45 protein-coding genes, 1 tRNA gene and 1 pseudogene (1 of these 47 running past the window's edge) are annotated in these 56,235 nt (G+C 63.8%); 30 read left to right on the top strand and 17 right to left on the bottom strand.

Going from position 1 to position 56,235, the window contains the following annotated elements; all coding sequences use genetic code 11:
• From ligA to QZ613_RS01835, 5 genes are all read left to right on the top strand, one after another.
• A protein-coding gene (gene ligA, locus QZ613_RS01815; protein WP_291866720.1) for an NAD-dependent DNA ligase LigA crosses the window boundary here: on the top strand, window positions 1–1,591 show its 3' portion. 464 nt of this gene lie to the left of the window's left edge; 1,591 of the gene's 2,055 nt are visible here — the last part of the coding sequence; the start codon falls outside the window, past its left edge; its stop codon occupies window positions 1,589–1,591.
• A 73-nt stretch (window positions 1,592–1,664) separates the two neighbouring features.
• Complete coding sequence (locus QZ613_RS01820; protein ID WP_043569956.1) at window positions 1,665–2,213, top strand: hypoxanthine-guanine phosphoribosyltransferase; 549 nt, start codon at window positions 1,665–1,667, stop codon at window positions 2,211–2,213.
• A gap of 2 nt (window positions 2,214–2,215) precedes the next feature.
• Window positions 2,216–2,959 (top strand): S-methyl-5'-thioinosine phosphorylase, encoded by a 744-nt coding sequence (locus QZ613_RS01825; protein WP_043569958.1) that lies wholly within the window; start codon window positions 2,216–2,218, stop codon window positions 2,957–2,959.
• The gene (def, locus tag QZ613_RS01830) at window positions 2,952–3,485 is read left to right on the top strand and encodes a peptide deformylase (RefSeq protein ID WP_043569961.1); all 534 of its coding nucleotides are present in this window, start codon (window positions 2,952–2,954) and stop codon (window positions 3,483–3,485) included. The genes QZ613_RS01825 and def overlap by 8 nt, the downstream gene beginning before the upstream one ends.
• Before the next feature lie 88 nt (window positions 3,486–3,573).
• On the top strand, window positions 3,574–4,080 hold the full coding sequence (locus QZ613_RS01835; RefSeq protein ID WP_291866725.1) for a low molecular weight protein-tyrosine-phosphatase: 507 nt from the start codon (window positions 3,574–3,576) through the stop codon (window positions 4,078–4,080).
• Window positions 4,081–4,102: 22 nt separating this feature from the next.
• Here QZ613_RS01835 and QZ613_RS01840 read toward each other — a convergent pair whose 3' ends face one another.
• The 3 genes from QZ613_RS01840 to QZ613_RS01850 form a co-directional block, all read right to left on the bottom strand.
• Complete coding sequence (locus QZ613_RS01840) at window positions 4,103–4,975, bottom strand: HDOD domain-containing protein (protein ID WP_291866728.1); 873 nt, start codon at window positions 4,973–4,975, stop codon at window positions 4,103–4,105.
• Between the two features lie 155 nt (window positions 4,976–5,130).
• Window positions 5,131–5,898 (bottom strand): RNA pseudouridine synthase, encoded by a 768-nt coding sequence (locus QZ613_RS01845; protein ID WP_291866731.1) that lies wholly within the window; start codon window positions 5,896–5,898, stop codon window positions 5,131–5,133.
• A 745-nt stretch (window positions 5,899–6,643) separates the two neighbouring features.
• Window positions 6,644–7,219 carry a glycine zipper family protein gene (locus QZ613_RS01850; RefSeq protein WP_291866734.1) on the bottom strand — a complete coding sequence of 192 codons (576 nt, stop codon included), beginning with the start codon at window positions 7,217–7,219 and terminating at the stop codon, window positions 6,644–6,646.
• A gap of 353 nt (window positions 7,220–7,572) precedes the next feature.
• Between QZ613_RS01850 and QZ613_RS01855 the strand changes: the two genes are divergently transcribed.
• Window positions 7,573–9,534, top strand: coding sequence for a flagellar assembly protein A (locus QZ613_RS01855; protein WP_291866737.1), 1,962 nt, complete (start codon window positions 7,573–7,575; stop codon window positions 9,532–9,534).
• 39 nt (window positions 9,535–9,573) lie between these two features.
• Here QZ613_RS01855 and cphA (QZ613_RS01860) read toward each other — a convergent pair whose 3' ends face one another.
• From cphA (QZ613_RS01860) to QZ613_RS01880, 5 genes and pseudogenes are all read right to left on the bottom strand, one after another.
• Window positions 9,574–12,156, bottom strand: a complete 2,583-nt coding sequence (gene cphA / locus QZ613_RS01860; protein WP_043564154.1) for a cyanophycin synthetase — start codon at window positions 12,154–12,156, stop codon at window positions 9,574–9,576.
• A 157-nt stretch (window positions 12,157–12,313) separates the two neighbouring features.
• Window positions 12,314–14,479, bottom strand: a pseudogene (cphA, locus tag QZ613_RS01865) (cyanophycin synthetase); the annotation flags it as partial.
• Between the two features lie 160 nt (window positions 14,480–14,639).
• Window positions 14,640–15,110: a DUF1854 domain-containing protein gene (locus tag QZ613_RS01870; protein ID WP_291866813.1), complete on the bottom strand. Its 471-nt coding sequence runs from the start codon at window positions 15,108–15,110 to the stop codon at window positions 14,640–14,642.
• Window positions 15,110–17,434, bottom strand: a complete 2,325-nt coding sequence (locus tag QZ613_RS01875) for an ABC transporter ATP-binding protein (RefSeq protein WP_291866742.1) — start codon at window positions 17,432–17,434, stop codon at window positions 15,110–15,112. The genes QZ613_RS01870 and QZ613_RS01875 overlap by 1 nt, the downstream gene beginning before the upstream one ends.
• A gap of 113 nt (window positions 17,435–17,547) precedes the next feature.
• Window positions 17,548–18,303, bottom strand: a complete 756-nt coding sequence (locus tag QZ613_RS01880; RefSeq protein WP_043564150.1) for a fused MFS/spermidine synthase — start codon at window positions 18,301–18,303, stop codon at window positions 17,548–17,550.
• Window positions 18,304–18,679: 376 nt separating this feature from the next.
• On the opposite strand from QZ613_RS01880, the gene secG reads away from it, so the two are divergent.
• The 17 genes from secG to QZ613_RS01965 all read left to right on the top strand — a co-directional run bounded on the left by secG (window position 18,680) and on the right by QZ613_RS01965 (window position 34,430).
• The gene (gene secG / locus QZ613_RS01885) at window positions 18,680–19,051 is read left to right on the top strand and encodes a preprotein translocase subunit SecG (protein WP_043564148.1); all 372 of its coding nucleotides are present in this window, start codon (window positions 18,680–18,682) and stop codon (window positions 19,049–19,051) included.
• A gap of 67 nt (window positions 19,052–19,118) precedes the next feature.
• Window positions 19,119–19,203, top strand: a tRNA-Leu gene (locus tag QZ613_RS01890).
• Window positions 19,204–19,263: 60 nt separating this feature from the next.
• Window positions 19,264–19,638, top strand: coding sequence for an NADH-quinone oxidoreductase subunit A (locus tag QZ613_RS01895; protein WP_043564201.1), 375 nt, complete (start codon window positions 19,264–19,266; stop codon window positions 19,636–19,638).
• A gap of 3 nt (window positions 19,639–19,641) precedes the next feature.
• The gene (locus QZ613_RS01900; RefSeq protein ID WP_043564146.1) at window positions 19,642–20,118 is read left to right on the top strand and encodes an NADH-quinone oxidoreductase subunit B; all 477 of its coding nucleotides are present in this window, start codon (window positions 19,642–19,644) and stop codon (window positions 20,116–20,118) included.
• 25 nt (window positions 20,119–20,143) lie between these two features.
• On the top strand, window positions 20,144–20,749 hold the full coding sequence (locus tag QZ613_RS01905) for an NADH-quinone oxidoreductase subunit C (protein ID WP_291981334.1): 606 nt from the start codon (window positions 20,144–20,146) through the stop codon (window positions 20,747–20,749).
• Complete coding sequence (locus QZ613_RS01910) at window positions 20,742–21,995, top strand: NADH-quinone oxidoreductase subunit D (RefSeq protein ID WP_043564142.1); 1,254 nt, start codon at window positions 20,742–20,744, stop codon at window positions 21,993–21,995. The genes QZ613_RS01905 and QZ613_RS01910 overlap by 8 nt, the downstream gene beginning before the upstream one ends.
• Window positions 21,995–22,468: an NADH-quinone oxidoreductase subunit NuoE gene (gene nuoE / locus QZ613_RS01915; protein WP_043564141.1), complete on the top strand. Its 474-nt coding sequence runs from the start codon at window positions 21,995–21,997 to the stop codon at window positions 22,466–22,468. Before QZ613_RS01910 ends, nuoE begins: the two co-directional genes overlap by 1 nt.
• Window positions 22,468–23,796, top strand: a complete 1,329-nt coding sequence (nuoF, locus tag QZ613_RS01920) for an NADH-quinone oxidoreductase subunit NuoF (RefSeq protein ID WP_291981337.1) — start codon at window positions 22,468–22,470, stop codon at window positions 23,794–23,796. The genes nuoE and nuoF overlap by 1 nt, the downstream gene beginning before the upstream one ends.
• Window positions 23,797–23,807: 11 nt before the next feature.
• Complete coding sequence (gene nuoG, locus QZ613_RS01925; RefSeq protein ID WP_043564138.1) at window positions 23,808–26,144, top strand: NADH-quinone oxidoreductase subunit NuoG; 2,337 nt, start codon at window positions 23,808–23,810, stop codon at window positions 26,142–26,144.
• Window positions 26,141–27,193 carry an NADH-quinone oxidoreductase subunit NuoH gene (nuoH, locus tag QZ613_RS01930; RefSeq protein WP_291866759.1) on the top strand — a complete coding sequence of 351 codons (1,053 nt, stop codon included), beginning with the start codon at window positions 26,141–26,143 and terminating at the stop codon, window positions 27,191–27,193. The genes nuoG and nuoH overlap by 4 nt, the downstream gene beginning before the upstream one ends.
• Window positions 27,194–27,203: 10 nt before the next feature.
• Window positions 27,204–27,692: an NADH-quinone oxidoreductase subunit NuoI gene (nuoI, locus tag QZ613_RS01935; RefSeq protein WP_043564137.1), complete on the top strand. Its 489-nt coding sequence runs from the start codon at window positions 27,204–27,206 to the stop codon at window positions 27,690–27,692.
• A gap of 12 nt (window positions 27,693–27,704) precedes the next feature.
• Window positions 27,705–28,307: an NADH-quinone oxidoreductase subunit J gene (locus tag QZ613_RS01940; RefSeq protein ID WP_043564134.1), complete on the top strand. Its 603-nt coding sequence runs from the start codon at window positions 27,705–27,707 to the stop codon at window positions 28,305–28,307.
• A gap of 109 nt (window positions 28,308–28,416) precedes the next feature.
• Window positions 28,417–28,722 carry an NADH-quinone oxidoreductase subunit NuoK gene (gene nuoK / locus QZ613_RS01945; protein ID WP_042335334.1) on the top strand — a complete coding sequence of 102 codons (306 nt, stop codon included), beginning with the start codon at window positions 28,417–28,419 and terminating at the stop codon, window positions 28,720–28,722.
• Window positions 28,723–28,724: 2 nt separating this feature from the next.
• The gene (nuoL, locus tag QZ613_RS01950; RefSeq protein WP_043564133.1) at window positions 28,725–30,800 is read left to right on the top strand and encodes an NADH-quinone oxidoreductase subunit L; all 2,076 of its coding nucleotides are present in this window, start codon (window positions 28,725–28,727) and stop codon (window positions 30,798–30,800) included.
• Between the two features lie 23 nt (window positions 30,801–30,823).
• The gene (locus tag QZ613_RS01955; protein WP_043564132.1) at window positions 30,824–32,308 is read left to right on the top strand and encodes an NADH-quinone oxidoreductase subunit M; all 1,485 of its coding nucleotides are present in this window, start codon (window positions 30,824–30,826) and stop codon (window positions 32,306–32,308) included.
• 27 nt (window positions 32,309–32,335) lie between these two features.
• Complete coding sequence (gene nuoN / locus QZ613_RS01960; protein ID WP_291981354.1) at window positions 32,336–33,808, top strand: NADH-quinone oxidoreductase subunit NuoN; 1,473 nt, start codon at window positions 32,336–32,338, stop codon at window positions 33,806–33,808.
• A gap of 61 nt (window positions 33,809–33,869) precedes the next feature.
• Complete coding sequence (locus QZ613_RS01965; protein WP_043564130.1) at window positions 33,870–34,430, top strand: NUDIX hydrolase; 561 nt, start codon at window positions 33,870–33,872, stop codon at window positions 34,428–34,430.
• Between the two features lie 56 nt (window positions 34,431–34,486).
• On the opposite strand, the gene nhaR is transcribed toward QZ613_RS01965, so the two are convergent.
• Entirely contained in the window at window positions 34,487–35,419 is a 933-nt protein-coding gene (gene nhaR / locus QZ613_RS01970) for a transcriptional activator NhaR (protein WP_043564128.1), read from the bottom strand.
• A 140-nt stretch (window positions 35,420–35,559) separates the two neighbouring features.
• Between nhaR and QZ613_RS01975 the strand changes: the two genes are divergently transcribed.
• The 3 genes from QZ613_RS01975 to QZ613_RS01985 all read left to right on the top strand — a co-directional run bounded on the left by QZ613_RS01975 (window position 35,560) and on the right by QZ613_RS01985 (window position 41,069).
• Complete coding sequence (locus QZ613_RS01975) at window positions 35,560–36,192, top strand: carbonic anhydrase (protein WP_043564126.1); 633 nt, start codon at window positions 35,560–35,562, stop codon at window positions 36,190–36,192.
• Window positions 36,193–36,293: 101 nt separating this feature from the next.
• Window positions 36,294–39,893, top strand: coding sequence for a PAS domain S-box protein (locus tag QZ613_RS01980; RefSeq protein ID WP_291981339.1), 3,600 nt, complete (start codon window positions 36,294–36,296; stop codon window positions 39,891–39,893).
• Between the two features lie 18 nt (window positions 39,894–39,911).
• Window positions 39,912–41,069 carry a two-component system response regulator gene (locus QZ613_RS01985; protein WP_291866817.1) on the top strand — a complete coding sequence of 386 codons (1,158 nt, stop codon included), beginning with the start codon at window positions 39,912–39,914 and terminating at the stop codon, window positions 41,067–41,069.
• Window positions 41,070–41,083: 14 nt separating this feature from the next.
• Here QZ613_RS01985 and QZ613_RS01990 read toward each other — a convergent pair whose 3' ends face one another.
• The 8 genes from QZ613_RS01990 to QZ613_RS02025 all read right to left on the bottom strand — a co-directional run bounded on the left by QZ613_RS01990 (window position 41,084) and on the right by QZ613_RS02025 (window position 49,185).
• On the bottom strand, window positions 41,084–41,773 hold the full coding sequence (locus QZ613_RS01990) for a YceH family protein (protein WP_043564123.1): 690 nt from the start codon (window positions 41,771–41,773) through the stop codon (window positions 41,084–41,086).
• Between the two features lie 61 nt (window positions 41,774–41,834).
• On the bottom strand, window positions 41,835–43,481 hold the full coding sequence (locus QZ613_RS01995) for a peptide chain release factor 3 (RefSeq protein ID WP_043564194.1): 1,647 nt from the start codon (window positions 43,479–43,481) through the stop codon (window positions 41,835–41,837).
• Between the two features lie 130 nt (window positions 43,482–43,611).
• Window positions 43,612–43,824 carry a DUF2788 domain-containing protein gene (locus tag QZ613_RS02000; protein ID WP_043564121.1) on the bottom strand — a complete coding sequence of 71 codons (213 nt, stop codon included), beginning with the start codon at window positions 43,822–43,824 and terminating at the stop codon, window positions 43,612–43,614.
• 8 nt (window positions 43,825–43,832) lie between these two features.
• Window positions 43,833–44,660 carry a DUF2189 domain-containing protein gene (locus QZ613_RS02005; RefSeq protein ID WP_043564119.1) on the bottom strand — a complete coding sequence of 276 codons (828 nt, stop codon included), beginning with the start codon at window positions 44,658–44,660 and terminating at the stop codon, window positions 43,833–43,835.
• A gap of 110 nt (window positions 44,661–44,770) precedes the next feature.
• The gene (locus QZ613_RS02010) at window positions 44,771–46,036 is read right to left on the bottom strand and encodes a TIGR03862 family flavoprotein (RefSeq protein WP_043564116.1); all 1,266 of its coding nucleotides are present in this window, start codon (window positions 46,034–46,036) and stop codon (window positions 44,771–44,773) included.
• Window positions 46,033–46,896, bottom strand: a complete 864-nt coding sequence (gene murI, locus QZ613_RS02015; protein ID WP_291866783.1) for a glutamate racemase — start codon at window positions 46,894–46,896, stop codon at window positions 46,033–46,035. Before murI ends, QZ613_RS02010 begins: the two co-directional genes overlap by 4 nt.
• Window positions 46,897–47,048: 152 nt before the next feature.
• Window positions 47,049–48,569, bottom strand: coding sequence for a fumarate hydratase (locus tag QZ613_RS02020; RefSeq protein WP_043564114.1), 1,521 nt, complete (start codon window positions 48,567–48,569; stop codon window positions 47,049–47,051).
• 58 nt (window positions 48,570–48,627) lie between these two features.
• Window positions 48,628–49,185, bottom strand: coding sequence for a TIGR00645 family protein (locus QZ613_RS02025; RefSeq protein ID WP_043564112.1), 558 nt, complete (start codon window positions 49,183–49,185; stop codon window positions 48,628–48,630).
• Between the two features lie 267 nt (window positions 49,186–49,452).
• Here QZ613_RS02025 and acs point away from each other — a divergent pair, with 267 nt between their 5' ends.
• The 4 genes from acs to QZ613_RS02045 form a co-directional block, all read left to right on the top strand.
• The gene (acs, locus tag QZ613_RS02030; RefSeq protein ID WP_043564111.1) at window positions 49,453–51,417 is read left to right on the top strand and encodes an acetate--CoA ligase; all 1,965 of its coding nucleotides are present in this window, start codon (window positions 49,453–49,455) and stop codon (window positions 51,415–51,417) included.
• Between the two features lie 207 nt (window positions 51,418–51,624).
• Window positions 51,625–53,535, top strand: a complete 1,911-nt coding sequence (locus QZ613_RS02035; RefSeq protein ID WP_043564109.1) for a DUF294 nucleotidyltransferase-like domain-containing protein — start codon at window positions 51,625–51,627, stop codon at window positions 53,533–53,535.
• 47 nt (window positions 53,536–53,582) lie between these two features.
• On the top strand, window positions 53,583–54,248 hold the full coding sequence (locus tag QZ613_RS02040; RefSeq protein ID WP_291903795.1) for a hypothetical protein: 666 nt from the start codon (window positions 53,583–53,585) through the stop codon (window positions 54,246–54,248).
• 12 nt (window positions 54,249–54,260) lie between these two features.
• The coding region (locus tag QZ613_RS02045) for a sodium:solute symporter family protein (RefSeq protein WP_291981342.1) at window positions 54,261–56,235 on the top strand (1,975 nt) is incomplete at its 3' end.

A 56,235-nucleotide genomic window follows, 5' to 3' on the forward strand; every position in this document is an offset into this window, starting at 1 on the left:
CATTCCCCTGCGCCTGCGCGGCGACGACTGGCCGGCCATGCTCGACGTTCGCGGCGAGGTGCTGATGCTGCGCGGCGACTTTGCGCAGCTGAACGAGCGGCAGCGCGAGAAAGGCGAGAAGGAGTTCGTCAACCCGCGCAACGCGGCTGCTGGCAGCCTGCGCCAGCTCGACCCCCGCATCACCGCGACGCGTCCGTTGCGGTTCTTTGCCTACGGCGTCGGGGTCGCCACCGGGGTCGCTTTGCCGGCGACGCATTTCGAATTGCTCGATCGGCTCGTCGCCTGGGGCTTTCCGGTCGCCCGCGAGCGGCGCCGCGTCTCCGGACTTGCCGGCCTGCTCGCCTACTACGCCGACATCGGTCGCCAGCGCGCCGCACTGCCCTACGCTATCGACGGCGTGGTCTACAAGGTCGACGACCTGGCGGCGCAGGCGCGGCTGGGTTTCGTTTCGCGCGCGCCGCGTTTCGCGCTGGCGCACAAATTTGCCGCCGAGGAGGCGGTCACCGAGTTGCTCGAGATCAGCGTTCAGGTCGGGCGCACCGGCGCCCTGACCCCGGTGGCGAGGCTCAAACCGGTGTTCGTCGGCGGGGTGACGGTGATCAACGCCACTTTGCACAACGAGGACGAGATTCGCCGCAAGGACGTACGCATCGGCGACACCGTCGTCGTTCGCCGGGCCGGCGACGTGATTCCGGAAGTCGTTCGCGTGCTGGTCGACCAGCGGCCCGCCGCCGCGCGTCGTTTCAGCATGCCGGAGAACTGTCCGGTCTGCGGCTCGCGCGTCGTGCGCAGCGACGACGAGAGCGGCGGCAAGGGCGTCGCGGCGGTGGCGCGCTGCTCCGGCGGTCTCTATTGCCCGGCGCAACGCAAGCAGGCCCTGCTGCACTTTGCCTCGCGGCGGGCAATGGACATCGAAGGGCTGGGCGACAAGCTGGTCGAGCAGCTGGTCGACAACGCGATCGTGCGCACGCCGGCCGACCTCTACCAGCTCGGTCTTGTCGCGCTGGCGAAGCTTGACCGCCTGGCCGAGAAGTCGGCCGGGAATATTCTCGCGGCGATCGAGAAGAGCAAGCGGACGACGCTGGCGCGTTTCATCTACGCGCTCGGAATCCGCAACGTCGGCGAAGCGACGGCCAGGGATCTGGCGCGTCACTTCGGTTGTCTGGAGGGCCTGCTGGCCGCCGACGAAGTGGCGTTGCAACAGGTTCCCGACGTCGGTCCGACCGTCGCACAGTGCATTCGCCAGTTCTGCAGCGAGGCGCACAACCGGACGGTCATCGAGCAGCTGCGGGCCGCCGGGGTGAGCTGGAGCGAGAGCGAGCCGGCCGTGTCCAGCGCTGGCGCAGTCGCCGGCAAGGTCTTCGTGCTCACCGGTGCGCTGCCGTCGCTGACGCGCGATGACGCCGGCCGACTGATCGTCGCGGCGGGGGGCAAGGTGACTTCGGCGGTGTCGAAGAAGACCGATTTCGTCGTTGCCGGCGCCGACGCCGGCAGCAAGCTCGAGAAAGCGCAGCAGCTCGGCGTGGCGGTGCTTGACGAAGGACAGTTGCTGGCCCTGCTGCAGGCAGGCGCGGAGGCAGCGGCGCAATGACGGCGAGGAGCGCGCGGCGAGCCGCCGCCGGCCGTGGCCGTGCGCCAAGCCCGCCAGCAGCTCGGCAAGACGCATGATGGACGGGCAGGCGGCAATGACCCTTCTGGCCAGGGCCGAGCTGATCCATTCGGCCGAGGCGGTTTCTGCGGCCGTGAGCCGTGTCGCGCGCGATATCAGCCGCAGGCTGCACGACCGCCGGCCGCTGTTGTTGTGCGTCATGAAGGGCGGCGTGCCTTTCGCCGGCCAGCTGTTGACGCAGCTCAATTTTCCTCTTGACTTCGATTACCTCGACGTCAGCCGCTACGGCCAGGCGACGACCGGCGGCGCGCTGTCGTGGCGTGTCGCGCCGTCGTTGCCGCTGGCCGGGCGGACGCTGCTGGTGGTTGACGACATTCTCGACGAAGGCGTGACGATGGCCGCGATCCGCGATCGCTTGCTGGACATGGGGGCGGCGGCCTGCTTCACGGCCGTTCTCGCCGACAAGCTGCACGGCCGGGAAAAGCCCCTGCGCGCCGACTTCGTTGCGCTGACCGTTCCCGATCGCTTCGTTTTTGGCTATGGCATGGACGTGCGCGGGGCGTGGCGCAATCTGCCTGCGATCTACGCCATGCGGGAGGATTGACCATGCTCGCAATCATCGGCGGCAGCGGCCTTACCCGGCTCGCCGGGCTTGCCGTCTCGCATCGGCAGGTCGCGAGTACGCCCTACGGCGAGCCCTCCGCGGCGCTGAGCTTTGGCCATCTCGCCGGTCGGCCGGTGGTTTTCCTGGCGCGTCATGGCGACCAGCACGGCATTCCCCCGCACCAGGTCAATTATCGGGCCAACATCTGGGCGCTGGCCGAGGCGCGGGTGCTGGGCATCGTTGCCGTCGCTGCCGTCGGCAGCATTCGTGCGGACCTCAAGCCTGGCGATCTGGTCCTTCCGGAACAGATCATCGACTACACCTGGGGGCGCCCGTCGACCTTCCACGAAGGCCCCGGCGCCACCGTCGCGCACATTGATTTCACCGAACCCTACGACCATGCCCTGCGCCAGCGGCTGCGCGCCGCAGCGGCAGCGACGGGCAGCAGGCTCGCCGATGCGGCGGTCTACGCGGCGACCCAGGGACCGCGCCTGGAGTCGGCCGCCGAGATCAACCGCCTCGAGCGCGATGGTGCCGATGTCGTCGGCATGACCGGAATGCCCGAGGCGGCTCTCGCACGCGAGCTGGCGCTGCCTTACGCGGCGATCAATGTGGTCGCCAATTTTGCCGCCGGGCGCGGCGACAGTCGTGCCGGCATCAGCCTCGAAGCGATCCATGCGGTGCTGGCGGCGTCGATGCAGCAGGTCCATGCCATCATCGAGACGATGCTCGGCGACGATGATTAGACCGGTGCTGAAAATGGGCGATCCGCGTCTGTGGCAGCAGGCGAGGGTCGTTGAGCGCTTCGCCACCGACGAACTCGCGGCGTTGATCGTCGATATGCAGGACACCATGCGCGCGCTCGACGGTGCCGGCCTGGCCGCGCCGCAGATCGGCGTCGATCTGCGCGTCGTGATTTTCGGGATCGACGGCAACCCCCGCTATCCTGACGCCGAAACGGTGCCCCGCACGGTGTTGATCAACCCGCTGCTGACACCGCTCTCGGCAGAGGTCGAAGACGGCTGGGAAGGCTGTCTCTCGGTGCCCGGGCTGCGCGGCTCGGTGCCGCGCTGGAAATATCTGCGCTACAGCGGCTTCGACCTTTGCGGTCGGGCCATCGAGCGCACCGTCTGCGACTTTCACGCCCGCGTCGTGCAGCACGAATGCGATCACCTCGACGGTATTCTCTATCCGATGCGGATCAAGGACTTCCGTCGTTTCGGTTTCGTTGACGCCTTGTTCCCCGAGGGCGGCGCGGCTGGCGCCGAGTAGCTGCCCCCGCAGGTGTGCGGCTGCGCTGCCAAGCGTCGAGCGTGGAATGGTGACCTGACCTACTGGATCTGTGAAGGAACGACCTTTAATGAGCAAGACTGCCACGTCCCCCCGTTACCGAATTCTCTTTGTCTGCATGGGCAACATCTGTCGCTCGCCGATGGCGGCTGTCGTCACCAGTGCCCTGGCTCAGCGCGAGGGACTGGGCGCCCTGCTGGAAACCGATGCGGCGGGGACACACGGCCATTACCACGCGGGCGAAGCGCCGGACCCGCGGGCGCGCAAGGTCGGCGCCAAGCGTGGCTACGATCTTTCCCGGATGCGCGCGCGGCGGGTCATCGTCGCCGATTTCGATCGCTTCGACCGGATTCTGGCGATGGACCACGAGAACATGGCCAATCTGCTGCGCCTGTGTCCGGAAGAAAGCCGCGCGAAGCTGGGGATGTTCCTCGACTACGTCCCCGATCTCGGCCTTTCCGACGTTCCCGATCCGTACTACGGCGCCGAGTCCGGATTCGAACGCGTTCTCGACCTCTGCGAGCTGGCGGCAAGGGGTCTGATCGCCGCCTGTGAACACGGGCAGCTTGCCCGCTGAGCGGCGCAGTCAGGGGAGTCGGCTAGCGCTCCTCGACTGATGCGTCGCCGGCGCGCACCAGCCGGGGCAGCAGTTCTGGCGGCAGCTGCAGTCGCGCGAGCAGCGTTTCACGGCTGACGTTGAGCAGGTTTTCGATCGCTGCGAAGTCGTCCGGGATGGCGGCATCGGTCCAGCCGTTAACCGAGTGGCGTGCCAGGTTGACCGCCAGTTTGACGTTCTGCACGCGCGGCAGCTGCGCACTCGCGTCGTCCATCAGCGCGGTGAGCAGATCGGGCAGCTGCCAGGCGTGGCAGAGTGCCAACTGCAGCTCGGCGAGCGGAAATCCGAGCACCTCGCACTGCACTGCGCTGCTGCGCAAGCTCTTGCCGGCCTGCAGGCGGGCACGGATGGCGATCGCCTGTTCGGGAGCAAAGCACCACAGCAGGACTTCCGCGAGGTCGTAGAGCAGCGCTGCGAGCGCAACTTCCTCACCGTTCATGTCGTGGCGGGCGAAGGCCCAGTCGTGGGCGTAGCGCGACGCGCGCTGGCAGCGCACGACGACCTGCAGGACGCCAAGTAGCGCTTGCGGGTTGCGGCCAAGCATGGTTTCGATGGTCGCCGGATTTTCGAACTTGCGGAAGAAGGGCTCAACGCCAAGCATCATCACCGCAGTGGCGATATTGGTGACGTCGCTGCGCAGGCGTTTGCTGCCGAACGACTGGATGTAGGCCAGCACGCGGATGGCGAGCAGGGGATCCTGCAGGACGATGGCGGTAATGTCGCGGCCGCTGACGCGGTCGATCTGCTGCCGCGCCTCATCGAGGCGGCGGGCGGTCTGGCGCAGGATGGGCATCTCGGCGCCGCTGAACAAGGTCAGCCAGGCGGCAAGGTCCCGGGGTGCTTGCGTATCGAGCATTGTGCTGGCCTTGAACAGGACCGCCGGGGGCCCTCGGAGCGCTGCGCTGACACGCCTTTCCCCGTGGGCGGCGGGATCAGGGCAGATGGTAGCCGCAGCTTGCCCGGGCTGCAAGCACGGTGGTCGCGCACTTGCGGCGGCGGGTGTCTCCGGCGTCAGAAGCGCTCGTCCTCGCGCAGATAGCGCCACTGCCCGGGCGGCAGCTTGCCGAGCGAGACGCTGCCGATACGAACGCGCTTGATGTCGGTGACTTGCAGGCCGACCAGTTCGCACATCCGCTGAATCTGCCCCTTCTTGCCGGCCAGCAGGACGAAGCGCATTTGTTGATCGCTGAGCCATGAGACCTGCGCCCGCGGCAGTTTGACGTTGTCGAGCGACAGTCCATGGCGCAGCAGATCGAGGCCGTCGGCGGCCAGTTCGCCTTCGACGCGCACGTGATATTCCTTCTCCAGCCGCGAATCGCCACCGCTCAAGCGACGCGCGACACTGCCTTCCTGGGTGAAGGCGAGCATCCCGCCCTCGTCGGCCTCGAGTTTTCCGGCCTGTGCCAGACCGCGCAGATGGCTGGCCTGGAAGGTGAGCGGGGTAGGGTCGTCGGACCAGCGGTTGTCGGCGCGGATCAAGGCGGCGATGGCTTCGCGGCCTGCTTCGGCCGGCGGGCCGGGAAGGTCGCGCGGCTTGTTGAAGACGATGCTGACGCTTTCGCTGGTGTGCGCGCTGGCAATGTCCTTGATCTTGATTTTTGCCCTGGGGTTGACGCGCGCGCCCAGTCGGTTGACGACCACGCCATCGACGCTTACCCAGCCGTTCTCGATCCACTCGTCGGCTTCGCGCCGCGAACACTGCGCCAGCTGGCTGACCAGCTTCGACAGCCGCGGCGACTCCTTCGCCAGGCCGCGAGTCTGGCCGCTTGCCTCGTGCACCGCTTCGCGCTGTGGCGTCGCTCGCGGGCCTGGCCTTGCTTCGCTCGGCGGCCCCCTGTGCGGGGCGCTGGCGGGCGTCGCCTCAGCGTCGCCGTCGGCGGGATTTTCTGGGGCTGGCCGGAAGGCACGCGCGCCGGTGCTGCGCGCGATCCCGCGTGGAGGATAGGCCTTCTTGGCGGGCTTGCCAGGTCGATCGGCGGTCGCGCGAGGCGCGGCGAATCTTTCCTTGCCCGCCCTTCTCGGGTGACCTTCGCTGCTGCCGGGCGCCTCGCTTGCCGCTGACGGCTGGTCGGTCGCCGGGGAGTCCGGCTGCGCTGGCTGTTGCGCTGGCAGGGAGATCTCCCTCTTCGCCACAGCGTTCTGGACGGTGCTCCGTTGCCCTTGGTTGCGCCTTGCCTCGTCCGCGCGGCGCGGCGGGCGCGGTGCAGCGCCGTCCTCTTTTCTGGCCCGCGGGGGCGGTGCCTCGGCGGCGGCCGGCTGGCTGTCGGCACGGCGGGTGCTTGCGCGTTTTGACGGCGGCGCACCGCCGCGGACAGGTTTGCGCCCTGGCCATCGGCCTGGCTGCGCAGCGCTGTCGGTCGCGGTCGTCTTCGGGAGTTTCAGGGTCGGGCGGGGCATGGCAGCGTTTTCTGTTCGGTCGGGCCCGTAGTGTACGCCAGAAGTTGCCACCGTCCCGAGCGAATCGCATCCGGCGCGCTCGCCAGGCTGCGGGCTGGCAGGGCGGCAACCCGCTTGCCGGGTTTGGCTAGCGCGGCGGCGGTGGCGGTGGCGCGCCCCGCGGCGGTGGTGGCGCTGGCGGTGCGCCGCGGGGCGGAGGCGGCGGGGGCGGAAGAGGCGAGGCAACGGGTCTGTTGATGGCGTCCTCCGGCAACGCGAAAGTGCCGACCACGGGGACCTTGTGACCGCGCGCGTACATGCACTGGACGTAGCTCTGGTCGTAACGTTCCTGCACGGTATACGCGGAGGCGTTGCTGGCCGCGACTCCGCCGACGCTGCCAGCGAGCAGGCCGACGCCGGCGCCGACCGCTGCGCCGCTCGAGCCATCGATCGCGGCGCCCACGGCCGCACCGACGACCGTGCCTAGCGCAGCGCTGGCGACGCCGGCGCTGGCGACGCCGGCGTTGGCGGCTGAAGTTGCCGGCGTTGCGCCACCAATCGCCTGATTCGCGTAGTGCCGGCAAAATCCGTCGTCGCCGCGGAACTTGGCGAACGACTGCCCCGATCCGGGCAAGGCCATCACGCTGGGCCCGTCCGGCGGAAAGCTGGCGCAGGCGGCAAGGAAGATGGCGAACAACGGTGTTAATTGACGTCGGCTGGGCATGGCTGAACTCGGCAAGGGGTTTTGCGCTGCACGCGGAAGCGATGAGCGTGGGCGATAGTGAATGTAACGCAGTCGCCGCTTGCGCGCTGACCTGCGCGCTGAATGCGCCGCTCTCGAACTGGGCAGGTTGGCAGGCGAACGTCGGTTTCTGGTACGCTGCAAGCAGTCGCGCCGGGCTCGGCGCTCAATTGATCGTCGAGCAAGCGCGATCCCGCTGCGCGGCGGGCCGGCACAGGAATTGCCAAGCCGGCCGTGGTGGGCGAATCGCAGGGCGCTCGCCACGCCGCGTCGCGTCGCCAGCGCAAACGGGGAAAGCCTCTGCACCCAGCAACCGACCTAGAGCTGAATGCACGATGACCATGCCAGACCAACCGAAAAGTGCCATCGGCAATCTTGCCGACCTCGAGGATGGACAGATCGCCTTGTCGCGCTATATCGTCAAGCGGGCGGACGGCCTGTTTGTGACCTTGTCGCGGCTCGATTCGCCGGTTGATTTCGTCGACTTCGTCGATCGCACCTTTGCCTTGGGGCTCTATTTCCGGGGCCTGGATTATGCGCAATTCCAGTCGCTCCTGTACGACGATGCGGCGAGTCGCGACAAGGCTGCCCCCGACGAGGTGTTCCTGGCGCTGGATATCGCCACCTTTCAGCCGCAGCGCCAGTCGCTCTACAAGGAGCTGCGGATTCAGCGCGGCGAGGCGGCCTATCTGTTCGAGCCGATCTATCGCGACGCGGCGCCCGATGAGGCGTCGACTGAAGGCAGCGGCAACAGCCCGCAGGGGATGCTCGCCGGCTCGCCGCAGGAGGTGCGTGTCTGGCTGGATTTCGACGAGTTCGTCGCCAGCGCGTGGGGCAAGGGGGTGCGCTTCGGAATCGACGTTGCGGCGGTCCAGGAAGGCATCCAGCTCGACAGGCCAGAGCGGCGTGTCGTGGCTCGCGGCAAGCCCTTCGTGGCCGGCAAGGACGCCACGATTACCGAGCAGGCGCCTGGCCTGCGCCGCAACAACGCACCGCGTCGCCTGTTCGGTGACCGGGTCGATCTGCGCCAGTTCGAGACGCGTTATCCGCAGGTCGCCGCCGGGCTGCGTCTGGTGAAGAAGACGCCGCGTACTCCCGGCGTCGACGGGCGGGACGTCACCGGCGAGGCGCTGCCCGCGCCCTTGCCCAAGGATTTCGACCTGCAGCGCATGGCCGGTGCCGGGACTCAGCTGAGTCGGGAAAAGGACGGCGAATACCTGCTCGCCTCGGTCTGTGGTTTCCTCACCATCGATACGCGCAGCCACCAGTTCTCGGTGACCGACAAGATCGTCAGTCACGAGGGGGTCAGCGCACGTACCACCGGGGACCTGATGTTGACCGGCGAAGTGTACGAACAGCACGGTGAAATCCAGGAGAAGCGTGTCGTCACCTGTCGCAGCATCACCGCATTCGCCGATGTCTTTGGCAACATCGTGTCCACCGGCGGTACCGTGCGCTTGCAACAGAATCTGGTTGGCGGCAGCGCCAGCAATGACGACGGCGACATCGTCGTCGAAGGTGTCGCCTCCGGAGCGACGCTGATCGCGCCGCACGGCTGCGTGACCTTGAAGCGGGCGGACAACTGCGTGATCATCGCTCGCCAGGTCGTCATTGCCCGGGCGACGCTATGCGATATCGTTGCCCAGGTCCTGTCGCTTGAGCAGGCAGAAGCCTGCGCTGCGGCAGCCAGGAATATCCAGGTGCGCCTCGCCCGCGCACACCGGGAGGTTGGCAACGTGTTTCTGGTCCTGCTGCCGGACGCCTCGACCGAGGACGCCGGCATTGTTGCTTTGCGGGAAAAGCGTGCCGAACTCGAAGAGGCGATCGCCGGCCACCGCGCCAGGGTCGAGGCCTTGCGCGGTGACAAGGATGTCACCGCGTACCTGCGCCTGGCGGGCAAGCTGCGACGCGGCGAAGTGAGCCTGAGTCCCGAGCAGGAGGTCGGTTGGCGCCGCCTCTCGGCGGTCGTCGCTCCGGTCTTGAAGACGCTTTCGCTCCTGTCTGGCGCGGTCAACGAGCTGGTGGCCGAGTCCGCCGCCATGGCGGTGGAAATCGACGAAGGCCAGGCCGCTGCAGAGCAGGCGTGTGGCGAGCTGGCGTGCACGATTGACCGCGTCGAAGGCGAGACGCGGGTAAGTACCTTGCTGGTCAGGCAGGCCGATACGCCGCTGGGCGCCCTTCCGCGCAAGGAACTGAAGGTCCGGCTACGGGCGACGGACGCGGCGACCAACAAATTGTTCTTCGCCTCGTCTGGCCATTTCTCCTGGACCTACCGGGCGCCGCAAGCGCCAGCCTGACGGCCGGCGGCAGGTCCGCAGCGGCGAGAAGAGGTCGTTTCAGCCCTCGGCCAGCCGTTTGCCGATGTGTTCGAGCGCCTCCTCTATCTGATCGATCAGGATCAGGCACAGGTCGCCTGGCTGCAATTGGGCAAGGGCGGTATCGATCGCCAGAAACTCGCCATGAACTTCCTGGACTTCGGACGCGCGCGTGGCGTTGAGCAAGCCCTGCTGCAGCAGGGCCAGCACTTCGCCATCGGCGCGTCCGCGCTGGCACTGATCCTGGTAGAGAACGACGCGATCGAAGGCGCCGCCGAGAATCTCGGTCTGGCCGCGGATGTCTTCATCACGCCGGTCGCCAGCGCCGCTGATGACGACGGAGCGGCGACTGTCGGGGGGGGCCGGCAGGTTGTCGATGGCCTCGACCAGGGCCTGGATGGCGTCCGGGTTGTGGCCGTAGTCGGCGACCAGGGTGGCGCCGCGATAGCTGAAGACGTTGAAGCGGCCGGGCGCCGTCTGGGCGTCGTTGACGAAACTGGCCAGAGCGCCGTGTATCGTTTCCCAGGGGACTGCCATAGCCCAGGCGGCGGCAATGGCGGCCATCGCGTTTTCGACCTGGAAGCCGATGGCGCCATGCTGGGTGACCGGAATGTTGGCCAGCGCGATGCGGTGTTCGACGCCGCCTCCCGAGGCGACGATCGACGCGCCGTCGCGGTAGACGACGCGCTTTCTTTGTGCGCGGTGCAGAGCCATCAGCGGATGATTGCGGTCGATAGCGAAGAAGATGACGCTGCCGGGGCAGGCGTCGGCCATCCGCGAAACCACCGGGTCGGCGGCGTTGAGTACGGCGACGCCGGTCTCGGGCCTGACGTTCTGAACGATGACCCGCTTGACCACCGCCAGATCCTCCACCGTACTGATGTAGGAGAGTCCAAGGTGGTCGCCGAGACCGATGTTGGTGACCACGGCAACATCGCAGCGGTCGAAGCCGAGCCCCTCGCGCAGCACGCCGCCGCGAGCGGTCTCCAGAACTGCAGCGTCGACATCGGGGTGGAAGAGGACGTTTCTGGCGCTTTTCGGACCGCTGCAGTCGCCGGTGTCGATGCGTCGCCCCTCGACATAGACGCCGTCGGTGGTGGTCATGCCGACGCGCAGCTCCTGGGCGGCAAGAATGTGGGCGATCAGGCGCACGGTCGTCGTCTTGCCGTTGGTTCCCGACACCGCAATCAGCGGGATACGTGCTTCGTCGCCGTCGGCGAACATGTTGCCGATGATCGCTTCGCCCACCGGTCGCCCCTTGCCGAACGACGGTTGCAGGTGCATGCGCAGCCCTGGCGCGGCGTTGAGCTCGACGATGCCGCCACCCTGTTCCTCGAGCGGCCGCAGGACGCTGTCACAGACGACGTCGACGCCGGCGATGTCGAGGCCGATGGTCCGTGCCGCGGCAACCGCCTGCGCGGCAAACTCGGGATGCACGTCGTCGGTGACGTCCGTCGCCGTACCGCCGGTCGATAGATTGGCGTTATTGCGCAGGACGACGCGCGAACCTCTGGGTGGCACCGACTCCGGAGTCAGCCCGCCGCTCGCCAGGCGTGCCAGGGCGACTTCGTCGAGGCGAATCCGGGTCAGGGAGGTGGCGTGACCTTCGCCACGCCGCGGGTCGTTGTTGACCCGCTCGACGAGCTCGCGGATATCGTGCACGCCGTCGCCGACGACCAGCGGCGGGTCGCGGCGGGCGGCGGCGATCAACTTGTCGCCGACCACCAGGAGGCGGTAGTCGTGGCCCGGGATGTAACGTTCGACGAGGACTTCGTCGCTGACCTGGAAAGCGATTGCGTAGGCCGCCTCGATCTGCTCGCGGCTGACCAGATTGACGGCGACCCCCTTGCCCTGGTTACCATCCTGAGGTTTGACGACCACCGGGGCGTCGATCTCGCAGGCTGCTGCCCAGGCGTCTTCGGCGCTCAATACCGGTCGCCCGGCGGGAACCGGGACGCCGGCCGCGTGCAGCAGGATCTTGCTCAGTTCCTTGTCCTGCGCGATGGCTTCGGCAACGGCGCTGGTGCGATCGGTTTCGGCGGCCTGGATGCGTCTCTGGCGACTGCCCCAGCCGAACTGGACCATGCTCCCTTCCGTCAGCCGGCGATAAGGGATGTTGCGCGCCATCGCCGCATAGACGATGGCTCCGGTACTCGGGCCGAGGCGGACATCCTCGTCGAGTTCGCGCAAGCGGCTGAGCGCGTCGTCGAGGTCGAAAGGCGCATCGTCGACCGCGGTATGGCAGAGGTCCTGGGCAAGTTCGAAAGCCAGGCGGCCTACGACCTCTTCGCTGTATTCGACGATCACCTGATAGGTGCCGGCTTCCAGCGTCCTGGCCGTGCGGCTGAAGGTGACCGGGCAGCCCGCCTGCGCCTGCAGGCCGAGGGCGGCGAACTCCAGCGCCTGGGCCATCGATACCGCTTCATCATGACCCGCCGGGCGCAGCATGGCCAGTTCCGGAAAGCGCGCGCGCAGACGATCCTCGAAGCCGGGCAGGTCGTCGATACTGCGCTCGTCTTCGGCGCAACAGACAATCGCCTCGATCGCCGTGTGCCGGCTCCAGAGGTTGGGGCCGCGCAGAGCGCGGATACGCGATACTTCCATGAACAGTTTCCCTTTCTGCTTCGCTGCGGACGACGGCCAGTTAGGTCCGCGTGGCTGCCGTGTTTCCGGTTCGGCGCGCGCCGATCAAGCTATTGCGCGGCCGGTCTGTGGCTCATTTCTTCACTCCTGGTGGCTGGTCAGTCGATCATCGTCAGGCGACGGTGAAGGTCTCCAGCCCGGTGCGGATCAATTCCGGTCCTATGCCCAGCGCCCACGCCGCGGCGGTGGCGGCGAGAACGTTCTCGATCTCGAAGTCGACGCTGCCACCATCGGTCAGCGGTATTCCCTGCAGGCTGACGATGGGCGTCTCGTCGTTGCCACTGGCGAGGACCACCTGTCCCCCGCGAACGAACACCGCGCGCTTGCCCAGCGCCCGGTGGTTGACGAGCGCCGGCTGCTCGGGGTCTGTGGCAAAGAAAATGACCTCGCCGTCGCACAGGGCGGCCATTTCGACGAGCATGGGATGGCCGGCATTGAGCACCGCGGCGCCGCCGGGCAGAACCAGGTCCACCTGGGTACGCAGGACAGTGAACACCTGCTCGGGTGTTTCGATGTGGTAGCGGCCAACATGGCGGGCGGGGTCTACGTTGGTGATCACGCCGATCAGGCAGCGATCGTAAGCCAGGCCTTCGTCGAGAACGGTGTCGCTGCCATTTTCCAGCACCGCCGCGTCTACGGCCCGGTTCATCAGGATGCGGTTGGCTGCTCCCCAGGTGGCGTTGTCGCCCTTGGCGATGCAACGCCGATCGAGGAACAGGCCGTCGCTGCAGGCCAGCCCGGTATGCTTGCCGGAGAGCGTCAGGAAGCGCGCGACGAGGTTGGCGACGGTGGTCTTGCCAAAGCTGCCGCTGACGCCGATGACCGGGATGCGGCCGTCGTCACCGTTGGGGAATAACTGCTCGACGATGGCGCGACCGACCGGGCGCGGCTCGCCGCTTTCCGGTTTCAGGTGCATGAGCAGCCCGGGGCCGGCGTTAACCTCGACGATCGCGCCGCGCTGCTCGTCGAGCGGCCGGGAAATGTCTTCGCAGACCAGGTCTACGCCGGCGATGTCGAGGCCGACGATGCGCGCGGCGAGTGACGCGGTGGCAGCGGTGTCGGGGTGTACGCTGTCGGTGATGTCGTCGGTGTGGTTGCCACTGCGCACGATCAGTACTTCGCGACCGGCGGGCGGGATCGAATCACCGCTGAAACCCTGGCGCGTGACTTCGAGTCGGGCGACCGGGTTATCGCTGAGCGAGAGTATGTCCAGCGGATACTCCTCTTCGGCGCCGCGGCGGGGGTCGGAGTTGATCTGGCTGTCGATCAGCTGGTCGATGGTCGACTCGCCGTCACCCGTGACTTTGGCCGTCTCGCCGCGGGCGGCGGCGACCAGCTTGCCGCCGATGACCAGCAGGCGGTGCTCCGAGCCGCATACATAGCGTTCGACGATGACACCGCTACCTTCCGTGACGGCGGCAGCATACGCCGCCTCGACTTCTGCGGGGCTCATCAGGTTGGTGAATACGCCACGGGCATGGTTGCCGTCGGAGGGTTTGACGACCACCGGATAGCCAATGTCTTCGGCGGCTTCCCAGGCGTCGTTGGCGCTGTCGACCAGGCGTCCTTCGGGGACCGGTACGCCGCACGACGAGAGCAGGCTCTTGGTCAGGTCCTTGTCGCGCGAGATGCCCTCGGCAATGGCGCTGGTGCGGTCGGTTTCTGCGGTCCAGATACGTCGGCTGCGCGAGCCGTAGCCAAGCTGCACGAGATTGCCGGTGGCGAGCAGGCGAATCGCCGGTATGCGCCGGTCTTTGGCCGTTGCCGCGTCGACGATGCAACTGGTGCTCGGTCCGAGCAGTTTGCGCTCGGCCATGTCGGTCAAGTGCGCGACCGCGGCGGCAACGTCGAAAGGCGTCTCGTGAATGGCGGCCAGCAGCAGCTCGCGGCCGGAATACAGGCAGGCGCGGGTCACCTCGTCGTGCCAGGCGCGAACGACGACCTTGTACACGCCACGGGTGGAGGTTTCTCGGGCTTTGCCGAAACCGCCGGGCATGCCGGCGAGGTTCTGCAATTCGAGGGTGACGTGTTCGAGGATGTGCGCCGGCCAGGTGCCTTCCTGGACGCGGCGCAGGAAGCCTCCGCGCTCACCGTAGCTGCAGCGATGCTCGATCAGCGACGGAAGCAGCCCGGTGAGGCGTTCGTAGAAGCCGGGGATGGTGTTCGACGGGAAGTCCTCAAGTTCGCCGATATCGACGACCGCCTCGATGACCGGGCGGTAGGTCCAGATGTTCGGGCCGCGCAGGTAGCGGATCTCGAGGAACTTGATGTCTTTGTTTTTCATGGGGTCATTCCAGGCACGGACGGGTGGGCGCGCCTTGGCGCAAGAGGGGCTGCGGGTGATCCGCTCGGAGGCCCGAGCGAGCTTATCGTGGCTATAACGCGGCAGCTGCGAATCGGCTGACCGGGCTCAGGGTCGGATGCGGCAGTTGCCGTTGCCAGGTTCACAGGAAGCGGTCCAGAAATCGCCGGCTCGGTGCATCGAGCGCGTAGCGGTCGCGGATCAGGAAGTGAATGCCGTGGCTGTCGGCGATCAGCAGGGCCGGCGAGTCGAGGCGGCGAATGTCTTCCTCGCCCTTGAGGACGAAAGTGGTCGTGCCGCGATCGGTCTCCACCTGCCAGGTACTTGGCGTGGCAAAACTCGAGACGCTGATCAGGCGCCTGATCTCGGGGATGAATTCACGACCGCTCAGCTCGCTTTCGACCAGCGCACGCATTTCGTCCGGCAGCTCGCTGAGCTGCTCGATCCACGCCAGTTCACGGCCATGCGGGTCGACCAGGCCGATGCCGTCGTCAGGAGCGCTGATCGGGAAGGCGCGCACAGGCACCACTCCGGCGTGCGTCTCGCCGCCGGCAGTGGTCAGCTCGAGTCGTCCGAAGGCGTTGCGTTGCAAGCGATAGTCGGGCGCGGTGATCACAGGCGTTCTCCGTCGGCGGCGCGTGCGAGTTCGACGCTGCTCAAGCTGTCTTCATTGTCGACGTTGCGCGCCTGCGCCAGGTAGAGGCGGTAGTAGTGGCCCTCGCAAGCCATCAACTGGTCATGGCTGCCGACCTCGACGACGCTGCCACGGTCGAGAACGACCAGGCGATCGGCGTCGCGCAGGGTGGAGAGGCGGTGCGCGATGGCAATCGTGGTCCGCCCGCGAACCAGATTGTCGAGGGCTTTCTGGATCTCCTTCTCGGTGGTCGTATCGACCGACGAGGTCGCTTCGTCGAGAATCAGGATGGGCGGGTCGATGAGCAGCGCGCGGGCGATCGAGATGCGCTGTCGTTCGCCGCCCGAGAGTGCCTGGCCGCGTTCGCCGACCAGCGAATCGTAGCCGTGCGGCAGGCGCAGAATGAATTCGTGCGCGTGCGCGGCGCGGGCGGCGGCGACGATTTCGGCGCGTGTCGCCGCGGGCTTTCCGTAGGCGATGTTTTCGGCAATGGTGCCGAAAAAGAGGAACGGCTCCTGCAGCACCAGGCCGATGTGCTGGCGGTACTCGGCCACCGGCAGCGAGCGGATGTCCACGCCATCGATCAGAATGGCGCCCTCGCTGACGTCATAGAAGCGGCAGATCAGGTTGACCAGCGTGCTCTTTCCGGAGCCGCTGTGGCCAACCAGGCCGACCATCTCGCCGGGGGCAATGTCGATGCTGATGTCGCGGGTGACGCTGCGCGTTCCGTAGCGGAAGCCGACGCCGCGCAGTTCGATACGCCCGGTGACTTTCGCCAGGTGCACCGGCGTTGACGGCTCGGGAACGCTGGACACGTGGTCGAGGATATCGAAGATGCGCTTGGCGCCCGCGGCGGCCTTCTGGGTGACCGAAACGATGCGGCTCATCGAGTCCAGGCGCAGGTAGAAGCGGCTGATGTAGGCAAGAAATGCGGTCAGCACGCCGACCGTGATGTGGTCGCTGGCAATCTGCCAGATGCCGAAAGCCCAGACGATGAGCAGGCCTATTTCGGTGAGCAGGGTGACGCTTGGCGAAAACAGCGACCAGACCTTGTTGACCCGGTCGTTCACTTCGAGATTGTGCGCGTTGGCGGTGCGGAAACGGCTGGTCTCGCGCGCTTCCTGGGCGAAGGCCTTGACGACGCGAATACCGGGAATGGTGTCGGCGAGGACGTTGGTCACTTCCGCCCACACGCGGTCCACGCGCTCAAAGCCGGTGCGCAGTCTCTCGCGCACGACGTGGATCAGCCAGGCGATGATCGGCAGCGGCAGGAGGGTCACCAGTGCCAGTCTGACGTCGATCGACATGAGGATGGCGGTGGTCATCACGATCATCAGTACGTCGGTGGCGAAATCGAGCAGGTGCAACGACAGAAAGATGTTGATGCGATCGGTCTCCGAGCCGATGCGGGCCATCAGGTCGCCGGTTCGCTTGCCGCCGAAGTACTCCTGCGAAAGCGTCAACAGGTGTTCGTAGGTGGCGGTGCGCAGGTCGGCTCCGATGCGCTCGGAGACCAGCGCCAGGATGTAGGTGCGTGCCCAGCCGAGGATCCAGGCGACCAGGGCAGCGCCGAGCAGGCCGGAGAGATAGAGCGCGACCAGTGCCGGATCGATCGCCTGACCGTTCTGGTAGGGGATCAGGACCTTGTCCATCAGCGGCATGGTCAGGTAGGGGGGCACCAGGGTGGCCGCGGTGCTCAGCAGCGAGAGCGTGAACCCGGCGAGAAGCTGCCCGCGGTAGGGTCTCGCGAAGCGGCCAAGGCGGAGCAGGGTCCAGGTCGAAGGCGGTTGGTGAATTTCCTTGCTGCATACCGGACACTGCTCGTCGCCGGCGAGGAGTGGCGTTTCGCAGCTTGGGCACACGCCTGGTGCTGCCGGTGCTGGCAGCCTGCCAGTGAGGTGGAAATTCAACTGCCGCGTGAAGTGGTCGATCAGCCGTCCGGCGGCGACGTCCGTGCCGAGCGTGTAGCGCCAGTGCGCCAGGCGCTCATCGGTGGCACACAGTTCGAGCGTGCCGACCCCGGCGTGGTCGCTGCGCGTCAGGGTGAGGCCTGGCTGGTACGGCCAGCTGTGCACACTCTCGTCGCCAGACCCCATGGCCATCAGGCGGGCGTTGCTGACGACTACGATGCCGGCAGAAAAGCGCAGGCTTGCGTCGAGGTCGATCTCCAGCCAGGCCAGTACCTCCTCGTCAGCGGCCAATTGGGGTTGCACGCGTTCTGTCCATGCGGCGGGCAGCGGCGGTGCGGAAACCTTGGCGAGGGCGGCGCTCTGGGCGGTGGATGCGTGGTTGGCTGCGGTCATCGAGGAGGGTTTTTCAAGCAAGGCTGCCGGAGGTGTTTTCGTTGCAGGCGGCAAGTATACTCGCCTTCAGAGTGCTGCCGGCGATGCCCGCCAGCGGGGTCGTGCCGCAGCGATCAGATCGTCAAGCGATCGCCCTGGTAGCGGCGCGCGACTTGCAAGCGGGCGATGGTGGGCAGGAGATTCAGTCCGCTGGCTGCCCGGCACTGATCGGCACGGCGGATCAGTTCGTCGAAGCTGCTGTCGACCGGGTCACCGGCTGCCGCAAAGGCGATAGTATTGCCGCTGTCGCAGGACGGAAAGACGAGCGCGCGACCGTCAAATGCGTCGCTGATGCGCTGGCTGCTTGCCTGGAAGCCGCGTTCGCGGCCGAGCAGATTGACGGCCAGTAGCCCGCTATCGCTCAGGCGCGAGCGACAGGCCTGGTAGAAAGGGAGCGTGTCGAGTACGCCGGCGCGGGCCTTCTTGTCAAAGCCGTCGACCAGGATGTAGTCGTAGCGGCTGTCGCCGGCAAGCATGTGCGCCGCGCCGTCACCGATCAGCACGCGCAGGCGCAGGGGATCGTCGGGGAGTCCGAAGTGCAGCCGGGCGACGACTTCGACCTGCGGATCGATTTCAACGACGGTGATCTTGGTTGCCGGCAGCTGATGGTAGATGAATTTGGCCAGCGATCCGGGGCCCAGCCCGATCAGCAATGCCTCGCGCGGCCATGGCGGCTCGCGGAGGAGCAGTCCGGCCATCATCTCGCGCGTGTAGGGCAACTCGAGCGCGTTCGGACGCTGGATGCGCATCGCCCCCTGCACCCAGTCCGACGAGAAGTGGAGGTAGCGGACGCCGGCTCTTTCGCTGACGTCGATCAGGTTATGCGCCATTCGATCTCTTGGCCGTCGTCGTTGTCTGGGAGGTTGCCTGGCGAGCGCCGGCGGCACGCGGCGAACGCGCGCCAGGAACGCGCCTTTGCTCGGGTCCAAGGGCGGGCGCGCCGGTCTTGTCGACCGTCGGTGCCGGATGTCGGGGAGATCATGGTGGTTTCTTCTTGCTGGCGCGTTTCGCGGGTCGGGATCATGCCGGCCGGGGCTACCCGGTGCTTGCCCGGATCGTCTGGCCGGTCGACGCTCGCGCCGCGTGGCGGCCGCTGATGTCGTCAAGACGGCGATCGTCAATTGACCGGCGCCGCCCAAAATCGGTATACTACCAAAGTTTTTCTGGCCTTGGCGCGGCTGTGCGACGGGTGGACTAAGAGGTTATATGGAATATCTTTTTTCTGTGGTTCTGGCAGTGCACATCCTGGCGGCGGTGAGCGTGATCGGGCTCGTCCTGGTGCAGCACGGCAAGGGCGCCGACATGGGCGCCGCTTTCGGTAGTGGCTCATCGGGCAGCCTTTTCGGCGCGACGGGTTCCGCCAATTTCCTCAGTCGCGCGACGGCGGTGCTGGCCACCGTCTTCTTTGTGACGAGTTTGTCGCTGGCCTATCTGGCGTCGAGTGCGCCAAAAACGACTGGCAGTGTGATGGAGGATGCGGTAAGATCTGCGCCAGTTCCAGCGCCGCCGTCGGGTGGTGTTGAGCAGGGTAAAGTCCCTGCGAATCCTGATTCGAAGGCGAAGGATATTCCCCGGTAATCTGGTTTGAAAGCGGCTCCGAGAAAGGCTTTGTTCCTCGATTTTCTCGCCTGCCGAGTGTGGTAATGCCGACGTGGTGAAATTGGTATACACGCTATCTTGAGGGGGTAGTGACTTCGGTCGTATGAGTTCGAGTCTCATCGTCGGCACCAGGAATGGCCATTCAAAGTGGGTGGCTGTAAGTCTGAATCGAAGCACCTGTGGGGCGGATCATGCTGGAAGGCTATTTCCCGGTACTTGTCTTCATATTGATTGGTGTTGCGTTCGGCGTGGCGCCGGTCGTCACCGGTCTGCTCGTCGCCCCGCACCGTCCCGACAGCGAAAAGCTCTCCCCGTACGAGTGCGGCTTCGAGGCTTTTGAAGATGCGCGCATGAAGTTCGATGTGCGCTACTACCTGATCGCCATCATCTTCATCCTTTTTGACCTCGAGGTTGCTTTCCTTCTGCCGTGGGCGACGATCTTCAAGGAGATCGTCGAGACCGATTCGGTGAAGTGGTTCGGCTTCATCGAGATGCTGGTTTTCATCGCCATTCTGGTCGTTGGCTATATCTATGCCTGGGCCAAGGGCGCTCTGGACTGGGAGTGAGCGATGGGAATTGACGGCATTCTGCAGGAAGGCTTTGTCACTACGACGGCCGACCAGCTGATCAACTATGTGCGTACGGGTTCGATGTGGCCAATGAGCTTCGGGCTTGCCTGTTGCGCCATCGAGATGATTCATGCCGGCTGCTCGCGTTACGATCTGGATCGTTTCGGCATCGTCTTCCGCCCCAGTCCGCGCCAGTCCGACGTGATGGTGGTTGCCGGCACTCTGACCAACAAGATGGCGCCGGCCATGCGCAAGGTTTACGATCAGATGGCGGAGCCGCGCTGGGTGGTGTCGATGGGTTCCTGTGCCAATGGCGGTGGCTACTATCATTACGCGTATTCGGTGGTGCGCGGATGCGACCGCATCGTCCCCGTCGATATCTACGTTCCGGGCTGTCCGCCGACGGCCGAGGCGCTGATCTATGGTCTGATCCAGTTGCAGAACAAGATTCGTCGGACCAGTACCATCGCCCGCTGAAAACAATCAATTGAGAGTGTGAGTCATGTCCGCCAAGCTGGAAGCCCTTAGCCAGAACCTGCAGCAGTGTCTCGGTGATCGAGTGAAGTCCCTGAAGCTGGCGTTCGGCGAGGTGACTCTTGAGGTGGAAGCTGCCGATTACTTTTCCGTCATGCAGGCGCTTCGCGACGAGCCTGACCTGGCCTTTGAAGAGCTGATTGATTTGTGCGGCGTCGACTATTCGGCGTATGGCAACGAGGCGCGCGAAGGTCTGCGTTTCGCGGCCGTCAGTCACCTGTTGTCGATCAGCAAGAACTGGCGTCTGCGCGTGCGCTGCTTTGCGCCTGACGACGACTTCCCGTCCCTGCCTTCGGTGACTTCCATCTGGAACAGCGTGAACTGGTTCGAGCGCGAAGCGTTCGATCTCTTCGGCATTGTTTTCCCGGGTCATGACGACCTGCGCCGGATTCTTACCGACTACGGTTTCATCGGGCATCCGTTCCGCAAGGACTTTCCGATTTCCGGCTACGTCGAAATGCGCTACGACCCCGAGCAGCAGCGCGTGATCTATCAACCGGTGACCATCGAGCCGCGCGAGATTACCCCGCGCATCGTTCGCGAAGCGACCTACGGGAACGCCGAAAATGCCTGAACTGCGCAACTTTACCTTGAACTTCGGGCCGCAGCACCCGGCTGCGCATGGCGTGCTGCGAATGGTTCTGGAACTTGACGGCGAAGTCGTGATGCGTGCCGATCCGCATATCGGTCTGCTCCATCGGGCGACAGAGAAGCTCGCAGAAACAAAGACCTGGATTCAGTCGGTGCCCTATATGGACCGCCTCGACTACATGTCGATGATGTGCAACGAACACGCCTACTGCATGGCCATCGAGCGTCTTCTGCAGGTCGAGGTGCCGATCCGTGCGCAGTACATCCGGGTGATGTTCGACGAAATCACGCGCATCCTGAATCACCTCCTGTGGATCGGCTGTCACGGCCTGGACGTCGGCGCGATGACCATGGTGCTCTACGCCTTCCGTGAACGCGAAGACCTGGTCGATGCCTACGAGGCGGTCTCCGGTGCGCGCATGCACGCGGCCTACTATCGGCCGGGCGGCGTCTACCGTGACCTGCCTGATCGCATGGCGCAGTACCAGGAGTCGAAGTGGAAGAGCTCCGCCCAGATCAAGCCGTTCAACGAGGCGCGCAGTGGTTCCCTGCTTGATTTCCTCGACGATTTTGCCAGCCGCTTTCCGAAGCTGCTCGACGAGTACGAGACGCTGCTCACCGACAACCGGATCTGGAAGCAGCGCCTGGTCGACGTGGCCATCGTCACGCCCGAGCGCGCCCTGCAGCGCGGCTTCACCGGTCCGATGCTGCGCGGTTCTGGCATCGCCTGGGATTTGCGCAAGAAGCAGCCCTATGAGGTCTATGACCGGGTCGACTTCGACATCCCGGTTGGCAAGACTGGCGACTCCTACGATCGCTACCTGGTGCGCATGGAAGAGATGCGCCAGTCGAATCGCATCCTCAAGCAGTGTATCGACTGGTTGCGGCAGAACCCGGGCCCGGTGATGTCCGACAACCATAAGGTTGCGCCACCGGATCGCGAAGCCATGAAGTCCAACATGGAAGAGCTGATTCACCACTTCAAGCTGTGTACGGAAGGCATGCACGTGCCCGAAGGCGAGGCCTACTCGGCGGTCGAGCATCCCAAGGGAGAGTTCGGCATCTACATTATTTCTGACGGGGCGAACAAGCCATACCGCTTGAAGATACGTGCTCCGGGCTATGTGCATCTTTCGGCAATGGACGAAATGGCGCGTGGCCACATGCTGGCCGATGTGGTGACCATCATTGGTTCGCAGGACGTTGTTTTTGGCGAGATTGACCGTTGATGCTGACCTCAGAATCCCTCAAGAAGATCGACCGCGAAATCGCCAAGTATCCGGCGGACCAGAAGCAGTCGGCAGTAATGGCCGCTCTGGCGATTGCCCAGGAAGAGAAGGGGTGGTTGTCCAGTGAAGCGATCGAGTGCGTCGCCAACTACCTCGGCATGGCCCCGGTGGCCGCCTACGAGGTGGCGACCTTCTACAACATGTACGACTTGAAACCGGTCGGCAAGTACAAGGTCTCGGTGTGCACCAATCTGCCGTGCATGCTCTCCGGTGGTGTCGATGCCGGAGAGTACCTCAAGAGCAAGCTTGGTATCGGCTATAACGAAACGACGCCGGACGGCCTGATCACCCTCAAGGAAGGCGAGTGCATGGGCGCTTGCGGCGATGCGCCGGTGATGATCGTCAACAATCGTCGGATGTGCAGCTGGATGAATCCCGAGCAAATCGACCAACTGCTGGCGGAGCTGAAGTAATGGCGATTCTCGGTGCAATCAACCCGATGTTGAGCCTTGATCTGGACGGTGACAATGCCTGGCGGCTTACCGACTACGTCAAGCGCGGCGGTTACTCTGCCTTGCGGCGGATTCTCGAAGAGAAGCAGACGCAGGAATTCGTCATCAACGAGGTCAAGAAATCGGTTTTGCGCGGGCGTGGCGGCGCTGGCTTTCCGACCGGTCTCAAGTGGAGTTTCATGCCCCGCTCGTTTCCCGGCGACAAGTACGTGGTCTGCAATTCCGACGAAGGTGAGCCGGGTACTTTCAAGGATCGCGACATCCTGCGCTATAACCCGCATTCGGTGATCGAAGGGATGGCCATCGCCGCCTACGCGATGGGCGCGGCGCGCGGTTACAACTACATCCACGGCGAGGTGTGGGAGATTTACGAGCGCTTCGAAGAGGCGCTCGACGAGGCGCGGGCGGCCGGCTTCCTGGGCCGTAATCTCTTGGCTTCGGGCTTCGACTTCGACCTCTTTGCCCATCACGGCTACGGTGCCTACATCTGTGGCGAGGAAACCGCGCTGCTCGAGTCGATCGAGGGGAAAAAGGGTCAGCCCCGCTTCAAGCCGCCTTTTCCCGCGTCCTTCGGACTGTACGGCAAGCCGACCACCATCAATAACACCGAGACCTTTGCCTCGATCCCGTACATCATCAACCTGGGTGGCGAGACCTACCTGGAGGCGGGCAAGGCGAACAACGGAGGAACCAAGCTGTTCTCGATTTCGGGTCACGTCAACCGGCCCGGCAATTACGAGATCCCGCTCGGAACGCCATTCGCCACGTTGCTCGAGATGGCGGGTGGAATGCGCGGCGGTCGCCAGCTGAAGGCGTGCATTCCAGGCGGCTCCTCGTCTCCGGTAGTGCCTGCAGCGGTGATGATGGAGTGCACGATGGATTACGACTCGATCAGCAAGGCCGGCTCCATGCTCGGTTCGGGAGCGGTCATCGTAATGGACGAAACGACCTGCATGGTGAAAGCGCTGGAGCGCCTTTCCTTCTTCTACTACGAAGAATCCTGCGGGCAGTGCACCCCTTGCCGTGAAGGAACCAACTGGCTGTACAGGGTAGTGCACCGCATCGAGACCGGGCGCGGGCGCGCCGACGACCTCGACCTGCTGTCCAGCGTCACCACCAACATCATGGGTCGCACCATCTGCGCGCTTGGCGACGCCGCGTCCATGCCGGTACAGAGCTTCATCAAGCATTTTCACGACGAGTTCGCGTACCACATCGAACACAAGAAGTGCCTCGTGCCCGTTGACGTCCAGCGCGCCGGCAGCGGCTTCTTCACGGCAACGGTTTAAGGTCCCAGACGATGGAAATCGAAATCGACGGCAAGGTCGCGCAGGTGCCGGATGGCAGCACCATCATGGACGCCGCACAGCAGCTTGGCGCCTATATCCCGCATTTCTGCTATCACAAGAAGCTGTCGATCGCGGCGAACTGCCGGATGTGCTTGGTCCAGGTCGAGAAAGCCCCGAAGCCCTTGCCGGCCTGCGCAACGCCGGTGACCAACGGCATGAAGGTGTTCACCCATTCCGAGCTGGCGGTGACGGCCCAGAAGGGCGTGATGGAGTTCCTCCTGATCAACCACCCGCTCGATTGCCCTATCTGCGATCAGGGTGGCGAGTGCCAGCTGCAGGATCTGGCAGTCGGTTACGGCGGCAGTGCGTCACGTTTTCAGGAAGGCAAGCGGGTCGTTTTCCACAAGGATGTCGGCCCACTGATTTCGATGCAGGAAATGGCGCGCTGCATCCACTGTACGCGCTGCGTTCGTTTCGGGCAGGAAATCGCCGGGGTCATGGAACTCGGCATGGCCAACCGCAACATGCACGCCGAGATCATGACCTTCGTCGGGCGCTCGATCGATTCCGAGCTGTCCGGCAACATGATCGACCTTTGTCCGGTCGGTGCGCTGACCTCGAAACCGTTCCGCTATTCCGCACGCAGTTGGGAGTTATCACGGCGCAAGTCGGTCAGTCCGCACGATAGTATCGGTGCCAACCTCGCGCTGCAGATCAAGAACAACGTCGTCATGCGCGTCCTGCCGCGTGAGAACGAAGAGGTCAATGAGTGCTGGATCTCGGACAAGGAACGCTTCTCCTACGAGGCGCTCAATTCGCCGGCACGGCTGACTCGGCCGATGATTCGTGTCGATGGCGCGCTGCGCGAAGTCGAGTGGAACGTCGCCCTGGACTATGTGGCGCACGCGCTCAAGGATATTGCCGCCAGTCATGGCGGCGAGTCCCTGGCCGCGCTGGCATCGCCGCATGCCACTCTTGAAGAGCTCTATCTGCTGCAGAAGTTGATTCGCGGCCTGGGCTCCGGGAGCGTCGATTTCCGGCCTCGGCGGCGCGACTTCAGCGCCGACGGCAAGCTTGGCGGAACCCCCTGGCTGGGTCTTCGGCTTGCCGAGATCAAGGACCTGGACGCGGCCCTGGTGATCGGCAGCTTCCTGCGCAAGGACCACCCGCTGTTCGCACAGCGTTTGCGTCAGCTGGGCAAGAAATGGGGCAAGGTGAGCCTGCTGTCGGTCAGTGCCGACGATCCCTTGATCAAGTTGCACACGCAGCTGACGGTGAGTCCTGCCGACCTGCCTGCGGCCCTGGCCAAGATCGTCAAGGCGGCCGCACAATTGAAGAGCGAGGCGGTGCCCGAGGGCCTTGAGTCCGTCGCCCCCTGCGCCAGCAGCCAGGCCATCGCCAGCAGCCTGATCGAAGGCGAGAAGGGCGCGATCTTCCTCGGCAACGTCGCTGAACAGCATCCGCAGGCGGCGCAGCTGCATGCTCTGGCCAACGAACTGTCGCGGCTTACCGGCGCCAGTTGCGGATTTATCGGCGAAGCTGCCAACAGTGTTGGCGGCTACATTGCCAAGGCCCTGCCGACGGCGCTGAATGCCCACCAAATGTTCGCCCAGCCGCGCCAGGCCTATCTCCTGCACGGGGTCGAGCCAGAGCTCGACTGCCACGATCCGCAACAGGCGTTGGCGGCGCTGAAACAGGCTGCCCTGGTGGTCATGCTGACGCCCTTCGCCGACGGCGCCGCGGCAGAGTACGCCGACGTCTTGCTGCCCATCGCCCCGTTTACCGAAACCTCGGGAACGTTCGTCAACTGCGAAGGCCGCGTGCAGAGTTTTAACGGCGTTGTCCGTCCTCTCGGTGACGCCCGCCCCGGCTGGAAGGTCCTGCGCGTTCTCGGAACTTTGCTGGCGGTGCCCGGCTTCGACTATGACTCAAGCGAACAGGTGCGTGACGAAATCGTCCCCGCGGGTAAAGACTTTGTCGACGGCCTGAGCACCCAGGTCAGTGCCGTTCCCTGCGTTTCCTGGTCGCTGACCAGTACCCCCGGAGGTCTGCAACGAGTCGCCGAAGTGCCGATCTATTCCGCCGATCCGCTCGCTCGTCGTGCTGCAGCACTTCAGAAGACCCGCGACGCGCTGGCTCCAAGCGCTCGCATGTGCGTCGAGACGCTGCAGGCGCTGGCGGTCAGCGACGGTGCCTCGGTACGTGTCCGGCAGGGGAGCGGCGAGGCCGTACTGATGGCCAAGGCCGATGCAACGGTGCCGGCGGGCTGTGTTCGGGTGGCCGCGGCGCATGTTTCGACTGCTGCGCTGGGTGAGATGTTCGGCGCGATCAACGTGGAGCGTGCATGATGGTTGATGCGCTGCAGGTGTTTCTGCAAGGTCTGTTCGGATCGGTTTTCCCATTGGTCTGGGTGCTGCTCAAGATCGTTCTGATCATTGCGCCACTGCTGCTCTGCGTGGCTTACCTGACCTTTTGGGAAAGAAAAGTGATTGGCTGGATGCAGGTCCGCATCGGACCCAACCGGGTCGGTCCGTGGGGACTTATCCAGCCGATTGCCGACGGCGTCAAGCTTCTGCTCAAGGAAGTTCTCATCCCGACCGGTTCGGACAAGAGCGTCTTTCTGATTGCGCCGATGTTCGCCTTTGCGCCGGCGCTGGCTGCCTGGGCAGTGGTGCCGTTCAACGACACGCTGGTGCTGGCCAATGTCAACGCCAGCCTGCTGTACATCATGTCGGTCACCTCGATCGGCGTCTACGGGATCATCCTGGCCGGCTGGGCGTCCAATTCCAAGTACGCTTTCCTCGGCGGTATGCGCTCGGCTGCGCAGATGATCTCGTACGAAATTTCGATGGGCCTGGCGCTGGTCGTCGTGCTGATGGTTTCCAATAGCCTCAACCTCGGCGATATCGTGCACAGTCAGGGCAAGGGCATCTTTGCCGACTACGGCCTTGGCTTCCTGTCGTGGAACTGGTTGCCGCTGCTGCCGATGTTTGCCGTCTATCTGGTGTCTATCGTCGCCGAAACCAACCGTGCGCCGTTCGATATGGCCGAAGGTGAGTCGGAGATCGTCGGTTTCCACTGCGAGTACTCGGGAATGGCGTTTGCGGTCTTCTTCCTGGCCGAATACGCGAACATGATTCTGGTCTCGACACTCACCTCGCTGCTGTTTCTCGGCGGCTGGTTGTCGCCGGTCGGCTTCCTGCCCGACGGTCTCCTGTGGCTGTTCGTCAAGATCGCCGCGGTCTTGTTTTTCTTCCTCTGGATTCGCGCCACCTTCCCCCGCTATCGCTACGACCAGATCATGCGTCTGGGCTGGAAGGTGTTCATCCCGCTGTGCCTGATCTGGTTGGTGGTGGTCGGCTGCTGGATGATGTCGCCGTTGAACATCTGGAAGTGAGAGGCTAGTCATGGGTTCGATGAAGGAAATTTTCAACAGCCTCCTGCTCAGGGAGTTGTTCAAGGGCATGTCGGTGACCGGGCGCTACATGTTCGCGCGCAAGATCACCGTCCAGTACCCGGAAGAAAAAACGCCACAAAGCTTCCGCTTCCGCGGCCTGCACGCGCTGCGTCGCTATCCCAACGGCGAGGAGCGCTGCATCGCCTGCAAGTTGTGCGAAGCCGTTTGCCCGGCGCTGGCGATCACCATTGAGTCCGAACAGCGCGAGGACGATTCGAGGCGGACGACACGCTACGACATCGATCTGACCAAGTGCATTTTCTGCGGTTTCTGCGAGGAGGCCTGCCCGGTCGACGCCATTGTCGAGACCCGGATCTACGAGTATCACGGAGAAACGCGCGGTGATCTCTACTACACCAAGCCGATGTTGCTGGCCAATGGTGACCGCTACGAAGAGCAGATCGCCGCTGACCGCGAACTCGACTCGAAATACCGCTAACAGGCCCACGCGATGGAATTCAAGACCTTCGTTTTCTACTTTTTCTCGGCGATCCTGGTGTTCGCCGGACTGCGTGTGATCACCTCGCGCAATCCGGTGCATGCGGCGCTGTTCCTCGTCCTAGCCTTCTTCTCGGCAAGCGGCGTCTGGATGCTCTTGCAGGCCGAGTTCCTGGCCATAGCGCTGATCCTGATCTACGTCGGGGCGGTGATGGTGCTCTTTCTCTTCGTGGTGATGATGCTCGACATCAACCTCGATCGTCTGCGTGAAGGCTTCTGGAGCTACTTGCCGCTGGGCTCGATCATTGCCTTGCTGATGGTCGCCGAGATGGCCTTGATCCTTGGTGGTAACTACCTCGGCCTGCTCGAAAGCAGTGTTCCGCAGGCCAGCGCCGAGGCCAGCAACGTCAAGGCGATCGGCCGCCTGATTTTTACCCAATACGTCTACCCCTTCGAACTGGCGTCGGTGATCCTGCTCGTCGGCATCGTCGCCGCGGTGGCGCTGACACAGCGCGGCAAGCGCAAGAACAAGTCGGTCAATCCATCGCAGCAGGTCTTCGTCAAGGCCGCGGACCGCCTTCGTGTCCTGCAGATGCCGGCGGAGAAGCGAGACTGAACGCAATGAACGGACGAAACGCGCCGCTGGCGCAACCACCACAAGACTGAGAATAAGAGCGGGTAGCGTAAAACGTGCTACCCCGAGCAGAAGGAATCAGGGAGGCACCTTGCTTACACTGTCCCATTTTTTGATCCTGGGCGCGATCATGTTCGCGATCAGCGTCGTTGGCATCTTTCTCAACCGCAAGAATCTGATCATCATCCTGATGTCGATCGAGCTGATGCTGCTGGCGGTGAATATGAACTTCATCGCTTTCTCGCACTTCATGCAGGACCTTGCCGGGCAGGTATTCGTCTTCTTCATCCTGACTGTTGCGGCCGCCGAGGCGGCAATCGGGCTGGCGATTCTGGTGGTGCTGTTCCGCAACCTGAAGACCATCCACGTGGATGATCTGGACAGCCTGAAGGGTTGAACATGGAAATGCAAAAGCTCTACCTGCTCGTTCCGCTGGCTCCCCTTTTCGGGGCCATCATCGCCGGTCTCCTCTGTCGCGTGATCCCGCGCTGGGTGGCGCACACGGTGACCATCGCCGGCGTGGCCATCGCCTTCATCGCCTCCTACGTGATCTTCAAGGACGTGCTCGCCGGCAATACCTTCAACGGTCCGGTATACCGCTGGCTTACCTCCGGCGACTATCACTTCGAGGTCGGTTTCCTGATCGACCCATTGACGGTCACCATGATGCTGGTGGTCACCTTCGTCTCCTTGATGGTGCACATCTACACCATTGGCTACATGCAGGACGATCCCGGCTACAACCGCTTCTTCAGTTACATCTCGCTGTTTACCTTCTCCATGCTGATGCTCGTGATGAGCAACAACTTCATGCAGCTGTTCTTTGGTTGGGAGGCTGTCGGCCTGGTTTCCTATCTGCTGATCGGTTTCTGGTACACCCGGCCGACGGCGATTTTCGCGAACATGAAGGCCTTCCTGGTCAACCGCGTCGGCGACTTCGGTTTCATCCTCGGCATCGGCCTGATACTCAGCCACTTCGGCACTCTCGACTATGCTGCCGTCTTCGCCAAGGCGTCCGCGCTTGCCGCGACGACGATCCCGCTGTTCGGGGAGGGCAGTGCCGTGGCGCTGATGACGGCCGTCTGCATTCTGCTGTTCATCGGTGCCATGGGCAAGTCGGCACAGGTACCGCTACATGTCTGGCTGCCGGACTCCATGGAAGGCCCGACGCCGATTTCCGCGCTGATCCACGCGGCGACCATGGTCACCGCCGGCATCTTCATGGTCGCGCGCATGTCGCCGCTGTTCGAGTTGTCCGACACCGCGCTGTCATTCGTCATCGTCATCGGCGCGATCACGGCGCTGTTCATGGGCTTCCTCGGTGTCATCCAGAATGACATCAAGCGGGTCGTCGCCTATTCGACGCTGTCGCAGCTGGGCTACATGACCGTCGCACTTGGCGCTTCGGCCTACTCGGTGGCGATTTTCCACCTCATGACGCACGCCTTCTTCAAGGCCCTGCTGTTCCTGGCCGCGGGTTCGGTGATCATCGGCATGCATCACGACCAGGACATCCGCAACATGGGCGGCCTGCGCAAGTACATGCCAATTACCTGGATTACCTCGCTCGTCGGCTCGCTGGCGCTGATCGGGACGCCTTTCTTTGCCGGCTTCTACTCCAAGGACTCGATCATCGAGGCGGTGGCCCTATCGCACATCCCCGGTTCCGGCTTTGCCTACTTTGCGGTGATGGCGAGTGTCTTTGTCACTGCGCTCTACTCGTTCCGCATGTACTTCCTGGTCTTTCACGGTGAAGAGCGCTTCGGCAAAGCGGCCGCGCACGGGGATCATCACGCCAGCCACGCGACCAGCCACGCCAAGGACGAGCACCACGACGACGATACCCATCACGACGAGGCGCATGGCGAGGAGCATCACGGTCTGGCACCGGGCCAGAAGCCGCACGAGACACCGTGGGTGGTCACCCTGCCGCTGATCCTGCTCGCCATCCCCTCGGCGATCATCGGCTTCATGACGATTGAACCGATGTTGTTTGGCGACTTTTTCAAAGGCGCGATCTTCGTGGACAGCGAAGCGCATCCGGTGATGAAGGAGCTTGCCCATCATTTCCACGGTGCCTTTGCCATGGCGACGCACGCGCTGACCACTGCCGTCTTCTGGCTGGCGCTTTCCGGTGTTGTCACGGCCTGGTACCTCTATATGAAACGTCCGGATATTCCCGTGGCGATCAAGGCCCGCTTTGGCGCGCTGTATACGCTGCTCGACAACAAGTACTATTTCGACAGGTTCAACGAGGTGGTCTTCGCCGGGGGCGCTCGCTTGCTCGGGCGGGGACTGTGGAAGGGCGGTGACGCTGGAGTCATCGACGGAATGATCGTCAACGGCGCTGTCCGCCTGGTCAGCTGGTTCGCGACCCTGGCCCGCTTTTTCCAGACCGGCCATATTTACCACTATGCTTTTACGATGATTATCGGCGTGTTCGTCTTGATGACCCTGTGGGTCACGCGCGCTTGAGCTAGACAAAGACTGGGAACGATATGTTAGCCACGCCGCTTCTCTCGCTTGCCATCTGGGTACCGATCCTTGCCGGTTTTGCAGTCCTGGCGACCGGTGCCGATCGCAATGCGCCCCTCGCACGGATGCTCGCCCTGCTCGGCGCTGTCGCCGGCCTGCTGGTCACCATTCCGCTGTATACGGGCTTTGACCTGAATACGCCGGCGATGCAGTTCGTCGAACTGCACAGCTGGATTCCCCGTTTCAACGTCAATTATCATCTCGGCGTCGACGGCATCTCGGTGCTCTTCGTGCTCCTCAACAGCTTCATCACGGTGACCGTGATTCTTGCCGGCTGGCAGGTCATCGATAGCCGGGTCGCACAGTACAACGCCGGCTTCCTGATCATGTCCGGCCTGTTGAACGGTATCTTTTCCTCGCTGGATGGCGTTCTGTTCTACGTCTTCTTCGAAGCTTCGCTGATTCCCCTGTACCTGATCATCGGTATCTGGGGCGGTTCCAACCGGGTTTATGCGGCGTTCAAGTTCTTCCTGTTCACCCTCATGGGGTCGCTCCTGTTCCTGATCGCGCTGCTCTATCTCTTCATCGAGTCCGGTGGCAGTTTCTCGATACTCGACTGGCACAAGTTGCCGCTCGGCCTGACCGCACAGACCTGGCTTTTCCTCGCCTTCCTGGTCGCGTTCGCCGTCAAGGTGCCGATGTGGCCAGTGCATACCTGGCTGCCGGACGCGCACGTCGAAGCGCCGACCGGAGGCTCGATCGTTCTGGCTGCGATCGCCCTGAAGCTGGGCGCCTACGGTTTCCTGCGTTTTTCGCTACCCATCGCCCCTGACGCCTCGCACGAACTTTCCGGGCTGGTCATCGCGCTATCGCTGATCGCGATCATCTACATCGGCTTCGTCGCCCTGGTCCAGGAAGACATGAAAAAGCTGGTTGCCTATTCGTCGATCGCGCACATGGGCTTCGTTACCCTCGGCTTCTTCATGTTCAGCGCACTCGGGGTTGAAGGGGCGCTGGTACAGATGATCTCGCACGGTTTCGTGTCCGGCGCGATGTTCTTCGCCATCGGCGTCATGTACGATCGTGCCCACTCGCGACAGATTGCCGACTACGGCGGGGTGGTCAATTCGATGCCCAAATTCGCCGCCTTCTTCATGCTTTTTGCGATGGCCAACGCCGGGCTTCCGGCCACGTCGGGTTTCGTCGGCGAATTCATGGTCATTCTGGCGGCCGTCGATTACAACTTCTGGGTCGCCTTCGCCGCGGCCACGACGATGATCGTTGGCGCCGCGTACACCCTGTGGATGTACAAGCGGGTGGTTTTTGGCGCGGTCGCCAACCATCACGTTGCCGAACTTACCGACATCAACGGCCGGGAGTTCCTGATTTTCGTGTTGTTCGCCGCTGGCGCGCTGGGCATGGGTCTCTATCCGCAGCCCTTTACTGAAGTCATGCACAGCTCGGTCAATGAGCTGCTGCGTCACGTCGCTCTCAGCAAGATCCAATAATTGGTAGCCGCTATGACTCTTGCCGAAATGCAGTTCCAGATACCTGACCTTCGCCTCGCGAGCGCGGAGATCTTCATGTTGTTGATGGCTTGCGTGATCCTGATAGTGGACCTGTTCGTCAAGGACCGAAAGCGGACGGTGATCTTCGTCGCCACTCAGCTGACGCTGGTCGGAGCGGCCGTGGTTACCTTCGCCACCAGTTCCGGCGAGATCGGCTACACGTTCAGCAACATGTATGTCGGCGACCTTATGGGCGACCTGTTGAAACTGCTGGTCTACCTGACCGTCATCATCGTCCTCTTCTATTCGCGCGACTACATCCTCGAGCGTGAGCAGATGGCGCGCAGCGAGTACTACGTGCTGGCCCTGTTTGCCACCCTTGGCATGATGGTGATGATCTCGGCGAACCATTTCCTGACCGTCTATATCGGTCTCGAACTCCTCTCGCTGTCGCTTTACGCCCTGGTGGCGATGAATCGTGACTCGGTGCCGGCTACCGAGGCCGCCATGAAGTACTTCGTGCTCGGAGCCCTTGCTTCCGGCCTGCTCCTGTACGGGATGTCGATGATCTATGGGGCGACCGGCACGCTCGAGATCACGGCGGTTGCCGAACGCCTGTACATGGGTCAGGCGAACAAGTCGATTCTTGTCTTCGGTCTCGTTTTTCTGGTCTCTGGAATCGCCTTCAAGCTCGGCGTCGTTCCCTTTCACATGTGGATCCCCGACGTCTATCATGGCGCCCCAACGGCCGTCGCTCTGCTCATCGCCACCGCGCCGAAGCTCGCAGCCTTTGCGATTGTCATGCGGATGCTGGTCAACGGCCTGGTCGTTCTGGCGCAGGACTGGCAGACGATGCTGATTCTGCTGTCCGTCCTGTCGATGGCTATCGGCAACATCGCCGCCATCGCGCAGACCAACCTGAAGCGCATGCTCGCCTATTCAGCCATCTCGCACATGGGCTTCATGCTTCTCGGGCTGGTGACCGGCGTCGTCGGTGGTGACGCGCGTTTCGCCCTCAACGCCTATAGCTCGTCGATGTTCTATGTCATTACCTACGTGCTGACCAGCGCCGGGACCTTCGGCATGATTCTGCTGCTCGCCCGTGGCGGTCTCGAATCGGATCAGATAGACAACTTCAAGGGGCTCAACAAGCGCAGTCCGTGGTTCGCCGCGGTAATGATGATGATGATGTTCTCGATGGCGGGAATCCCATTTTTTGTCGGCTTCTTCGCCAAGTTCTCGGTTCTGCAAGCGGTCGTTGCCGCCGGCTATCTTTGGCTCGCCGTCGTCGCCGTGCTCTTCTCGCTGATCGGCTGCTTCTACTATCTGCGGGTGGTCAAGATCATGTACTTCGATCCGCCGACCAATACCGCTCCGATCCATGCGCCGCTCGACATGAAGATCCTGATGTCGGCCAACGGACTGGCGGTTGCCGTGCTGGGAATCTTCCCGCAGGCCCTGATGTCGCTTTGCGCCTTCGCGCTTCTGCGCTCGCTCTGAGAACCACATACTTTGACCGCAACGCCCCGCCCGCCGGGGCGTTTTCATTGGGAGTTTCCGAATGCAAGACGATTATCCACACCTGCGCGAAGAGCCGCTCGAGAGCACGCAGGTCTTTCGTGGCCGTCTGCTCGACGTACGCCTTGACCGGGTGCGCTTGCCCGACGGCGAAGAGTGCCAGCGCGAATACGTTCGCCACCAGGGGGCCGTGGTCGTCATTGCGCAGTTGGACGACGGCCACCTGCTGCTCGTTCGCCAGCACCGTTATCCCCTGCGGCGCTCGATCCTGGAATTACCGGCGGGCAAGATCGATCCCGGCGAGGCCATCCTCGAGACTGCCAGCCGCGAGTTGCTTGAGGAAACCGGGCACCAGGCCGCCGAGTGGCGCTATCTCGGAGTGATGCATCCCTGCGTCGGCTATTCGGACGAGCGCATCGAGATTTTTCTGGCCCGCGGCGTTCGCCGCCAAGGCGAGCAGAACCTGGACAGCGGCGAGTTCATGGACGTCCTCAGCCTCTCCCTGGACGACGCCCTGGCCGCCGTCAAGAGCGGCGAAATCACTGACGCCAAAACGATCACCGGTCTATTCTGGGCCGAAAAGGCCATTCTCGCGGGCTGGTGAAGCGCCGCTTCAATCGTCCGTTTGGGCAGCGGCTCGCCTGCCGCTGTGTCCCTGCGTCATTCGCTGCAAGGGGCTGCCTCCCCGTCGTTCGCCTCGTCACCAAGGAGGCCACGCCGCGCGCCCTCGCTGACCGCAACGACGGCGGGGTGGGTCAGTAGTCTTTCCACGGAAATGGCGAAGAAGCGTTCCTGAACGTCGTCGGTCTGGCCAAGAGTGATCGTGCCGTACTGGCGTTCGACCTCACGGGCGCGGGCCGCCGGAGCCGGAAAGATCCCCCGGCCGCTGTGGCCGAACGCCTTCATCAGGGCGCTGTCGTCGAATTCGCCGACGATGCGCGGCCGCACTTTCTGACGTTCCAGCCAGCGCAGGAGTGGGGTCCGCAGGGCGCTGTCCTCGCCGGGAAGCAATAGCGGCGCGCCGTCGAGCTTGGCGGGGAAGCTGCCGCTCAACTGTGCTGCCAGGTTTGGCGCAGCGAGAAAGGCAACGCCACACTGCCCAAGCGGATGGCTGTAGCCCTTGACGTCCATGTTTGCCGGCAGTGGACGGTCGGCCAAAACCATGTCCAGGCGGTGAATGGCCAGTTCCGCCAACAGGCGGTCGAGCCGGTCCGCACGGCAAAGCAGCCGCACCGGCTCGGGCAGGCTCAGCGCTGGCGACAGCAGGCGGTGGGCGATGGTCTTCGGCACCGCGTCGGCGATGCCGACGCGAAACGGGAGGCGGCGCTGCTCCGGACGCCTGCTCAACATCTCCTCGAGCTCCGCACCGACCTGGAACATCTCCTCTGCGTAGGACAGCGCCAACTCTCCCGTCTCGGTCAACTCCATGCGCCGCCCGACGCGCCGAAACAATGGCCTGCCAAGCTGCTGTTCGAATTGACCGAGTTGTCCGGAGAGGGTTTGCGGAGTGAGGTGCAGGCGCTCGCTGGCGCGCGTGATGCCCCCGCATTTCGCGACGCTCCAGAAATAATGCAGGTGCCGGTAGTTGAGCATCGCCGTCCTCTTTCATTCGCTGGCATCGAACATACCCCAAAGGATAATCGAATTTCCTTGGTGTTGGCGAAAGCGTAAACTTACCTCCTGACCGAGCACGCCCCATCACATCATCCGCAACCAGTCACCAGGAACACTTTATGAAAGACATTGCCCGATTCATCGCCGGATTCGAACGTTTTCAAGAGAAATACTTCGGTGAAGAGCGTGAGCTGTTCGAACAACTCACGCTGGGTCAGAGCCCCAAGACGCTGATCGTCGCCTGCGCCGATTCCCGGGTGGACCCGGCATTGCTGACCGGTGCCGAACCCGGCGATGTCTTTGTCGTGCGCAACGTCGCCAATCTGGTGCCTCCCTATCATCCCGGCGGTGACTTCGCCAGCGTGCCGGCGGCGCTTGAGTTCGCCGTCCTTTCGCTCCAGGTGGAGCACATCATCGTCCTTGGTCATGCCCGCTGTGGCGGCATCCACGCCCTGATGCAGGGTCTTGCGTCGGAGACGGAGTTCATCGGCAAGTGGGTCAGCATCGCGGAGCGTGCGCGGGAACGCGTGCAAGCCGAATTGCCGTCGAAATCACCGGAGTTGCAAGACCGCGCTTGCGAGCAGGCGGGCATCCTCGTCTCGCTCGAGAATCTGCTCACCTATCCGTGGATCGCCGAGCGCGTGCAGGCCGGCAGTGTTCACTTGCACGGCTGGTATTTCGACCTCGCAGCCGGCGTCCTGCTGCACTATGATCCCTTGAGCAACGCCTTCGAGGCGCCCTCGTCAAGCTAGCCGGTCAGCCCGCCAGAATGCGTTCGGCATTCTGCCCGAGTGGCCTCCGACAAAGTAGAATTAGCGTCTCGCGATCGCTATGACATTTTGTCGGAGCTCCTTTGACGAGTCTTACGGCCTATCTTGAACGGTTGACCGTTTCTCGCCGCCTGTTCGCCTTGACGGCCGCGGCGGTCGTCGCGCTGCTGGCCGTCGCGCTGTCGATGTATCCGGGCGTGCAGCACCTTGATCAGGTCAACGCCCGCCTCCAGCAGCAGCGCCACGCGACGATCGCTACGGTTAGGGAGCTTGGCTACCAGCTGTTGTCCATGCAGGTGCTGTTGCGCGAGCTGATCGGTGCCGAGAGCGCCGTCGCGCGCGCCGCGCTCGACCAGGAACTGGCCGTCAGCGACAGCCGCTTCGTCGAAGGCTTGCGCCAGTTGCGCACCTTGCACGCGGGCGACGAGGAGGACGTTTCGCGGGCCGAAACGTACTATCGACAAAGTGTCGCCGATCGAGCCGCCATGCTCGAACGGCCGAAGAGCACTGGCATGCCGAGTGCCGGGCCAGGCAGGCTGGCCCCGGCGGCGAGGAATTCCGTGCTGCTTCTGAGCCAACAACTTGACCGGATTGGCGCAGCAGCGTCGGCCGAAATCCTGGCGATGGAGGTGCTGTCCGCTGAGGTTCATGAGCGCCAACGGCCAGCAGCCCTCTACCTGCTTCTCGCCTGTCTGGCCCTCTTTCTGGGTGCCGCATGGACCCTCGCTGAATCCATTACGCGGCCCCTGCGGCGCCTGGGTGACAGTATCACCCGCCTGGCGCAGGGCCAACGGACGCAGGTCATTCCCTGTCAGGATCAGCAAAACGAGATCGGCGAGATCGCGCGCTGCGTGGCCACGCTGACGAGTGCCTATCAGGGGATGGCGGCGCAACGCTGGATCAGGACCAACATCGCTGCCATTTCCGGAGAGCTACGACCGGCGACGAGCTTTACCGATCTTGGTCAGAAACTCATGGCTGGCCTGACGCCATTGCTGGGCGCCGCGCAGGGCGCCTTCTTCATCGTCACCGAGACGCGGCAGACCTTGAAAATGATCGCCACTTACGGTGTCGACCGCCACCAGGAGCGGGCCGTGATTTCGCTCGGCGAAGGGCTGGTCGGACAATGTGCCAGCTCCGGTCGCCTGCGGGTGATCAGCGACCCGCCCGAAGCCTATCTGCGCATTCGTTCGGGCCTTGGCGAGGCACCCATCAAAGCGATTCTTCTGGCGCCGGTGATGCGCGCCGAGCGAGCGCTGGCGGTGATCGAACTCGCGTCATCGCGCAGCTTCAGCGATGACGAGCGGGCGGTGCTCGACGGCCTGCTGCCGATCGTGGCGATGAACCTGGAAATCATCGAACGCAACACGCGTACCGAACGCCTCCTCGAGGCCACCCAAGAACAGGCCGAACAGCTGGAAAAGCAGGCTGCCGAACTGGCCGCGATGGAGGAGCACAGCCGCCTGATCCTCGGTTCGGTGAGCGACGGGATTCTCGGCCTCGACGGCGATGGCCGGCTTGTTTTTGCCAACCCGGCGGTCCTCCGCCTGCTCGGCTACAGTGCCGCACAGCTTTTCCGCCAGCCATTCCACGAGATGGTGCACTACGCCTATCCTGATGGCCGTGCCTTCCCCTACGCCTGTTGTCCGATGCATCTGACCGCGCAGGATGGGCAGGCACGCCAGGTGGACAACGAGGTTCTCTGGCGCAAGGATGGAACACCGCTGACTGTCGAGTACACGACGACGCCGTTTCACAAAGCGGATGCTGTGGTCGGTACGGTCATCGTCTTTCGCGACATTACCGAGCGCCGCGCTGCCGAAGCGCGTATCCGCCGGGCCCACGACGAGCAGACGGCGATTTTCGAAACCGCCAGCCTGGGGATCGCATTCATCAAGAAGCGCGCTTTCGTCAACGTCAACCGGAGGCTGGGGGAATTGCTCGGCTACGCGCCGGACGAGTTGATCGCTCAGCGGACGACGCTTTGCGTTCCGGAAGGCGCCTACCCGCTTGCCAACGGCGCCTTCAACGGCGAGCTGATGCGTGGCGACATCCTGACGCGGGTGATCGAACTGCAGCGCAAGGACGGATCGCGCTTCTGGTGCCGGATCAGCGGACGAGCGGTCGACGCGGGTTCGCTGGCGCAGGGAACGGTCTGGATGTTCGAGGATGTGAGCAAGGAACGCGAGGCCGCCGAGGCGATGCAGCGTTCGCGAGCGTTGGCAGACGAGACGGTGCGCATGAAAACGGGTTTTCTGGCCAACATGAGCCATGAAATTCGCACGCCGATGAACGCCATCATCGGCATGTCGCACCTGCTCGCCAGGACCGAACTGAGCCCGCGCCAGCGTGACTACGCCAAGACAATACAGGATTCCGGGCAGCACCTGCTGGGGATCGTCAACGACATTCTCGATTTTTCCAAGGTTGAGGCCGGCAAGCTGAGAATCGAGCGCGCCGAGTTCGCGCTCGAAGACGTCCTCGAACACGTCCTCGACCTGCTGCTTGGCAAGGCCAAGGCCAAGGGGGTGGAACTGGTCATCGCCATCGAGCCGTCGGTTCCGTCGCTGCTTGTCGGCGACTCCTTGCGCCTGGGGCAGATCCTCATCAACTACACCAACAATGCGCTCAAGTTCACCACCCAGGGCGAGGTCGAGGTTGCGGTCAGCGTTCGCGACAGTGACGAGCAAAGCCTGCTCCTCCATTTCGCCGTCAGAGATACCGGCATCGGCTTGACCAGGGAGCAGATGTCACGCCTGTTCGAGAGTTTTTCGCAAGCCGATAGTTCGACCACCCGTCGCTTTGGCGGGACCGGCCTCGGTCTGGCGATTTCCAAGAGGCTTGCCGAACTGATGGACGGTGAAGTGGGCGTCAACAGCGAGTACGGCAAGGGTTCGACCTTCTGGTTTACAGCACGGCTGGGCCGTTGCGCCCAAGAAACGTTGGGCGCCGTGGTCGCACCGACACCGGGCCGGCGCGTACTGGTGGTCGACGACAGGCAAAGCGCCGCTGCGGTACTTCGCGACCTGCTGATGCGCATGGGGTTTGTCGTGGCCACGCTGGCTTGCGGAGACGACGCGCTTGCCGAACTGCGGCGTAGCGCAGCCAGCGACGCCTACCAGATCGTCTTTCTCGACTGGCAGATGCCCGGTCTGAATGGTCTGGCGACCGCCGGCAGGATTCTTGCCCTGCAGCTGACACCCCCGCCACAGCTCGTCCTGGTCAGTGCCGACTCGTCCGATGATCTGGTCAAGCGCGCGGCCGAGGTCGGTATCCGCGAGGTTCTTCGCAAACCGGTCACCGCCTCCCTGCTCGCCGACACCGTCAGCCGCCTGCTGGGTGGCGGGGTCGGCCGGGAGCAGCCCGCGCTCTCCTCGCCGCTGCTCGAGGCGCGACTGGCTCCGATCAACGAGCAGGCGTCGAAGCGGCCCGGCGAAGTGCCTGGCGAGAGGGCGACAGCTGTTGACCAGGTGCGCTTGCAGCAGGTCTGTGGCAAGCTCTCGGCTTTGCTGGTGGACAGTGACTCGGAAGCGAGCGATCTTCTCGATGCCGAGGCCGCGACGCTACGCGCGGCCTTTGGCGCCAGCTACCCGGCGATCGACCTCGCTGTGCACGCCTACGACTACGAAGCCGGTCTGGCGGCGCTGCGGACAGCGTCCGCAGCTGCCGGAATCGCAGTTTGAACGAGACGGGTGATGGATATGGATGTTCTCCGCTTCAACGACAAGGCCACCGTCCTGGTGGTCGACGACACGCCGGACAATCTGGCGCTGATGTCGGCGCTGCTCAAGACTACCTACAAGGTCAAAGTTGCCAACAACGGCGCGAAGGGACTCCAGATTGCGGCATCGGCGACCCCTCCTGACCTGATCCTCCTCGACGTCATGATGCCGGACATTGACGGGTACGAGGTTTGTCGGCGCCTCAAGGCCAACGCCCGCACGCACAACATTCCGGTCATTTTCCTGACCGCAAAGTCCGAGCCCGAGGACGAGCAGAAGGGGCTCGAACTCGGTGCCGCCGACTACATCACCAAGCCGATCAGCGCGCCGATCCTGCTCGCACGCGTGGCGACGCAGCTGACGCTGAAGGCCAGTGCCGACTTCCTGCGCGACCAGAACGACTTCCTGACCGCCGAGGTGGCCCGGCGGACCCGCGAACTCGAGGCGGTGCAGGACGTGACCATCCTGGCGCTGGCGTCGCTGGCGGAGACCCGTGACGCCGAAACCGGCAAGCACATCCTGCGTACACAGCGCTACGTCAAGGCCTTGGCGGAAAAGCTGCGGCCGCATCCGCGCTTCTCGAGCTTCCTCACCGAGGAGAACATCAAGACGCTATTCAAGTCGGCGCCCCTCCATGACATCGGCAAAGTCGGCATCCCCGACCGCATCTTGTTGAAGCCGGGTCGCTACGAGCCGCACGAGCTGGAAATCATGAAGAACCACACCCTGCTCGGCAGGGATGCCATCCAGCTCGCCGAGGACTGGCTCGGCACGCAGGTCGAGTTTCTCACCATTGCCAAGGAGATTGCCCTCTGTCATCAGGAAAAATGGGATGGCAGCGGCTATCCGGAAGCGCGGGTCGGTGACAGTATTCCGGTCTCCGCTCGGCTGATGGCCATCGCCGACGTCTATGACGCGCTGATCAGTCGGCGGGTCTACAAGGAGCGGCTGCCGCATGAGAAAGCGGCGCAGATCATCGTCGAGGGTCGTGGCAGCCACTTCGACCCGGACATGGTCGACGCCTTTATCGAGATTCAGGACGAGTTTCGTGAAATTGCGCAGCTCTATCCGGATTCCGACCGCGACTACCAGAAGAAAATCGAGTTTCTGGCGCAGGCCGTCGCCGACCAGGCCTGACACGCGCTGCTCGCTCAGGGCTCCGCCGCTGTCGCTGGCGACGCTGGAGCGGCGCCTGTTGCGCCCCCCAGGGCCTGGATGGCCGCGCGCAGTTCAGCGACCTCGCTTTCCAGTCGCGCCACCCTCTCTTCAAGTTCCGTGTTCGTCTTTTCCGCAGCTGTCGCCTCCGCTGCGCCCGACTGGGCTGGCGCTCCGCAGAGCAGGTGCACCCAGCGATGTTCGCGTGAACCCGGCTGCTTGGGCAGTCGGCAGACCAGCGCGCCGCTGCTGCGCGCCGCCAGTTCCTCGAGATACGCTTCCACCGACGAGGCATCGTCGAAGCGGTACAGGCGTTCGCTGTTGGCGCGCAACTCGCTGACCGTTTGCGCGCCACGCAGCATCAGCATGGCCAGCAGGGTGACGCCGGCCGTCGGCAGGCCGTATACCTTGGCGAAATTCTGCGCGTAACGCAGCACGCGGCCGGAGGCACCGTAGGTTTCGAGCACCAGCAGGCGACTGCGCAGTTCCTCGAGGGTCGCCTGCAGCTCGCTGTCGCTGGCGCTGATCACTGGATCGCGCGCGGTTTTCTGGTTGCAACCGGCGCTCAAGCTGTTCAGCGTCAGCGGATAGGCGTCGGGTGTTGTCTTTTCCTTTTCGATCAACACCCCGAGGATGCGCGCTTCGAGGAACTTCAGGTCTTGCAGGGGTTCGGATGCTTGCGCCATGACGGGCTCCATTTTCGGTCGCGTGGGTCGCGCGGCTGCCATGCGGCAGGGAATGAGGCGCTCAAGTGAGCAGCTGCCCGTGTTCGCGCGAACTGTGGAAAGCGACCCCGGGCCACTTCTCGCGGGTCACCTCGAGGTTGTAGCGCGTACTGGCCAGGTACACCGCATTGCCGTCGACGTCCTTGGCCATACGGTGCAACTGCTCGCGCTCGAAATTGCGGCGCGTATTGTCGTCGGGGAAGGTCAGCCAGCGGGCGGTGTAGATGTCCGCTGATTCAAAGATCGCATCAACCTTGTACTCGGTCTGCAGGCGCTGGGCGACGACTTCGAACTGCAGCGTGCCGACGGCACCGAGCAGCAGCGCGCCGCTGCCGAGGTTCTCGAAGACCTGGATCGCGCCTTCCTCACCGAGTTCCTGCAGGCCTTTCTGCAACTGCTTGCTTTTCAGCGGGTCGCGCAAGCGCGCTACCCGGAAGAGCTCCGGCGAGAAGTAGGGGATGCCCTTGAAAGCCAGTGCCTCGCCTTCGCTCAGGCAGTCGCCGATGTGCAGGTTGCCGTGGTTATGGATGCCGATGATGTCGCCGGCGACAGCGTCCTCCATGAGCAGACGTTCGTTGGCCATGAAGGTGAGTACGTTGGCCAGTTTTATCTCGCGGTCCAGGCGCACGTGTTTGACCTTCATTCCCGGAGTGTAGCGACCCGAGCAGACGCGGAAAAAAGCGATCCGGTCGCGGTGCTTGGGGTCCATGTTGGCCTGGATCTTGAACACGAAGCCGCTGAATTCCGCTTCAGCGGGTTGCACCAGGCGCTCACCACCGTTGCGTTCCTGCGGCGGCGGCGCCCAGTCGAGCAGCGCTTCGAGGATCTCCTGGACGCCAAAGTTGTTGATCGCCGAGCCGAAAAAGACCGGTGACTGGCGGCCGGCGAGGAAACCGGCGAGTTCGAAGGGGCCGCTCGCTCCCTGAATCAGCTCGACATCCTCGCGCAGCTTGGCCACTTCGGCGGGGAACTGCGCGTCGAGGAGCGGGTTGTCGAGTCCGTCGAGGCGCTCCGATTCGCTGCGTCTCTCCTGGCCAGCCGCGAAGTGCAGCAGGCGGTCGTTGAGCAGGTGATAGACGCCGCGAAAAGTCTTGCCCATGCCGATCGGCCAGGTGATCGGTGCGCATTCGATGCCCAGCACCGATTCGATTTCCTCGAGCAGTTCGAAGGGCTCGCGGACTTCGCGGTCGAGCTTGTTCACGAAGGTGATGATTGGCGTGTCGCGCATGCGGCAGACATTGAGCAGCTTGATCGTCTGCGCCTCGACACCCTTGGCTGCGTCGATGACCATCACGGCGGCGTCGACGGCGGTCAGGACGCGGTAGGTGTCTTCGGAGAAATCCTCGTGGCCCGGCGTGTCGAGCAGGTTCACGGTGTGCCCGTGGTACTCGAACTGCATCACCGAACTGGTCACCGAAATGCCGCGTTGCTTCTCGACCTCCATCCAGTCGGAGGTGGCATGGCGAGCGCTCTTGCGCCCCTTTACCGTCCCCGCGAGCTGGATCGCGCCACCGAAAAGCAGCAGCTTTTCGGTGAGCGTCGTCTTGCCGGCGTCCGGGTGGGAAATAATCGCAAAGGTCCGCCGCTTGGCGACATCACGCTGGATGTCTGGCGGAAAGGGGTTGTCGGTGCGGCTATCGTGCGGTGATTCGCTGGCGGTGGTGCTCATCGGGAAGCTTTCGGCGGCAGGAAAACAAAAGCCGCCGGTCGGGAAGATGAAGGCTGACCCGCTGGCGGTGCGCAGGCCGAACACTATAGCAAGACTCGGCGCCTGCTGGAACCGCGCCGCTCCTTGCCACTCACTCGATGTTGAGCGCCCACTGAATGAGGTATTTGGCGACGAAGCCAAGCATTCCGAAGGCCAGTCCCAGGAAAATCACGAAAGTTCCGAGCTTGCCGGCCTTCGATTCCCACGCCAGCTGTCCGACGATGAACAGCATGTAGAGCATGAACGAGCCGAGCCCGACGGAAAGGCCAAAAGCTGCAATCTGTTCTTCGGAAAATCCGAACATGGGATCGTTCACCGAGCTCGCGGACGTTCCGGCAGGGCACTGGCATCGACCAGGGCGCGGTACGCGTGCCAGCTGGCGTGGCCCAACAGGGGAATGAGCACGATCAGGCCGAGCATGAGCGTCGCGAAACTGATCAGCACCAGAGTCATGATCAGCGCCGCCCAGAGTGCCATCGGGCCAGGGTTGGCGAGAACCACGCGCCAGCTCGTCAGGACGGCCATCAGCAGGTTGCTGCGCCGGTCGAGGAGCAGGGGCATCGAGACAATGCTCGAGGCAAAGATCGGCGCGGCAAGTATGCCCCCCATGGCCAGCCAGGTCTCGAAGAGGAAGTTGTCCCTGCTCAAGACGACATGACGCAGGAAGTCCAGTGGCGCGTTGATCGGCGCCGGAGCGAGCAGCGTGATCAGAGCCGCCGAGGTGACCACCCATCCCGTACCGGCCAGGGCCAGCAGCAGACCGAAGCGGACCAGGCACCAATACCCGCCTGACTCCATGAAGCGCGATTGCTGCCAGCTCAGCCAGGTGTCCCGCAGCAGCTGCCAGCCGATGGTGCCGCCATGCTCGACGGCCCGACTCATGGCGTACAGACTGGTGGCCAGGACTGGGGCCACGACCAGAAAGCCCGAGAAGGCACCGGCCAGCAGCCAGAAATGCTGGTAGGCCGTGGCCATCAGCGCAAGGCCGAAAGCCGCCAGAAAGAAGCCGTGTGCCAGACTCAAGCAGCCGCAACGCAGCAAGTCGCGCCAGCCCAGGATCAGCCACTGCACGGGAGCGGTCAGGGGAACCACGAGCACCTGCGGTTGCAGCGCAGAGGTCTCGGCCGGGGGAGAGGGCATGAGCTTCACGGGTTGGTCATCCAAGGAGAGAGTCTAGTGCACTGCGGCGCTCTTGGCGAGCCCGCGCGGACTGGTGAAGCCGCCCATATTGCCGACCTGCGCGGTTGCCCTCAGTTTCTCAGCCAGGCGCGCACCCCGCGGCCGGCCGCGTGTCCGCTGGCCAGGCAGGCGGTGAGCAGATAGCCGCCGGTCGGTGCTTCCCAGTCGAGCATTTCGCCGGCACAGAAAACGCCCGGAAGCTTCTTGAGCATCAGCCGCTCGTCAAGCGCTGCGAAGCAGACGCCGCCGGCGCTGCTGATGGCTTCGTCGAGCGGGCGGGTGGCGAGCAGGCGCAGCGGCAGGACTTTGATTGTCGCCGCGAGTTGCGCCGGATCGGCAAACGCGTCGGCGGCCAGGCATTCGCGTAGCAGCGCAACCTTGGCGCCCTTGAGGTGCAGACGGCTTTGCAGATGGCTGGCCAGCGAGCGCGAGCCGCGTGCTCGCCCGACTTCGGCAAGGACGCGGGCCGCGTCGTGCTCGGGGAGCAGGTCGAGGTGCAGGGTCGCGCTTCCGGCCGCCTCGATGGTGTCGCGCAGGACCGCCGACAGGGCGTAGATCAGGCCACCTTCGACTCCGGTCGCGGTGAGCATGAACTCGCCGCGTCGGCGATGCTCGACGCCATTGGCGTCGAGCAAAGACGCGCTGACGGCCTTGATCGGCTGGCCGGCAAAACGCTCGCGCAGGTGTTGGCTCCAGGCGGCCTCGAAGCCGCAGTTGGCCGGCCGCAGCGGTGCCAGTTCGATCCCTGCTTGTTCGAGGAGTGCAAACCACTTGCCGTCCGAGCCGAGTCTCGCCCAGCTGCCGCCCCCGAGCGCCAGGACGACGGCCTGCACCTGCGGCCGTTGTTCGCCCTGCGCGGTGGAAAACGCCAGTTGCAGTGTGCCATCGCCGGTCCGCATCCAGCCACAGCAGCGATGGCGGACGTGAAAGCGTACGCCGGCAGCGCGCAGCCGTTGCAGCCAGGCGCGCAGGAGTGGCGCAGCTTTCATGTCGGTCGGGAAAACGCGCCCTGAGCTGCCGACAAAGGTGGTCAGGCCGAGCTGGTGTACCCATTCGCGCAGGGCCGCCGGACCGAAAGCGTCGAGCAGTGGCGCGATCTCGCTCTGGCGCGCGCCGTAGCGGCTGCGAAAGTCTTCGTCAGGCTCGGCGTGGGTGATGTTCAGACCGCCCCTGCCAGCCATCAGAAGCTTGCGCCCGGCGGACGGCATGGCGTCGTAAACATCGACGCTGACGCCGCCGCTGGCGAGAACTTCGGCAGCCATCAGGCCGGCTGGACCGGCGCCGACGACGGCCACGACGGGTCGCGCCGATGCGGCGCAAGTGGTCGGCGACGTCATGCGCTTGCCAGGCGTGCGGCCTGCGTCTGGCGAGCGCACAGGCCGCCCAGGCCGAGTGCCGGCAGGGCTGCCTGCAGTCGTTCCGGGTGTGCCGTGGCGAACAGCGCCAGGTGGCCGCCGCCGACTGCGGCGGCTCCGGCGAGGCGCACGCATTGGCGGGCGACGGCGTCAGCGACGTCGACCAGCGCTGCCTGATGGGCGACCAGCGGCTCGAGAACCGGACGCAAAAAGGCGTAGTGCGTGCAGCCAAGAACGATCTGGTCGGCGCCGGCGGCGAGCAGTGGCGCCAGATGCTGGCGTGCTTCCGCGGCGAACCCGGGGTCGTCGAGATGCAGGGTTTCGACGCGGGTTGCCCAGCCATCACAGGCGACGACGTCAACCTGCACGCCGCCTGCGTGCTGGCGGATCAGGTCGGCCAGACGTTGGCTGCGCGTGGTCGATACCGTCGCCAGCACCGCAATGCGGCCGCTGAGTGACGCCGCCGCGGCTGGTTTGACGCCCGGCTCGACGCCGACCACGGGGAGCGCGGGAAGAAGCTCGCGAAAGGCCGCCACGGCCGCTGCCGTGGCGGTATTGCAGGCGACGACGACAAGGCTGCACCCTTGTGCGACCAGGTGCTTGCCGATGGCCAGGACACGCTCGCGGATGAAGGCGTCGGTCTTGTCACCGTAGGGAACGTGCGCGGTATCGGCGAAGTAGAGCAGGTCGGCTTGCGGCAGTGCATGGGCGATGGCTGCGAGTACCGACAGCCCGCCGAGACCGCTGTCGAAAACGCCGATCATTTGCCGGTCGTCGCCTGCCACGCGCGACCCACTGGCGATGACGATAGCAATTTCAACGACCAGGACGTGAGGCGGCATTCGCGCCGCGACGAACACCGCGAGAACGGGGCGTTGCCGTCGCTGCATGGGGCTGGAGAGCGCTGGGGGTGGTGGCTTTCATAGGCGTTTCTTCTCTGCAGACAGGCGCAAGCCGGCGCGCGGCCGGCTTGCAGTGTGCCCGGTCAGGGTGTTCAGGCGGCGGTGACCGGGATCTTGCCGATTCTGCCCTGCCATTCCCGTGGTCCCGTATTGTGCACCGAGGTGCCGCTCGAATCGACGGCCACGGTGACCGGCATGTCCTTGACCTCGAACTCGTAGATGGCCTCCATGCCAAGATCGGCAAATCCGGCAACCCTGGCCGCCTTGATCCCTTTGGCGACCAGATACGCAGCGCCGCCGACGGCCATCAGATACGCCGATTTGTGCTTTCTGATCGCCTCGATCGCGCTTGGGCCGCGTTCGGCCTTGCCGACCATCGAGATCAGGCCCGTCTGCGCGAGCATCATTTCGGTGAACTTGTCCATCCGCGTCGCCGTCGTCGGCCCGGCCGGGCCGACGACTTCGTCGCCGACCGGATCGACCGGGCCAACGTAGTAGATCACCCGGTTGGTGAAGTCGACCGGCAATGGCTCGCCCTTGGCGAGCATGTCCTGGATGCGTTTGTGCGCGGCATCGCGACCGGTCAGCATCTTGCCGTTGAGCAACAGCGTCTGGCCCGGTTTCCAGGCCGCGACTTCGGCCGGCGTCAGCGTGTCGAGATTGACCCGCGTCGAGGTCTCGGTGTTCGGCGTCCAGTTAACCTTCGGCCACTGATCGAGGTCCGGCGGGGTCAGCGTTGCCGGTCCGGAACCGTCAAGATGGAAGTGCGCATGCCGGGTCGCCGCACAGTTGGGAATCATCGCCACCGGCAGGCTGGCAGCGTGCGTCGGGTAGTCGAGGATCTTGACGTCGAGGACGGTCGTCAGGCCGCCGAGGCCTTGGGCGCCGATCCCCAGGGCATTGACCTTTTCGTAGAGTTCGAGGCGGAGTTCCTCGACGCGATTGCTGGCGCCGCGGGCGATCAGTTCATGGATGTCGACCGGTGCCATCAGCGACTCCTTGGCCAGCAGCATGGCTTTTTCCGGCGTGCCACCGATGCCGATACCGAGGATTCCGGGCGGGCACCAGCCGGCGCCCATCGTCGGGACGGTCTTCAGGACCCAATCGACGATCGAGTCGGACGGGTTGAGCGCGTAGAACTTGGACTTGTTTTCGGAGCCGCCGCCCTTTGCCGCACAGATCACTTCCAGGTGGTCACCGGGGACGACTTCGTAATGCACCACGGCAGGGGTGTTGTCGCGCGAGTTCTTGCGCGCACCGGCGGGATCGAGAAGCACCGAAGCGCGCAGCGTGTTGTCGGGGTTGTTGTAGGCCCGCCGTACGCCCTCGTTGCACATTTCCTGGATCGACAGCTTGGCGTCCCATCTGAGATCCATGCCCACCTTGAGGAAGATCACTGCGATGCCGGTGTCCTGGCAGATCGGCCGATGGCCTTCGGCGCACATCCGACTGTTGGTCAGGATCTGGGCGATGGCATCCTTGGCCGCCGGGCTCTGCTCGCGCTCGTAAGCGGCGCCGAGCGCCTTGATGTAGTCCAGGGGGTGATAGTAGCTGATGTACTGAAAGGCATCGGCGACGCTCTGGATGAAGTCTTCCTGCTTGATGGGTGTCATTTCAGGGTCTCTCTCGTGAGTGGCGGGGATCGATTACCCTACCCGCCGCGGGTGTTTGTCAGTGGCGCGCAGCGTGCTGCGCCTTGCTCATCGCCAGCGTCTGGCTCATTATTCGATCGACCCAGACCATGGCCAGGGCCGAACCCAGGAAGACGGCATGGATGATGACCTGCCACTTGATCGTGTGTTCGCTCATGTTTTCCGCGTTGATGAAGGTCTTCAACAGGTGGATCGAGGAAATGCCGATGATCGCCGTCGATAACTTGATCTTGAGTACCCCGGCATTGACGTGCGATAGCCATTCCGGCTGGTCGGGGTGGCCGTCGAGATGGAGCCGGGAAACGAAGGTTTCGTAACCGCCGATGATCACCATGATCAGCAGGTTGGCGATCATCACCACGTCGATCAGGCCAAGGACGACGAGCATCACCTCGGTTTCGTTGATCTGCTTGCCGCTGAAAAAGAGATTGCCGATCAGATGCGACAGCTCGACCATGAACAGGTAGACATAGACGCCCTGGGCGATGATCAGGCCGAGATAGAGCGGCGCCTGCAGCCAGCGGCTCCAGAAGATGAACATCTCGAGTTTGTCTACGGTGGGTTTCAGAGAGGGCATTTATTCACGGTTTCAGAGGTTCGGGAGGACAGATTCTAGCACCAAAGAAACGCCGATCCGGGGCGCACGGCGGGCCTCGGCGTAAGTGGTGTGTAAGATTGGCAGCGTTTAATCTTCGGCAGCTGGCCTGCCAGCAGGCGCTACTACCGGGTGAGTGTCGGCCGTTGGCGACGAACAGGGGGTCCACCCGGTTCTCCTCCGCTTTTGTCGGCACCGCATTGCATCAACTTCTTGTTACCTCTACCAATACCGCACAGGAGATGGCACATGTCACAGAGCGAAGCCTTAACGTTTATTGACCCCTCCGCCGAGTTTGTCAAACAGGCGACGATTTCCGGCATGGACGCTTACAAGGCCCTGTGCGCCGAGGCAGAAAAGGATTACAGCGGTTTCTGGGCGCGGCTGGCCCGCGAACACGTTAGCTGGAAGACGCCGTTCACGCAGGTGCTCGACGAGTCCAACGCGCCGTTTTTCAAGTGGTTTGCCGATGGCACCTTGAACGCTTCGTATAACTGCCTCGACCGCAACGTGGAAGCCGGCCTCGGCGACAAGGTGGCGATCGTCTTCGAAGCCGACGACGGCGAGGTCAAACGGGTCACCTACAAGCAGCTGCTGGCGCAAGTCAGCCAGTTCGCCAACGGCCTGCGTGCGCGCGGCATCAAGAAGGGCGATCGCGTCGTCATCTACATGTCGATGGGTATTGAAGGTATCGTCGCCATGCAGGCCTGTGCGCGTATCGGGGCCATCCACTCGGTGGTTTTTGGCGGCTTCTCTTCACAGTCGGTGCGTGACCGGATCAACGACGCCGGCGCGGTGGCGGTGATTACCGCCGACGAGCAGTGCCGCGGCGGCAAGAAAATTCCGCTCAAGCCGGCGGTGGACGAGGGGATTGCGCTGGGTGGCTGCGAGTCGATCAAGAACGTCATCGTTTTCCAGCGCACCGGTGGCACCTGCAACATGGTCGCCGATCGCGACGTCTGGTGGCACGATGTGGTCGCCGGCCAGTCGGAAGTCTGCGAACCCGAATGGGTCGGTGCCGAGCACCCGCTCTTCCTGCTGTATACCTCGGGATCGACCGGCAAGCCGAAGGGTGTCCAGCACTCGACCGGCGGGTACCTGCTGCACGCCATCGTGACCATGAAGTGGACGTTCGACATCAAGCCCGACGACCTCTTCTGGTGCACCGCAGACATCGGCTGGGTGACGGGTCACACCTATATCACTTACGGACCGCTGGCCTGCGGAGCGACCGAAGTGGTCTTCGAAGGGATTCCGACCTACCCGGATGCCGGTCGTTTCTGGAAAATGATCCAGGACCACAAGGTCAACATCTTCTACACGGCGCCGACGGCGATCCGCTCGCTGGTCAAGGCGGCCGACGTCAATCCGGCGGTTGCCCCGACGCAGTACGACCTCTCGTCGCTGCGCCTGCTGGGTACGGTTGGCGAACCGATCAACCCCGCTGCCTGGCAGTGGTACTACGACAGCGTTGGTGGCGGTCGCTGCCCGATCGTCGATACCTTCTGGCAGACCGAAACCGGTGGTCACATGATCACGCCATTGCCAGGCGTGACGCCGATGGTGCCCGGTTCGTGCACTCTGCCCTTCCCCGGCATCCAGGCGGCTGTCGTCGACGAGACGGGTACCGAACTCGACTGGGGCAAGGGCGGCCTGCTGGTCGTCAAGCGTCCGTGGCCGGCAATGATCCGCAACATCTGGGGCGACCCAGAGCGTTTCAAGAAGTCGTACTACCCGGATGATTTCAACGGCAAGCTGTATCTCGCCGGCGACGGTTCGATTCGCGACGTCAATACCGGCTACTTCACGATCACCGGTCGTATCGACGACGTGCTGAACGTTTCAGGGCACCGCATGGGAACCATGGAAATCGAGTCAGCTCTGGTTTCGCACCCGATGGTCGCCGAAGCCGCAGTGGTTGGCCGCCCCGATGACCTGACCGGCGAAGCGATCTGTGCCTTTGTCGTCCTGAAAGGCGCACGGCCAACCGGCGATGCGGCCAAGAAGATGATCAAGGAATTGCAGGATCATGTCGGTCGCGAGATAGGTCCGATCGCCAAACCGAAGGACCTGCGCTTCGGCGAGAACCTGCCAAAAACCCGTTCCGGCAAGATCATGCGCCGTCTGCTGCGCTCGCTGGCCAAGGGGGAGACCGTCGCACAGGACACTTCAACGCTTGAGAACCCGGCAATTCTCGACCAGTTGAGGGGCTGAACCAGCGACAGCGCGCGCCTACGTGCGACGGCGACGGCGAGCCGGATGATCGGCTCGCCGTCGCCGTCCCCGTGAGCGGCTTTTCCTGCCTGATTGCCGCGTCCGGGAAGTGTCCAGGTGCTGCCTGGCATGATCTGAGCGGGCGTCGTTTTTCGGGCCGGCACGGCGCGTGCCGGCCTGTTCATGTGCATCGAGCGAGGAGCCCGGATGAGCAACGAGGCGACTGAACTGCTGGTCTCCGCGTGCATCCAGTCATTGCAGGCTTACCCGCCGTTTGATCGGATGGAAGCCGAGGCGCTGCGCTTTCTCGCGCTGCGCGTGAAGCTCGCCCACTACCCGAAAGGCGCGCGGATTCTGGCCAAAGAGACGGGGGTGGCACGGACGCTGCACATTGTGCAGCGTGGCCGGGTGGACGTCGTGCGTGGTGGAGGCGAGCGCAAGCTGGAGTCGTCGTCGGTCAGGCTGGGTCCCGGGCAGAGCTTTTCGATTGGCGCGCTCATGGCGCAGCGTGAAACGGTCGGCGCCTACGTTGCCCACGACGACGTCTTCTGCTACGAACTCGCCGCCGACGACTTCTTCGCCCTGACTCAGAAGAGCACGGTGTTCAATCTCTTCTGTACGCAGTATATCGCGGGCTTGCTCAGACAATCGCAGCAGCAGTTGCAGCTGCAGCTTGCCCAGCGTGCGGCCGAGCAGAAGACGATGAACTCGCCCCTATCGATGGTCGTTGTCCGCGAGCCGGTGGCCGTGGCGCTGGACACGAGCGTGCGCCGGGTGGTCGAGCTGATGGCCGGCCAGCACCTCGGCTCGATGGTCGTGGTGGACGCCGAGCGACGGCCCGTCGGTATCTTTACCCTCTCGGATATCCTCAAGCGCATCGTCCTCCCCGGAGCTTCGCTCGAGCAGGCGATTGCTGCGGTGATGTCGCCGGCGCCACAGACTTTGCCGCTGGCGGCAAATGCTCACGATGCGGCACTGGTGATGGCCATGCACCGCGTCCGCCACGTTCTTGCCGTGGACGAAGGAGGGCGCTTGCGGGGCGTCGTTTCGGAGCGTGATCTTTTCAAGCTGCAAGGTGCCGGCTTGCGCCAGATTCGACACTCGATCGATGCCGCGAGTAGTGTCGCGGTGCTGCAGCACGCTCGTGAGGACGTTCGCCAGCTGGCACTGACGATGCTCTCGGAGGGCGTCGGCGCCCAGGAGATCACCCAGTTCATCTCGACACTCAACGACGCGGTGACGCGCCGGGTGATCGAACTCAATCTTGATGGCGACGATTTCTACGGCATCGACTGGGCGTGGCTGGCGTTCGGTTCGGAGGGGCGCGACGAACAGACGTTTACCACCGATCAGGATAACGGAATTGTTTTCATCTGCACCGACATCATGGACCGCGAGCAGACGCAACTGCGCTTTCTCGACTTCGCCCGAGCGGTCAATGATGACCTCGACAAGTGCGGTTTCCCGCTCTGCAAGGGCAATATCATGGCCAGCAACCCCGAGCTGTGCCTGACGCTCGAGGAATGGGAAGAGAAGTTTTCCCATTGGGTGCGCACGCCGGAACCGCTGGCCTTGCTGAATGCGACGATCTTCTTCGATTTCCGCCCCCTCTACGGCCGCTTCAATCTGGCGCACCGGATGCGTCTTTCTCTCCTTCGCATGACGCAGGGCAATCCGCTGTTCCTGCGCATGCTGGCCCAGAACGCGCTCGAGGTCGCGCCACCGCTTGGCCGTATCCGCGACTTCGTGACCGGCGACGACCCCGAGCATCCGGGAACCATCGACCTCAAGAAGTACGGCGTGCGTCTGTTTACCGACGCCGCACGCCTTTTCGCTCTGGCCAATCAGGTCGAGGCGACGAACACCGTGGCTCGTCTGAAGCGGGCGTGCAGCCTGATGAAGATTTCCTCGGACGAGGTGGCGGCAATCGTCGATGGCTTCAATTTCATTCAGATGCTGCGTTTGCGGCACCAGCATTTCGAGCAGGAGCACGGACGCAGCGGCGACAATCTGATCAGGCCTGACGAGTTGAACGAGATTGAGAGGCATATCCTCAAAGAGTCTTTCCGGCAGGCGCGCAGGCTGCAGTCGCGTCTGAAGCTCGATTATCAAATGTGACCATGGTGTGGCTAGCGAAACTATTTGCCGGTCACGACGCTCGGGCTGTGCCTTTGACGAGCGAGGTGCAGGAGCGGCTTTCCGCCTGGCGGAAGCTGCCCGCGCCTGATCTAACGCGCTCGCACTATCGCAGCCGCTACGTGCTCATCGACATCTCGATCGCCGGCTCCGACTGGAAGGGCGGTCCCCTCGGTTCGATCGGTGCCCTGGCGCTGGTCGATGGCCTGATTGATTTCCAGGATGCCTTGCACCTGGCGATGGTGCACCCGGCGGCGGACGCCGGGCAATCGCTTGCCGAGCCGCCGCCGGCGACTCCGATCAGCGGCGAGCAACGCCGCGCCGCGCTGCTCTCCTTGCTGGGCTTCGTCGGCAAGGCCCCGCTGGTTGCGTACCACGCTTCGTTCGTCGCCCGGCGGATCGAACGCGCTCTCGCCGAGGCGCTCGACGTCGAGCTCAAGCTGCCGTGGATCGATCTGGCGTGGGTCATGGCCGGTCTGTTTGGTGAGTTGGGCGAGAAGTCGGCGCAAATGGACGCCTGGTTGGAGCACTTCGGTATCGATAGTGTCCAGCGGCACAACCCGGTTTCGGACGCTTACGCCACGGCGCAGCTTCTGCAACTGACCCTGGCGCGTGCCGCGCACAAGGGCTTCGAGACCCCGGCCAGCCTCATCGAGATCGAAAAGGCACGCCGCCATCTTTACCAGAGTGGCTAGGCGAGCTCTGCGATGGCCGACTACACTACCGTCCCGCTACGCCGCTACTACGCCTTCTACACCGCGGGCTTTTTCATTTTCATCCTCATTCTGGCGTTCCTCGAGCGGCACGGACTGCCACCGCGCTGGATCGGCTATTCCTTTCTCTTTCTGACCATTTTTCTTTACGCGACGATCGGCATCCTGGCGCGCACGGCCAGCGTTTCCGAGTACTACGTCGCCGGCAGGCGAGTCCCCGCGGTGTTCAACGGCATGGCGACCGGAGCCGACTGGATGAGCGCGGCGTCGTTCATGGGCCTCGCCGGTACACTCTACCTGTCGGGTTATCAGGGCCTGGCCTACGTGATGGGCTGGACCGGAGGCTACGTTCTGGTCGCCTTGCTGCTGGCGCCTTATCTACGGCGCTTCGGGCAGTACACCATCCCTGATTTTCTTGCTGCCCGCTATGGCGGCAATCCGGCGCGATTGGTCGGCGTCTTCGCGACCGTCCTGGCGTCCTTCGTTTATGTCGTCGCACAGATCTACGGAGTTGGGCTGATAACCAGCCGCTTCGTCGGGCTGCAGTTCGAGATCGGGGTCTTTGTCGGCCTGGCCGGTATCCTGGTGTGCTCGTTTCTCGGCGGCATGCGCGCGGTGACCTGGACGCAGGTGGCTCAGTACGCCATCCTGATCGTCGCCTATCTGGTTCCGGTAACCATCCTCTCCTACCAGGTCACCGGCATTCCGGTGCCGCAGCTGACCTATGGCCATGTGCTGCAGAAGGTGCAGGTCCTTGAAGAAAGGATCTTCGATGAACCCGCCGAGATTGAAGGACGGCGCATCTTCCGCGAACGTGCCGATGGCTACTTGGAGCGCATCCAGGCCTTGCCCGGGTCTCTCGACGAAGAGAGGCTGCGCTTGTTCGAGCAGATCAACGATCTGAAAAGCAACAACGCGCAGATGCGCGAAGTCGTGGCCGTCGAGCGCGAACGCCGCGAGTTGCCGAAGAGCAGCGAGGCGGCCCGAATCTACTGGGACAAACTGATGCGCGAAGCAGCGCAACGTGGGGCCGATCCCGAGCACCACCTGACTCCCTTTCCGTCGGGTGGCGAGGAGGTGAGCAATACGGCGCGTCTCAATTTTCTCAGTCTGGTGTTTTGCCTGATGGTCGGTACGGCGGCTCTGCCGCACGTGCTGATGCGTTACTACACCACTCCCAGCGTCCGCGAGGCACGCACTTCGGTCTTCTGGTCCTTGCTGTTCATTCTGGCGCTCTACCTGACGGCGCCGGCGTACGCAGCGTTTGCCAAGTACGAGATCTACTCGACGCTCATTGGTTCGTCGATCGCGCAGTTGCCGGTCTGGGTCAGTGCCTGGGGAAAGATTGGTCTGGTCTCGATCGAGGACGTCAACGGTGACGGAATTCTCCAACTCGTCGAGCTGGCGCTCAATCCGGACGTGATTCTGCTGGCGACGCCGGAAATCGCCGGTTTGCCATATGTCATTTCCGGCCTGGTCGCTGCCGGCGCCCTGGCTGCCGCCCTGTCTACGGCCGACGGCCTGCTGCTGACCATCGCCAGTGCCTTGTCGCACGACGTCTATTACAAGGTCTATCGTCCCGATGCGACCACGCAATGGCGGCTGGTGGTTTCGAAAACGCTGCTGCTGGTGGTCGCCGTGTTCGCAGCCACGGTGGCGTCGCAGAAGCCGGCGACGATTCTATCGATGGTGGCGTGGGCCTTCTCGCTGGCTGGCGCCGCGTTCTTTCCGGCGCTGATTCTTGGCGTCTTCTGGAAAAGGGCCAATGCGGCGGGCGCAGTGACTGGCATGGTCATCGGTCTGCTGGTGACCCTCTATTACATGGTTCGTGTCCAGGTGGATGCCATCCCCTGGCTTGGCATTCAGGGAATCGGTATGGATCCGTGGTGGGGAATCGAGTCGACATCGGCCGGGGTGTGGGGCGTTGCCGCCGGGTTCCTGACGATTATCGTGGTCAGTCTGTGTGGCC

Source organism: Candidatus Accumulibacter sp. ACC005 (assembly GCF_907163215.1).
In the GTDB taxonomy this organism is placed as follows: domain Bacteria; phylum Pseudomonadota; class Gammaproteobacteria; order Burkholderiales; family Rhodocyclaceae; genus Accumulibacter; species Accumulibacter regalis.

Excerpts from the sequence above, each read along its gene's own strand:
- QZ613_RS01840 (WP_291866728.1), bottom strand. The coding sequence starts at position 4,975 with ATGCTCGATACGCAAGCACCCCGGGACCTTGCCGCCTGGCTGACCTTG.
- QZ613_RS02020 (WP_043564114.1), bottom strand. The coding sequence starts at position 48,569 with ATGACACCCATCAAGCAGGAAGACTTCATCCAGAGCGTCGCCGATGCC.
- cphA (WP_043564154.1), bottom strand. The coding sequence starts at position 12,156 with ATGGAAGTATCGCGTATCCGCGCTCTGCGCGGCCCCAACCTCTGGAGC.
- QZ613_RS01905 (WP_291981334.1), top strand. The coding sequence starts at position 20,144 with ATGTCCGCCAAGCTGGAAGCCCTTAGCCAGAACCTGCAGCAGTGTCTC.
- QZ613_RS01835 (WP_291866725.1), top strand. The coding sequence starts at position 3,574 with ATGAGCAAGACTGCCACGTCCCCCCGTTACCGAATTCTCTTTGTCTGC.
- QZ613_RS02035 (WP_043564109.1), top strand. The coding sequence starts at position 51,625 with ATGAGCAACGAGGCGACTGAACTGCTGGTCTCCGCGTGCATCCAGTCA.
- QZ613_RS01995 (WP_043564194.1), bottom strand. The coding sequence starts at position 43,481 with ATGAGCACCACCGCCAGCGAATCACCGCACGATAGCCGCACCGACAAC.
- QZ613_RS01975 (WP_043564126.1), top strand. The coding sequence starts at position 35,560 with ATGAAAGACATTGCCCGATTCATCGCCGGATTCGAACGTTTTCAAGAG.
- QZ613_RS01985 (WP_291866817.1), top strand. The coding sequence starts at position 39,912 with ATGGATGTTCTCCGCTTCAACGACAAGGCCACCGTCCTGGTGGTCGAC.
- nuoH (WP_291866759.1), top strand. The coding sequence starts at position 26,141 with ATGATGGTTGATGCGCTGCAGGTGTTTCTGCAAGGTCTGTTCGGATCG.
- acs (WP_043564111.1), top strand. The coding sequence starts at position 49,453 with ATGTCACAGAGCGAAGCCTTAACGTTTATTGACCCCTCCGCCGAGTTT.
- secG (WP_043564148.1), top strand. The coding sequence starts at position 18,680 with ATGGAATATCTTTTTTCTGTGGTTCTGGCAGTGCACATCCTGGCGGCG.
- QZ613_RS02025 (WP_043564112.1), bottom strand. The coding sequence starts at position 49,185 with ATGCCCTCTCTGAAACCCACCGTAGACAAACTCGAGATGTTCATCTTC.
- QZ613_RS01820 (WP_043569956.1), top strand. The coding sequence starts at position 1,665 with ATGATGGACGGGCAGGCGGCAATGACCCTTCTGGCCAGGGCCGAGCTG.
- QZ613_RS01895 (WP_043564201.1), top strand. The coding sequence starts at position 19,264 with ATGCTGGAAGGCTATTTCCCGGTACTTGTCTTCATATTGATTGGTGTT.
- murI (WP_291866783.1), bottom strand. The coding sequence starts at position 46,896 with ATGCCGCCTCACGTCCTGGTCGTTGAAATTGCTATCGTCATCGCCAGT.
- QZ613_RS01850 (WP_291866734.1), bottom strand. The coding sequence starts at position 7,219 with ATGCCCAGCCGACGTCAATTAACACCGTTGTTCGCCATCTTCCTTGCC.
- QZ613_RS01855 (WP_291866737.1), top strand. The coding sequence starts at position 7,573 with ATGACCATGCCAGACCAACCGAAAAGTGCCATCGGCAATCTTGCCGAC.
- nuoF (WP_291981337.1), top strand. The coding sequence starts at position 22,468 with ATGGCGATTCTCGGTGCAATCAACCCGATGTTGAGCCTTGATCTGGAC.
- QZ613_RS01880 (WP_043564150.1), bottom strand. The coding sequence starts at position 18,303 with ATGGCGCATAACCTGATCGACGTCAGCGAAAGAGCCGGCGTCCGCTAC.
- QZ613_RS01955 (WP_043564132.1), top strand. The coding sequence starts at position 30,824 with ATGTTAGCCACGCCGCTTCTCTCGCTTGCCATCTGGGTACCGATCCTT.
- nuoG (WP_043564138.1), top strand. The coding sequence starts at position 23,808 with ATGGAAATCGAAATCGACGGCAAGGTCGCGCAGGTGCCGGATGGCAGC.
- nhaR (WP_043564128.1), bottom strand. The coding sequence starts at position 35,419 with ATGCTCAACTACCGGCACCTGCATTATTTCTGGAGCGTCGCGAAATGC.
- QZ613_RS02010 (WP_043564116.1), bottom strand. The coding sequence starts at position 46,036 with ATGACGTCGCCGACCACTTGCGCCGCATCGGCGCGACCCGTCGTGGCC.
- QZ613_RS02005 (WP_043564119.1), bottom strand. The coding sequence starts at position 44,660 with ATGCCCTCTCCCCCGGCCGAGACCTCTGCGCTGCAACCGCAGGTGCTC.
- nuoL (WP_043564133.1), top strand. The coding sequence starts at position 28,725 with ATGGAAATGCAAAAGCTCTACCTGCTCGTTCCGCTGGCTCCCCTTTTC.
- QZ613_RS01875 (WP_291866742.1), bottom strand. The coding sequence starts at position 17,434 with ATGACCGCAGCCAACCACGCATCCACCGCCCAGAGCGCCGCCCTCGCC.
- QZ613_RS02000 (WP_043564121.1), bottom strand. The coding sequence starts at position 43,824 with ATGTTCGGATTTTCCGAAGAACAGATTGCAGCTTTTGGCCTTTCCGTC.
- QZ613_RS01940 (WP_043564134.1), top strand. The coding sequence starts at position 27,705 with ATGGAATTCAAGACCTTCGTTTTCTACTTTTTCTCGGCGATCCTGGTG.
- QZ613_RS01965 (WP_043564130.1), top strand. The coding sequence starts at position 33,870 with ATGCAAGACGATTATCCACACCTGCGCGAAGAGCCGCTCGAGAGCACG.
- nuoN (WP_291981354.1), top strand. The coding sequence starts at position 32,336 with ATGCAGTTCCAGATACCTGACCTTCGCCTCGCGAGCGCGGAGATCTTC.
- nuoI (WP_043564137.1), top strand. The coding sequence starts at position 27,204 with ATGGGTTCGATGAAGGAAATTTTCAACAGCCTCCTGCTCAGGGAGTTG.
- QZ613_RS01910 (WP_043564142.1), top strand. The coding sequence starts at position 20,742 with ATGCCTGAACTGCGCAACTTTACCTTGAACTTCGGGCCGCAGCACCCG.
- QZ613_RS01990 (WP_043564123.1), bottom strand. The coding sequence starts at position 41,773 with ATGGCGCAAGCATCCGAACCCCTGCAAGACCTGAAGTTCCTCGAAGCG.
- QZ613_RS01900 (WP_043564146.1), top strand. The coding sequence starts at position 19,642 with ATGGGAATTGACGGCATTCTGCAGGAAGGCTTTGTCACTACGACGGCC.
- def (WP_043569961.1), top strand. The coding sequence starts at position 2,952 with ATGATTAGACCGGTGCTGAAAATGGGCGATCCGCGTCTGTGGCAGCAG.
- nuoE (WP_043564141.1), top strand. The coding sequence starts at position 21,995 with ATGCTGACCTCAGAATCCCTCAAGAAGATCGACCGCGAAATCGCCAAG.
- QZ613_RS01825 (WP_043569958.1), top strand. The coding sequence starts at position 2,216 with ATGCTCGCAATCATCGGCGGCAGCGGCCTTACCCGGCTCGCCGGGCTT.